The following is a 57,671-nucleotide window of genomic DNA, read 5'->3' as shown; positions in this document are numbered from 1 at the left end:
CGACCAGTCGATCTACGGCTGGCGCGGCGCGACGCTCGACAACCTGCGCAAGCTCCCGATCGACTACCCCAGCCTCAAGGTCATCAAGCTCGAGCAGAACTACCGAAGCACGAGCGCGATCCTGCGCGCGGCGAACAACGTGATCGGGCCGAATCCGAAGCTCTTCCCGAAGACGCTGTTCAGCGAGCTCGGCGAGGGCGAACCGGTGCGCGTCGTCGACGCGGACAACGAACAGCACGAGGCCGAACGCGCGGTCGCGCGCATCCAGAGCCTGCGCGCGGGCGATGCGTCATCGCAAGGCCAGCAGTTCAGGGAGTTCCGCGACTTCGCGATCCTCTATCGAGCGAACCATCAGGCCAGGGTGTTCGAGCAGGCACTGCGCAAGGCGCAGATCCCGTACAAGGTCTCCGGCGGCCAGAGCTTCTTCGACCGCGCGGAAATCAAGGACCTCTGCGGCTGGTTCCGACTGTGGGTCAACAACGACGACGATCCGGCGTTCCTGCGCGCGGTGACCACGCCCAAGCGCGGCATCGGGCACACCACGCTCGCGAGCCTCGGCACCTTCGCGAGCCAGTACAAGCTCAGTCTGTTCGAGGCACTGTTCAGCCCCTCGCTGCCGAGCGTGATGCCCAAGCGCGCCCTCGATGGCCTGCATGAATTCGGTCGCTACATCAACGACCTCGAATACAGGGCGCGACGCACCACGGGCGCGGAGGATTCGCGCGCATTCCTCACCGAATGGCTCAAGGAAATCGAGTACGAGAAGCACCTGTACGACGGCGAGGACAGCGAGCAGGCCGCGGCCAGCCGCTGGACCAACGTGCTCGAGTTCTGCGACTGGATGTCCCAGCGCTGCGGCGGCCAGATCGACGACGCCTCCGGCGCGACGATGGAAAACGAACGCAAGAGCCTGCTCGAAGTGGCGCAAACGATCTCGCTGCTCTCCACGATCAGCGAGCGCGAGCAAGACCAGAACGTCGTCACGCTTTCCACCCTGCATGCGTCCAAGGGGCTGGAGTGGCCGCACGTGATGCTGATCGGCGTGAACGAAGGCCTGCTGCCCTTCAAGCTCGACGACGACAACGGACGGCAGGAGAAGATCAGCGAGAGCACGCTGGAGCGCCTTCAGGAAGAACGCCGGCTCATGTATGTCGGCATCACGCGCGCGCAGCGCAGCCTCGCGGTGAGCTGGACCAAGCGCCGCAAGCAGGGACGCGAGATGGTGGCTGCGCAACCGAGCCGCTTCATCGGCGAGATGGCGCTCGACAAGAACACCGTGAAGGAAGACCCGCGCGAGAAGCTCAAGGCGCTGCGCGCCGAGTTCGCGAAGAAGGTCAAGGACAACGCTGCCGCGGCTGCCGCCGCATCGGCGCCATGAAGCGCGCACTGATCGCCTGCCTGGCGGCGGCGTGTCTGCTCACCGGCAGACACGCGTTGGCGCAGAACCCATCCCCTGCCGCCGCCGCGACCAGTTGCCCGGCAACCGCTTCCGACATGCCGCTCGAGGCGCTCTTCGGCACTTGGGAAGCGCGCTTCGACGGGCTGCCCGGGGTTGCCAGGATGCAGCTTGCCAAACATCCCGACTACGCCGGCGTGCGCGGCACGATCACGCGCGGCGGGGGCGACACGCCAACGAGCGTCGCCCAGCTCGCAGGCGATGTCGATCAAGACGCTTACCTGAGCCTCGACGAGTCGATGGACGGCCACGCCATCAGCGGCGTCTGGCTGGGAGAGCTGCAGGCTGCATCCTGCGGCAAGGAATTCAAGGGAATCTGGCGGAACGCCGCCGACGACAGCACGCGCCCCTTCGTGCTGACCAAGATCAACGACAACGCAGGGAAATGACCATGAGGGTGGACCTTCGCATCCTTTCTTTCGTGACGCTCATCGCGGGATTCGGCGCGAGCGCCGTGCAGGCGCAGGCGGTCGATCGGCCGCGCAGTCCGCTCGCCGATGCACAGCTCACCTGGCAAGAGTGCCAGCGCCTGACCGGCGACAACGAAGCGCGTCTGGCGTGTTTCGACCGCTGGGCACAGCAGCAGACACTGCCCGCGGCGGCCGTGCCCGCGGCCCCGCCCGTGCTCGCGGAAACACCACCGCCCACGCCCGTCGATGCGAGCGTGCCGGCGACCCGCGTGGTCTCGGTCGCGACCACCGATGGTTGCCGCGATCGGCAGTACAGCTCGCTGTCGCGATTCTGGGAACTCGAGTCCGGCACCGACTGCGGCACTTTCGGCTTCCGCGGGTATCGCCCGCTGAACGTATCGCTGGGCGTGGCGGCGCATGATCCGGAAACCCCGACTTCGCCGGCACCGGGCCGCGATGGCGTGGACCGCCCCTATCAGGCGCAAGACATGCGCATCGGACTTTCGCTGCGCACCAAGCTCGCGCAGGGGCTGCTGACCGGCGACGACCCGAACAAGCGGGACGGGTTGTGGTTCGGCTACACGCAGCAGTCGACATGGCAGGTGTTCAACGAAGAGCTCTCGCGTCCGTTCCGCACGACGGATCATGAGCCGGAGTTCATGTACTCCTACCCCACCGACTACAAGCTCCCCGGCGGCTGGCGGATGCGCTACACCGGCCTCGGCCTGAACCACCAGTCGAACGGCCAGGACCTGCCGCTGTCGCGAAGCTGGAACCGCATCTACCTGATGGCCGGCGCCGACCTCGATGACCGCTACATCATCACGGGACGCATCTGGAAGCGCATTTCCGAAAGCGGCTCGGTGCACATCGATCCGTCCAAGGACGACAACCCGGACATCGAGGACTACATCGGCCGCGCCGAAGTGAAGGGCATCTGGAACTTCAACCGTGACAACCAGCTCGGCGTCACGGTACGCAACAACCTGCGTGCGAGCGGCAAGGGCTCGATCCGCCTTGAGTGGCTGAAGGCGATCGGCGACCCCGCGCGCAGCAACCTGCGCTTCCACACGCAGCTGTTCTACGGCTACGGCGACACGCTGATCGACTACAACAAGAAGCGCACCGTCTTCATGGTGGGCCTGAGCCTGGTGGACTTCTGAGGTCCTACCAGGTCACTTCGCGGTCGGGCGTCGCCGAGATGCGATGGATGGAGATGTCCGCGCCGTCGTACTCCTCCTCCTGCGTCAGCCGGATGCCCACGGTCGACTTGAGCGTGCCGTAGACAACGGCGCCGGCCACCAGGGCCCAGACGACGCCGATGACGACGCCAATCAACTGGGCGATCAGGCTCACACCGCCGATCCCGCCCAGCGCCTTGCTGCCGAAGATGCCGACCGCAAGCCCGCCCCAGGTGCCGCACAGGCCGTGCAATGGCCAGACGCCGAGCACGTCGTCGATCTTCCACTTGTTCTGCGTCAGCGTGAACATCACCACGAACATGGCGCCGGCAATGCCGCCCACCGCCAGCGCCCCAAGCGGGTGCATCACATCGGAGCCGGCGCAAACGGCGACCAGCCCCGCGAGCGGCCCGTTGTAGACGAAGCCCGGATCGTTCTTGCCGAGCGCGAGTGCGGCGAGCGTGCCACCCACCATCGCCATCAGCGAATTCACCGCGACGAGGCCCGAAATCTTGTCGATGGTCTGCGCGCTCATCACGTTGAAGCCGAACCAGCCGACGCACAGCACCCATGCGCCGAGCGCGAGGAACGGGATGTTCGATGGCGGATGTGCACTCAGCGACCCATCGCCGCGATAGCGGTTGCGGCGCGCGCCCAGCAGCAGCACCGCCGGAAAGGCGAGCCAGCCGCCTACCGCGTGCACCACGACGGAGCCTGCGAAGTCATGGAACTCGCTGCCCGTGACTGACGCGATCCAGTCCTGGATCCCGAAGGCCTTGTTCCAGGCGATCCCCTCGTAGAGGGGATACACGAAGCCCACGATCACCGCGGTCGCGACGAGCTGCGGCCAGAACTTCGCGCGCTCCGCGATCCCGCCGGAGATGATCGCGGGAATCGCCGCAGCAAATGTCAGCAGGAAGAAGAACCTCACCAGCTCGAAGCCGCTCTTGGCGGACAGGGTCTCGGCGCTCACGAAGAAATGGGTCCCGTAGGCCACGCCGTACCCAACGAGGAAGTACACGACCGTCGACACCGAGAAGTCGACAAGGATCTTGATCAGTGCATTGACCTGGTTCTTCTTTCGGACCGTGCCGAGTTCCAAAAAGGCAAAGCCGGCGTGCATGGCCAGGACCATGATGGCGCCAAGAAGGATGAAGAGCGCGTTAGCGCCCTGAGTTAGTGCGTCCATGGAGAGCTTGCGAAGGGGGATTGTCTTGTTGTGGTGCGATTCGCCGTCTTTGTGCGAACGCCCGCCTGTCGCAAGCAAAAATGGTGCCGCTTCAGCGCAAATGTGGTGCCGATTGCTCCACTTCGTTGCGCGGCGCACCGAAAACGCCGCGCGCATTCGGTGCGTCAGAAACGAAAAAGCCCTCGAACCTTTTCAGATTCGAGGGCTTTGCGATTTGGTGGCCTGGGGCGGAATCGAACCACCGACACGCGGATTTTCAAGGAATTTTCGGGCCTTGAAGCCAGCGCAACGGATCGCAGAAGACCATATAAATCAACAACTTAACCGCAGTCGAGCGCAACAAAGCGCAAGCAACTTCTGGCAGGAGTGTCAGAAAAGTGTCAGAGCCTGCCAGCACGCGGATGCTAGCAGAGCACGTTCATCGCACCGGCTCGTCGCTTCATAGAACGTTCCTAACCTTGTTCAGCATAGTGCCCAGAAACTGCCCCCAAAACTGAGTAAGGTCTCCGTACTGTTCAACAGGGTTAGCGTGCATGGATTCGGCCTTGCCGTACGCGATGAGCAACAGCGACATGGCTTCCACGCTGCGGCGAGCGGCCTTAACCGCTTCGTCACCCGAAACCGTACCGGGGTCTCGTTCTGAGATTGCCTTCAGAGGCTCCCACATCTCCCGGTAGAAGGGATGACGTGTATTGAGCCGAATGATGACTTGGTCGGCAACATGCGTAGTACTCAGAAAGATGTTGCCCGGAAAGCTCACGGACTCGATGACGAAGGGAAGCTTCTTCTTGTCTTCGATGTACTTCTTCTGCTCTTCGGGCTTGGTAAAGCCTGCATCCTCCGCCAGCTCCTTGAGCACAACGTCGGCAGGCGGCGTGTCCTCCTGAGACTCCACGCGCGGCTTGGGCATCATGGCATCGACTTCCTTGACGGCATCAAGGATGGCCGCGTGCTCGCCAGACGCCTCGTGCTGCTCGCGGGCTGCGACTCCCCAGGTCTCGTCGATAAGCTTGCGCGCGGTTGGGATGTGCTTCTTCAGATGCTCACGTAGCTTATCGCGAAGCTCCCCATGGGGCTCCACGCCCCGTTTGACGTTGCGGATGCCGAAGTAGTCGTCCAGCTCCGGGTCAAAGGACACTTCGATGCCAATGAAGCGGTCCATCTCCTGCACCCCGCCAGGAAGGATGCGAGGGACGTTGGAGTACGCTACCTCGCGATTCTTACGGACGAAGCTGAGCGCGCCTTCATTCTCCGGAATGCGCAGAGACTTCGCCAGCGTGTCACCGCCGAGGCCTCGGCGACGCAGGACTTCCTTGGGGTAGAGGGTCACACGCAAGTGCGCCGCGTGCTGGCCGATTTTCACGATGTCCTCGCCAATTGTGGTTGCGCCGTAGTGGTGCAGAACCCCCTTCTTGAGGTCGTCCCGCTTGTACTCTTTGTTGAGCACGGTGTCGGCCCAGGTGCGCTCCAGCAGCATCAGCGGGTCATGAGGGATGAGCAACGAGTCATTGATGGAAATCTTGATGCCACCGTCAAGGAAGTGCCGGAAGATGCGCGACAACTCCTTCTCCAGCTCCTGGCGCAGCTCATTGAAGTCGCGTGCCGCACGACCTTCCTCCAAGCGGTCAACGTTAGACCACAGCACAACAGTGCCTGTTTCCTTGGGAAATTCTAGGTTCAGGTCCGGCGGAGGCGCTGCAGGCGCAGGCGCCTTCAGCACAACCGACTTACCCAAGCCTTCCTCAACGAGCGCCTCATTGAGGTCGAAGTGAACATGCAACCACTCGGCATCTGGTCGATTGCGACTCCAGACGTCAATGCGGCGTCCAAAGTTCAATGCCGCAAGTTTTGCGCCGACACCGTATTTTCCAATGGTGTCCGAGCGCATATAGCGCGACGAATATCCCAGCACCAGATAGCGGTGCAGGATTTCCGCCGGCATGCCGTCACCGTCATCGCGAATCGCAATGCGATGGACGCGCTTCTTGCCGCGCTCCTCGCTTTGCTCCAGCAGCACCAGGATGTTGTTGGCATTGGCCTCAATGCTGTTGTCGATGACCTCGCCCAGGGCTGTAGGCAGGCTGTGGCCCGAATCCCGGAGCGAAAGCAGAGCCTGCCCCGTCTGAATCATGGCGATATCGCCGGTTGCGCTCGTGGTAGTTGCAGTAGCAGTAGACATTTCATTTCCTCAGGTTTTTGCAGCCGTCGCCGTCAGGTCGGCGGCCACCGTGGGCGCAGCACTGATGTCCAGGCTTGGTCGCAGTAGATGCGTCCATGCCTTGCAGTCGCCCGTGCTGCAGAAGGGGCAACTGTCGGGGCACCCGGCCGGTCGAGCGGGGTGAATCTGGTTAGAGAGAGCGCCGGTCAGGCGCAGGATGTGGAACCACGCCGACTCCAGGCGATACGCCTGCAGGGGGCTTTCGCGCGTCCTCCACGCCACGTACGTTGCAATAGGCAGCAACGGGTGGCGCGCCAAGCGCGTTTGGATGCAGTTGTCGGAGCGTCCTACATAGAACGGCACTTCCATTCGAAGCAACATGTACACGCCAGGCCATCCGGGTGGCACGAAAGCGCGAACGACCGATGGATTGGCAACGAAGGCGACCTGTCGAGGCTCTTCGAACAACAGTTCAGGGCATGACGGCATGTCCGTCCCCCCTGCGCACCTCTGGCGTCAGCCAGAGTTCCACCTGGCCCAACTGCTCGGTCACACGCCGCCGCACTGAACCGGGCCGCGCCAAGAAGCAGGGGCGAGCGGGCGCGCGCTCAGACCGACGATAAGCAGGGGAAAGGTGGGGGAATGGGGCAGCGATGAGCTTGGAACGAACCTGGCGCTCAATGAGACTTTCTGCCTCCGCCAAGAGTTCAAGTTCGGAAATGGCACTACTCGCACGCGGCCAATTGAACGCCAGGTCAAGGGCACGTTCAGCGATGCAGTAGGGTGAGGAGCCAGGGCAATGCTTCGACAGAAGCACCTGGAGGGACACGACAGCGCGCGAGTGCGCCTCGACTTCGGAAATGGTCATGGTTCGCCTTTGTGTGCACGACCGCCCCAAGGGTGCAGCCACGCCGTACTCGACTACATGCCGACCTGTTTCTGCTGCTCCACCCCAAACAGGTAGCGCAACCCGGACAGCAAGCAGCACTGTAGAAGCTGCCCCGGGACTCGTCAATAGCATCGCCTCTTGCTGATAGGTAGACCCCGTTCGTTGCAACTGCGTCCGTCCAGCGACGCGCGGCGGCGTCAAAGCAACAGACGGCGTACGCCGGCTTGCCAAACACCCCGCCCCACGAGATACTGTTGTTTTATACAGTTTTCGGCCGGTCGAAGCGTAGACCGGGACGGACAGCCGTCCCAAAGCGCAATCGCTGCCAACGACAGAATAGCTAATGACTATTTCGTTGGCAGCTTCAGGTCTAAACCGGGTCGGACTGGCGAGGTCGTCCAGTTAAACTAGGCTTCCAATGATTCAGTTGCCTTCCGAAGCCCCGCCGCAGTTCTCGGGGCACGAGACCTTCCCCTTGCGTCAGCTGTGGCTTCGCAAGGCGTACGACGCGGTCACCCAATTTGAAGAACCTGCCCCTCGTTCGATCTTTGCCGACGAAGAGGCCATCGTGCGCTTTGGAGTTGGCAAGAACATGGCCATGTCCATCCGCTTTTGGGCGACGGCTTGTGGGGTTATTGAAGACGCCGGGGGATACATCCCAACCCGTCTCGGCGATTTGCTTTTCAACGATAGAAGTGGCCTCGATAAATATTGCGAGCACACCGCGACCACGTGGTTGATGCATTGGCAGGCCGCAAGCACCCACGAAAAGACCACGACTTGGTGGTATCTCTTCAATCACGTTGTGCAGCAAGTCTTCGACCGCGAGTTCATTGTGAGCTCGCTCACTGGGCTTGTGACAGAGCACAAACTTCGCATCTCAATGGCCACGCTGAAGCGTGACGTCGAATGCTGCATCCGAAGCTACGTGCCCCGCCTTGGGGGCGATTCCCCCGAAGAGATGAGTGAGCCGTTACTCGGCGAACTTGGGCTCATTCAACAAAACGCGAAAGGTGCCTTCGAATTTCGTCGTGGCTCAAAGCGCTCGTTGCCTGACGGGGTCTTCGCCTACGCGCTTTTGGACTACTGGGAACGCATGTCTCACGCGGGCTCAGTAATGGCATTCGACCGAGTAGCCTACGACTACGGCTCGCCCGGCCGCGTGTTCAAACTTGATGAGAACGCAGTTGCCGACAGATTGATGGCGCTCGAGGATTTGACCCGCGGCCAAATTCAATGGACGGAGCAAGCGGGCATTCGGCAAGTCACTCGAAAAGACGCAGCGCTGAAGAGCCTTGCCGAATACAAGTACAGGCTTCTTGAAAGTGCCTATGCGTAAGCAATCTCGCCCCGCAAGCACTGAAACGAAGATGTTGTCGGACGTCGTCACCATCTCTCGCCAATTTCTTCGCTCGGTTCGAATCGATACGGATGTTGGTCGTGAAGATGCACTCTCTGGCTACATTTGCCAGGGTACCGCGAGCTCTCTGCTCGAGAGCATGGCACGGCAAATCGCAGAAACCCGTCAGCGAGCATTCACGTGGACCGGCCCGTACGGCGGAGGCAAGTCGTCTCTCGCATTGATGCTGTGCTCGCTGGTGGGCGGACAACCAAAGGTTCGCGCCAAAGCCAAGCAGCTCCTCGGTTTCGCTGACGACAGCCTGGTCCATAAGGCGTTCGAAGCCAGGGGTGACGGTTGGCTAGTTGTGCCCGTCGTGGGCAAACGAGCGGATGTAGTCCACGAACTTGGCGCTGCTTTGGCCAAGGCGCGGGGGCTGCCTGCTAATCGCAAGAAGCAACCTGATGTTGTCGGCGAGCTTGTCGAAGCTGCAGAGCGTCACCCCCAGGGTGTTCTCGTCGTGATAGATGAACTAGGCAAGCTTCTTGAGGCGTCGGCCCAAGACGGCGGAGACATCTATTTCTTCCAAGAGCTCGCCGAGGCTGCAAGTCGTTGCTCAGGAAAGCTCGTCATCGTTGGCATCTTGCATCAAGCGTTTGAAGCCTACGCGTCCCGCCTAGGCCGGCAGTCTCGCGATGAATGGGCTAAGGTACAAGGCCGGTTCGTTGACATCCCACTCGTTGCTGCTGCAGATGAGGTGATTGAACTCGTCGGCAAGGCCATCAAGGTTGAGGACTTGTCGCTTCCAGCGGAAGCATCAAAGCTTGCGGATAGCGTTGCCGCAGCCATTCGTACTCGTCGCCCGGGAACACCTGCAACGCTGGCGGATTCACTACGCGCTTGCTGGCCGCTTCACCCGGTCACCGCAGCGCTGCTTGGCCCCATCTCGCGGCGTCGCTTCGGGCAGAACGAACGCAGTACCTTCGGTTTTCTGGCATCGCGCGAGCCTCTGGGCTTCGTGGAGTTCCTCAACGGCTATGAAGCGCAGTGGTTCACCATGTACGGCCCTGCTGCGTATTGGGACTACCTCCGCGCCAATCTTGAGCCTGCCATCGTTGCGTCCCCCGACGGACACCGATGGGCTCAATGCTGCGATGCCGTTGAGCGAGCCGAAGCGAAGGGAACAGACGTACACGTCAAGCTGACCAAGACGATTGCTCTGATTGAGATGTTCCGCAACGGGTCTGGGCTGGTTGCGGAAGGACCTGTTCTTGCTGTGTCTACCCCGGGTGTGGACGAAGAGCAGATTCGCACCGCTCTCGAAGAACTTTCAGACTGGAAGGTTCTCATCGAGCGCAAGCACTTGGGTGCTTGGGGCATCTATGCCGGCTCGGACTTTGACATTGAAGCAGCCATCAACCTCGCGCGTGGTGAGATTGGCGAGCCAGACCTCGAGCACATCTCAACGCTAAGTGACCTGCAGCCTGTGCTGGCTAAGCGCCACTACCAGAAAACAGGGACCATGCGATGGTTCACCCGTGGGATTGTTCGGCTTGAGGACGTCGAGAAAGTGGTCGAGCAGTTCGTGCTCAAAGGCGCAAGCGCGGGAGCATTCCTGCTGTGTCTGCCGCCCCCGGGCCAGTCGGTTCGGTCTGCGGAGCATCGCGTGCGTCATGCAAGCGCAACCACGGCACTTGCAACCCTGTTGCTCGGTACTCCGAAAAACGCTGAGCGAATCATCGAACTGAGCCTTGAACTCGCCGCCTCTCAGCGCGTGATGAAGACGAGACCCGAGCTTCACGGAGATTCGGTGGCGCGCCGGGAAGTTGTTGGCCGAATCGAGGCAGTCCGGGCCTCCCTGGAGGAGGAGCTGGCAGACGCGTTCGAGCTTTCAAAGTGGTACATCCGCGGCTCGGCGGTCGAAACGAAGGGGGGCACCGTCCTCTCCGTCATCGCCTCAAACATCATTGAAAAGGTCTACGACAAGGCTCCGCACATTTTCAGTGAACTCATCAATCGTGAGGACCCATCTAGCAACTCAGTGAAGGCTCGTAAGGACCTGATGAATCGCATGGTCACCCATGCTCACCTGCCAAAACTCGGTTACGAAGGCTATCCCGCGGACGCCGGCCTGTACTACACGGTCTTGAACGACCCTGGACTTCATCGCTCTCGCAGCGATGGCGATTGGTCCTTCGGTGACCCAAACTTCAACACGCGAGGAACGTCGTACGAGCACTTTTGGTGGGAAACCAGTGGCGCGCTTGTCACTGAAGGCAAGTCCCTCACCCTTAGGGAGCTCTACACCGCCTGGGCGCTGCCGCCGTTTGGTATTCGAGCTGGAGTCATGCCAGTTCTGTCACTTGCTTTCTACCTAGCCAACCGTTCATCACTTGCCCTGTATGTCAACGGCGTTTTCACTCCCGACCTAACCGAGGCAGTAGTAGACGAGTGGACCCTAGACCCTGGTCGCATTCGCTTCCAGCATGTGGAAGCCTCAAAGGACAAGGCAAAGCTGGTTGACGCCCTGGCAAAAACCGTCTCCGACAGGTCGAGTACAGAAGTAGGCGCGGCTCCTCTCGATGTGGCGCGCGGCCTGGTCGGACTTGTTATAGCCCTGCCCGGCTGGACGAAGCGTACGACCACGGTGTCAACGAAGGCCCAGCTAGTTCGCGCGATGCTACTAAAGGCGAGCGACCCTTTGCGAGTCCTCTTCTCTGACTTGCCTACGTTGCTTGAGGCCCAAGACCCGGCCACCCTCAACTCGCGCCTGCAGGCTGTAACCGACGAGTTGTCTAGTGCATACCACCGAATGTTGGCGAGTGTGCGCGGTCACCTGCTGGAAGCGCTTGACCATGGCGGACGGCAGTTGGAAGACCTACGCCATCGGGCGACCACAGTGAAGGGCATGACGGGCGACTTCAAGCTTGACGCATTCGCCACGCGTCTTGAGACCTACGACGAGTCTGACGAAACCGTGGAGTCACTCATCAGTCTGGCCATCGACAAACCTCAAGCAGCATGGGTTGACCGAGACATTGACGCCGCTATGGCAAAGCTTGCCGAGTGGGCCGTGGACTTCCGCAAGGCGGAGACCATGGCTCCGTTACGAGGCCGGCCATCAACTCGTCGCGTAATTGGCGTTGTCTTCGGCGCGAGCCACGGACAGGACGCCACCGGATTCGTGGACGTCTCTGAAACGGATACGCCCTCGATTGACCGCTTGGTTAAGCAGTTCTTGGCAGAAGCCCAGGGCGAGCGCAAAGAGGTCATTCTGGCCGCGCTCGCTGAAGCAGGCGCAATGATGGTCAAGCAACACAGCAAGGGGAAGAGAAATGGCTGAACGTCACGTTCTGGGGCTCTCAGGAGGCAAAGACAGTGCCGCACTTGCCGTTTACATGAGCCTGAATCATCCCGAGATTCCCCTGGAGTACTACTTCACTGACACAGGCAAGGAGCTGCCCGAGGTCTACGAATTTCTGGGGAAGCTCGAAGGGTTTGTTGGCCGCAAGATTCACTACCTTAATCCGCACCGAGACTTCGACTTCTGGCTGAGGACCTACAACAACTACCTTCCTTCTCCGAGGACCCGCTGGTGCACGCGCAAGCTAAAGCTGGAACCTTTTAAACACTGGATCAGGCCATCGCTGGAGGCCGGCGACACGGTCTACAGCTATGTAGCTATCCGAGCCGATGAAGAACATCGGGAGGGGATGGTCGCCCAGCATGAGAACCTCATCGTCCGGATGCCTTTTCGGGAGCACGGCGTCGACAAACCAGGCGTGTTCGAGCTGCTCGAAGGCTCCGGCCTTGGCCTTCCCAAATATTACGATTGGCGCTCCCGCTCAGGTTGCACCTTCTGCTTCTTTCAGCAGAAGGTCGAATGGGTTCGACTGAAGGAAAACCACCCCGAGGCCTTCGAGGCTGCCAAGGCCTACGAGAAGAACGCCCTTGAGCACGGGTCTCCCTTCACCTGGAGTCACGGGGAGCCGCTGACGGACCTGGAGCAGCCTGAGCGCGTTGCTGAAATCATGGCCGACTTTGAAGCTCGCAAGCAACGTGAGTTGGCACGCCGCAAGCCCAATCCATTGCGCGTCATTCCTATCGAACCAGTCGATATTGATGACCTATACCTCGAAGACGAAGGCGGCGGCGCCTGCCTCGTTTGTCACAAATGAAGGTATCTGCTGGTCGAGCCCTCACGTGGTCAGAGATTGACCTCGCACCTGAAACGCCGGGGGTCTATGCGTGGTACTCGCGCCTCGTGGTCTCGAAGGCGGACATTGATGCGGTCATCAATCGCATCAAGGAGGCAAGCCAGCATGGCGAGATGCAGGCACGTGCTGAGGTCGAAGATGCTCTGGACCGTTTCATCTTCAGCCCCTATCGAGAGACCCCGTATCAAGTGGCCCTGCGTGGGCAGCTGAAGCCAAAGTTCAGCGGAGAAGTCATTCATGAGCCGAGCAAATCAGAGTCCCTCATCGGCAGGCTAGCGACCAATCCCGACCGTTTTCGCACCATTTCGGACGTGCTGAAAGCAGCTGCGCCTTGGTTTACCGCACCGCTTTACATTGGCATGGCAGGAAATCTTCGCAGCCGACTTAGGCAGCATCGAAACAAGATTGTCGAACTACGGGACTTGCAGGGGCAAGGGTCCATCGACGATGCCGTGGAGGCGGGGTTCGCCAACCAGGTCGTTGCACGAAACTTTGACCCGACGAATCTGTTTGTTCACATCGCCGAAGTCAACGATGACGCAGGCGAGTACAACGACATAGAAAACATTCTCAATCGAATCAACTACCCAATCTTCGGGAGAAACTGACATGGCAACCCTGATCGGCGGAGGCAAGAGCGCGCTGGATGTACATCTGAACGGAACTATCGGCACGTTCCGCGTAAGTTCGGAGGACGGCAAATCCGCTGGGGTGGAGGTTCGATACCTACTCACTCACGTCACTCTCTCCGAGAAGCAAGGTCAAGCGCAACTGCTGAGCATGTTGGCGCCAGTCAGAGAAGTGTTCGACCTGAAGCAGCTTGGTTTCGACGAGATCATGCAGCGGGACATTGATGACGCTCGAGTTTCGTTGGAGCTGATCCCCTATCTGCTCGACACTTCGACCTCTGGGCTCATTAAGCTCTTCCCCCCCATCGTCGCGGTCGCGTTGCCGTTGAAGCCCAATAGCAGAGTGCCCGATTCCAACTACCGCAAGGTGGAGCGGACGCGCATAGATTCGCCTGAGCACAAGGGCATCAAAGATGACCGCATAACGGCCGGGTTTGTCGGCGAGGAACAATTCGAGTTCTTCCAGCACTATCGCAACGACGCCCCGCTGGCCGAGGGTGCTCGGCTCAGTTTGGCTCGAGACAACTGCACTTTAGCCATCGTCGACGGCCAGCATCGGGCCATGGCTCTTCTTGCGCTGTACCGCAACCTGACCGGCGGGTGGTCCGACGCTCGACGTAGCCCGTACGAGGGCTACTACAAAGTCTGGCCTGAGAAAGAAATCCGCTCCTACAACCTCAGCGAACTGCAGCTCCCGGTACTCATCTGCGCATTTCCGCAGCTGGACGGAACATTGACGCAGGACATAGACGTGGTGAGAGCCGCACGCCGGGTCTTCCTCACCCTAAACAAGACCGCCAAGAAGGTCTCAGATTCGCGCAACAAGCTCCTTAACGATCAGGACATCGTCGCCGAATGCCTACGGGCGACCCTGTCGTACATCAAGGCACTCGATGCCAAAGACAACACTGGTCTACGCATCTGGAACGTCGAATTGGATCAGGAAGGGGATCGTGTCAAGATCGTCAGCGATGCCGCTTTCAGTGGCGTTAGCCATCTCTACCACCTGACCGAGCAGCTGCTGATGAATGGTCAGGCGCGTGGCATCGAAGCGCGTGGGAAAGTCGGTGCACCTCGCAAGCGATTGGATGAGGCCTTCGACCGGTTGGGCCTGAAGGACGAGCTGACCCTGGACCAACGGATGGTCAACACCCGCACCAACTACTCCGATGAAATTGCCGAAGTCTTCAGGCGGAAGTGGACCGATTTGTATGTGCCCATTGTCGACCGCGTGTTGGGCAAGCTACATCCCTACGCAGCGTTTGCACGGGCCACTATCAGCCTAAACCAGGAACTCGTGAGCAAACGAGACGCTGAACTTGAGAAGATGCTCTTCGACGGCCAGGCAACCTCGCGCACATTCGACGATTTCCGCGAAGGACTGAACCGCCGAGTTCAAGACAAGGAGCCCAACTGGACGACTCCGGAAATCAAAGAAACGCTGGCCCGAGTGAATGGCCTCATGGCAAGCAGGAAGGCAACAGTCGAGGCCATGAAGGCGACCAGGGCACTGTTCATGCTGGACGCCATGACGGGCCCCGCCAAGAGGCAGGTGATTGCCGATGGTGTAGTTGCGAAGCCGGTACGAGACGCCATTGATCGGCTGTTCAGCGACGTTTTTTCCACGGTCGCGTTCCAAACAGCCGTGGTATGCACCTACGCTGAAGCTATCCAGATCGCCTTCGGCGGGGTGCAGCATTCGACGCCCGAACTGCTCGACGAGTACATTGAGGCCGTCAACGGCCTGTTGAGGCCGAAGAATATTACTGACCTGAAGGCACTTCTCCACACCTTCGAAGGCGAGCTTGTGGTTGAGCCTGAAGTTCGGCTAACGGCCGGTGGCCCTACCTTCCGACATGTGGTCTTGCCTGGCGAGCTACAACCCGCGGAATGGCCGAAGTACCGGTACCTCTTGCTGGAGCTTTGGAAGCCTAGCGCCCCCGAGCTACGCACTGTAGTCGACGAAGACAAAGCTCGTGCTCGGTCTGCTGTTGCACAGTCGCTATACCGACGTCGGCTGGTGACCTACTGTCAGGACAACCGTATTGACGAGGCGAGCCTCACCACTGAAGTGAAGGTGGAAATCCTGGCAAAAGTGAAGTCGATGTATGAGGATTTCCTCTCGGCAATCTCGGGACGAAAGACCGGGCTCGACAAATCATTGTTTGAACTGTCCGCGCCGGTGGCCGAGGCAACCGCGGACGACTCTGCAGAGGACGAACAAGCGGCGTAGATATTTCATCGAGAACACGCCGGTGGTCGACCAGGCGACGAGGCGGGGGCACTGGGATCAGGGTGCATACCTCGCCTCGTCGATTCCGCTCCGAAGTGCGGTCATACGGACGAAAGTTCCGAATTTCCAACCATACCGCAAGGCAATACACCAGAGACCCAGGTCCATCCGAACCTGCGGCGTCTCCCGACGAATCCTGCTCCCAACGCTCGGAACGCGGCAAGAAGTCGCTAGTGCATTCGTGAACGCTCGATTTCCTCCATGAGCGCAAGGATGGCTCGGTCCTGCTCCGCGAGTTTCGCGATCAAGATGTCACGCGGTCCGTTGATGGCTGCGTCGACTTCCCGAGTTGCGGCATTGACCGCATCCTTGAGCACACGCAGGTCAGGATTCGCCCTCTCTGCCGTCAGCATTTGGCGCGTCATCCAGCGAAGGGTTGCAAGCATCGCCGCATCCGGCCCATGTGCCGTCGCTACGCGGGCGGCTTCCCAGGCTTCTGCAGCCTGAACGACATGCTCATTTACTGAGCGTCGGAATCTTTGTTGGTGGATCGTGGGCTGCTTAGTGATGCGGTCCGTGGCGAACGAAGCAATGAACCCAACGTCGCCATCGAGTTCAAAGCTAACGTAGTTGCGGTCCGAGACCGCGTCGATAGGGCTTAGGCCGTCGTCTGCCAGCACGATGACCATGTTGCACCCTGATTTCTCGGCCTCGGCAAGTTCCCGTCGAACCTCGTGGATAAACAGTCTCCATCGTGCGTCCGGGATGGCTTGTGCACCGGTCTCCCATAGACCCACGGTTCGGGGCGTGACATCTACCAGCTTGGCCACGTATGCGGCGTCCCAGCCAAAAGCGGTGCGCAACCTAAACATCGCCTTCGGCCGCTCAATGGGTTCCATGATTTCCTTCGATGAAGTTAGTTTCCTCTTCGGAAATTATCGTGTATAAATGCACCCATGGACAAGCGGACCTGTTGCCGCGCAAGAGGAAACTCCAGCCGATGGCGGAGATATCATGACCGCCTGGAACTTTAGAGACGTAGACCTCAACGCGGCTGCAACACCTTTTCAAGGAGAGCCGCAAGCGCGGGCGAATGTTGGAGCCCCGGGATGTATGGATTGGCTCTTCTGGCCTGCGTTTTTACAAACTGGAGCGTGCCGACCTGAGCTAGGCCGGCCCCTTGACGGCCAAAGGGGCACGCAGGTAAGGAGTGCATGCCCAGAAAGCACAACGCCACCCAGGGGGTGGCGCAGGCTCTGATACAGCAGGGGCATCACCAATTTGGGCTCCTCGCGGGGCTTGGCTGTACCTAGCCGCAAAGCTAGGTCTGGGAGCGGCTTTCCTGCCGTGTATGTATCAAGTATAGCAATCCATCAAGGTGCAGGTCAAATGCCATATCCAACCTTCCTTGACACCCTTTCTGCCCCGCGCATGGGTGTCTACAAGAGGGTGTTCCGAACCCAGACCCCGGAAGAAACCAGCGGCGCCGTCCTCTGGGCACAGTCTATGACTGTAGCGCTCCAAGCGCTGATCCATACATTTGAGGTGGTCTTACGCAACCGAGTGCACGTCACGATGTCGCGTCAGGACACAGAAACGCCGGGGCCAGCCGTCGATTCCTTTGCCTGGTACGACTACCTCCAAGGGTCTCGACAGCTCCAGGGCGAGACGTTTGCCAAGGTCGAAGCTGTGCTCTGCGACAAGAATAAGATTCGGCTTTCCACCTTGCCCTCGCCGGATAGAGTGATCGCGAGCCTACCGTTTGGCGTATGGCCTAACATCCTCGATGCGCAATTGCCGACGCCGAAGGTGGAGGTTCGAACCTTTCTGGACGTCTTTCCGCACCATCCGACGGCCAAGTTCCATTGGAAACATCGCGCCAACCAGAAGGCGGCCGTAGCCGTCGTGAAGGACGTGCGCGCTTGGCGTAATCGCCTGTCACATTGCAAGCCGGTGTGGACGGAGGGTTGGTTTCGCAGCAGCGTCAACCAGCACTGGACAGAGGTTTTGAACCGGTTGACTAGCCGCCGAGCTGAGGCGCTGGAGGTGCTTGGCTGGATGTGCCCCAAGACCGCCGCTGTTTACAAAGGCGGGTTCGCTGGCAGGCTGTTCGATGCGCTTGCAACAGACGCCGCCGTGTTCGCCCATATCCAACAACCGCTCGCCGCTGGCACCGGCCCTGTGTATGCGGCGGCTAATCCCGCGGCGCTTGCCGCGTACAAAGCGCGACCATGATTTGTGCGTGAGGGACCTGTTCATTGCCCAGTCCTCGATGCGCACCGCAGGCGGTTCCCCCTCGATCTGCTTGGGGTCCAAGCGTCGCGGAGCGCGGGGAGACCAGATGCTTAGGAGCGGCGATGATGACGGCCCGCGGCGTTTCCCTTACCACCGCGGCACGCTCCCACGAACATGTCGATGTCGCGCAGGGCCCTTGACCGCTCCTTCCCTCAGGGACGCGGGCGTACGCTTGCATCAGAAGAGGCGTCCCCGCCTGAAACGACTCCCCTCAAAGGCGCTGCCACGCACTTCTCAATGCGAACTGTCAGGCATGCGCAATCCATGCGCGATTTGAGTCCAAGGGCCCCAGCCGACGGTTGTGCCGCAAGATGCATCGAAGCGGACGCTCAACACCCAATCGCGCCTCCAGGCAAAAGTCATCCGCACGAAGTGCCGCGTTCGGGTCGAGTCCGGCGAGGTGGATGTGGCCAAAGATGCAGAGCATCTCTTCGTCGTGGAAGCGGGCGACAACCGCATCTCGGCACCCAGCACGAAGGTCCTTATCACCGAAGCAAGCAAACTCAGGTTAGCGTACTGATTTCACGGACGGTTCATTGGGCGCGACAACAGGCCAAGGACATCCCTGATAGGGTGGTCGAGCCATCCGACATTACTTGGTTGCGCTTAGGGTAGTGGAGCTGTCCGACGTTAGAGTAGAGTCATGCAGGGTGGTCGGGCTGTCCGACTTTACGGGAGACCTCGCAGGGTAGTCTCATTGTCCGACTTTGCGAGGCCTCTTCGAACCAGCACCCGGAGCCCCCTGAATTGGGGAAGTGCACTACTGTTTGCACGTTCGCGTCGCCACATCCTGATTTCTTGTCTCGCGGCAATCTGCAGCGAAAGGCGACGCCGCAGGTGCTATCGGGCAACCGCCGAAACAGTCTCCCAAGCTGCCGCCGAACTTGTCTGGAAAGGCGGCTCACGTGGCGACTGAAAGGAGTGCGCGAAGTCTCCGCGTCTTAGGCGGTTCGCCGCTGTCGGCATCAGCTGCAGCGAAAAACATCGCCCTCGCGCAGTCGCCGCCGTGCGTTGCAGTCCGACGCTGGGGAGCCCTCGAAATTGAGCGAGGTTGGCGCCACCTCGAAGCGGACAAGCTGGATGTCATCAGTACTCGGGTTCGTCGCTTTCCCGATCCTCTTGGCGCATGTTGGCGTGCAGCCTCGCTGCACTCTCGCACGCGTTCAACACCGCGGGATCGAGCTGCCTCTCCGGAGTGGCCGCAATTCGCCGCCGAAGGAGTCTTTCAAGCCGGCTGGAATGGCAACTAAAAGGAGTGCGCGACGCCACCACGGCGTAATCCATCGCACCTTCCCGGCGCTACGACCAAAGCGGCAATTCCCACCCCTCGCGAAGCAAGCGGCGGCGGGCGGCGCTGTCCGACGGTCGGCGCTTCTCCATTTTGGACAAGGCTGAAGAGTGTGCCGAAGCAGCCCGAGCGGAAACCCATCCTCCCGGATTCATCGCCGGCAAGTTCCGTTGGTGCCTCTCGATGTGCCGTCTCCGGGGCTCCTCGCAAGAATCCGAGCGCGCGGCTTCCCTGCTGCTTGGAAATCGCTCGCAGGGCATACAAAATCGACGGCGCCGAGCGCCCCCTTTCCAATGGCTTGCTACCGCCGGCCCGGATGTCCTCTGTCGGCTCCGTGCAGCATCACCGACGTCTCCATTGCAGCTGCTATCTGCATCCCATTCGAGGCGGCCAGACGCACCCCAAGGGAGTAGCTAGACAGGCCAACGTTCGCGCAGTCCGCGCAACTCGAGGTCCAGCGCCTTCAGCTCTTCGTTGACTGCCGCGAGCTCGGCAATGGTGTACTCGACGACTTGCTGATCTCCAGTAGGCAGGCCGACGATGTTGACGACCACATTCTGGCGCGGCTCGACACCCCATCGGCCATGAACCATCTGATTTCTCTGCGCTCGGACCTTGTGCATTCTCGCGATCCAGGCGTCATAGGCTGCGCGTCGCCTTGATCCCGGCGGATGTTTGGTAGCCACCTCTCGTTCGAGGCGGGCCAGCTTCTCGTTTAGATTCAGGACTGCTATCTTCTTCGTCAGGTCCTCGAGCTCACGGCCGTCATTCACCCAGACCAGGGCCAACCCGAGGTTCACCTCGATTCGGGAAAGGCCGAACAGCATATGCCCGAGCAGTGACGCCGATTCGGCCTCCAGCCGTTCACGAAGCGCCCAAAGCTCTCCGCCGGTCATCCCAGAGATATGCGACGAGGGCTCGGCCGGTTGAATAGAAGCTTCGTTTTCCATGTCAGCGCGCAGACTAAGTGGTTAACTCACCCGAACACGGTCAATCGGGCGAATGCCCCGAGTTTGAACCGACTCAAAGCTACTATTGCAATAAGACGAGGGGCGTGACGCTGCCACAGCTTCAACGGGTTGGACTGCCTGATTTTTAGGCAAACCCTGGCAGTTTCGGATACCACCGCCAACCATTGACGCGCTCGTTGCCGCGGATTTCGCGGCCATTCCTCGGAGAACGCAGAACTTCCGAATATCTACAACCCGAATCGGTCGCAAATTCTTCAGGGGAATGTCGAACGGTCGACGCAGTATCCAGAACTGCCGGGGATTGCTCAAAGAATACGCACAACACGACCGCGCGGGGCGCCACCGCTACACGGCAAGCTGGATCGACTGCCGCGGCTCAGCAGCAACGAGCGATTGCGCTCAGTCACATCCGGCATAGCGCGAGCGCGGGCGCGAGACCCTCTGGACGCTTTCGACTCCGTGAGGGGCTGGTCAGGGGTCGAGCAATTGACGAAGCATGAGTGAAGTCAAACAGCCACGAGTGATGGTTCTCGATGCCGACGGTGGCCGTGTTTGCTGCTTGATGCGAACTCGAATCCCGCTGCAAGACCTTCCCACAACCCACAACGCCCTGTTTTGAGGCATTAATTTCAACCTGATAATACGAGTTATCAGGTTGAATCACGTTGCCCCTCGCTCGAGGCTCGTGAAGCCAACCAACAGCGAGACCCACGGCAACTTCACCGGTCAATGCCGCCGAGCTTGCCTAAATTAGCCTTCATACGCAGGCCATCGCGTTCTCCCTGCAGCCACGATTCCGCGCAGTGCACGGCACCGGATAAAAGGTGAGTATTCACCAGGGGCCTATGGCCTCAACGTCTCCACCGTCGTCTGCGGAGTCCTCTTCGCGGTCGTGAGCTCCCGTTCAGCGGCGCAGGTCCTCAACGGAGACCTTGGGCTGACCAGGCCGAGTAAGAATGCCCGCAAGATCAGCCAGCTTCCTACGTTTGACGCGCATGACAACCGTGCCATCGCTGAGCTGGGAGAAGCTCAGCTTTGCGCCGGTCGTCAGCCCCAGGCTTTTGCGCAGCGCCTTGGGCAACGTGATCCGGCCTCTCGAGGTCAGTGTCGTTTCCATGGCCATGATTCTCCTCAGGTTCAACGAAAGCGCGCAACGCCATCCCTAGCTGCTGCAATTGCCGAAAGAGCGTGGCAACGATGCGAGCAATCGAAATCGCAGCCCTCAAAAAAGCGACGGCTCTTCAGGCGGGGCCTTCGTGGCACCAGTCACCCTCGCCTTGGGCTCCTTCGGCGGCGGTGTCTCCGCCGTCGTCGCAAGCCGGTCGGGCGGAAACTGCATCATGAGACTTCATAGCATCCGACATCGCCACGCTCAACTTGGACATTGGGCAAGCTTAGGACAGATGTAGTGACGAAGCTCGTGCCAATTGCGCATCCCCTCGCCAATGCCGCCCGGCCCTCGCCCGTTGCGATGGCGTCGGACATCAATGCGTTGACGGCTTGACGAAGAAGGGGGGACCCGTGCTTCCGCTCCACCCATGGTTCCTCACCTTGTGGCCCTTCCAGACCATCGTCCACGGCGTTGCCAGCTGAAGTTCAGCCATTCTCCGGATAGCTAATGCTATTCGACGGATAGCTGCATAAAGGATAAAGCGAAGATAGCTTTAGCACAGCTATCCCATGGACGCACTTCCTGCCTAACCCCTGCTTGCTCACCAGCGATCTACTGCCAGCCCCCCAAAGCCGCAGACCTCGAGGTGGTTACGACTTTAATCTGGGCTATGGGTTCATCGAAGCGCTCACCGCGGAGGCGCGCAAAAATCGCGACGGCGATTTCGTATGTCGAGGGAGGACGATATGCTGTGCTCGGCGGGAACCGAGGCGGCCTCGCCGCTTTAACCCGAGCGAGAGCGAACTCCTGACATGTACGACGTCTATCACAGCGACAAGAACGACACGTGGCGCTACGCGCTCGGTAAAGCTGGTCGCCGCACCTTGATTGCCTTCGGGCACATGCCGCCGCTGGCCGCCGGTGAACACGCAGACCCTGACCTGGCAGCAGTACAGGAAGCTGCGCAGGCCAGTGGCTACGACGGGTTCATCCTGGTCAACCTTTATCCGGTGCGCGCGGCAGAGGTAAACGAGTTGCCCGAGCAGGTAGACCGGGTCGCCTTTGAGAACAACCTCGACAACATCGAGGCTCTGGTAGCCGGAAACCTGGAAGGTACCCTGTGGGCCGCTTGGGGGACCTCGATTTCCGAACGGGCGTACCTGGCGCAGGCTCGTGATACGTTGCTGCAGCGACTGCAGCCCTACGGCGTGCCATGGGTCAGCCGAGGCGAGCTCGTCGACGGCCACCCGCTACCGCCGCGTACTCATCGAGAAGCCAAGCTGGCAACTTTCGTCGCACCGGTGTAGGCGCTCGCAATGCAAAGTTCGACGCGCGCGAACGTCGACCCTTCGGAACTGCACCTCGGCCAACACGACCTGGACGAGAGGTACCAAGTACTGGGCCGCTTTTACGCGTACCCAGGCGAAGCCCTGGGCAAGTCGTACCTTTGCCGGGACATCCTGGAGATTCATCGAACGGCCGTTGGCGACCAGCCCTGCAATGCGGTGTTCGTGATGATGAACCCCGGCGACTCCAAGCCGCTGCTTGGCACGGAATCAGCGCCCAAGCATGAGGCTCGGCTGGTGGCCACGAGACCGGACAGGACCCAGTTTCAGCTGATGCGCCTGATGGGTATGCTTGGCTGGCAACGGGTTCGAGTGCTGAACCTTTCAGACCTGCGAAACCCGAGAAGCTCGAGCTTCTACGAGCAACTGAAAGGCTTCAAAGCACATGAGGGCCACAACGGGCACTCAATCTTTTCGACGACGAGGAAGGCTGAGCTGGCCGGCGCGCTGGCTCGGAAGCCAGGCGCGCCAATCGTCGCCGCTTGGGGTGTCGGTCGCCCTTTGAAGGACCTGGCAACCAACGCAGTTGATGCGTTGAACGGAAAGGCAGTTGGACTTAACCATCCGCGGGGCGCTTGGGCATACCGCCATCCACTGCCCCAAAGGAATGGGCCCCAGATTCAATGGCGGCTGGATGCCTTGGAGCTGCTTCGCCCCTTCAGTTAGCAAATACGTCCGGCAGCGCGACCTGCTGTGCTGTGTGCTGCGCGACGCCGGACGAAATTGCATCCTCCAGAAAGTGGATTGACGCTCCAGCAGCACCCAGCGATCCTGTCGCGCGCCGCGCCTATGTGGCGACGGGTCGGGGAGCATCATGCGCAAACGTCCTTCGTTAAGCCTTGCGCGGCTTGCTGCGCTCGCGGGTGTCGCATTCGGGTCCCACATGGAGCCCGTGAATGCGTTCTGCCCTTACCAGTGCAGCGGCAACTACTCGAACTACTGCATGTCGATGTGCGGAGCGGACCGCCGCAGTCCTGCGCAGATAGAGGCGGATCGGCAGGCCGAGGCGGAGCGACAGAAAAGATCGAAGGAAGTGCTGGCCGAATTCACCGCGCGTCGGAACAAGCTGCACAGCACGGACCCCTCCAGTTCGCAGTTCAAGGCCGTCTTCGAGGCGTACAGAGCGGCCCGACGCAAGCGTGACGGGGACCTCCTCGGCGCCTATGTCGCTGCAACCGAGGAGAACATGCTGGGCGTGTTGTTGACGGGCGGCACCGTGTTGCAGGTGCTGGATGAGCCCTACATGCTGCCGCCGATGTCGCGCAAGGCCTTTCATGAATACGCAGCCGCCCAAATGCAACGGGTGCTCAACGGCGCAAGCATTCTCTCCGTCATGGGCCCCGATGGCTCGGTCATCTCGAGCGAGGAAGGCAACGCCATTGGCAGCTACGGACGATATGTCTTCCTCGCCGACAAGCAGGAGTTGGACGTCTGGAAAAACGCCCACGGCATCGCGACGGACCCATACCCGCCCGAGCCCGTCTCACCGCAAGACGAGGAGCGAAAGCAACGGCAGCGCGCGGAAATCCAGGCTGCATCGGATCACGCGGAGGCAGCCAAGAGGTATGGCCAATGCCAACTGGATCACGGGCTTCGCCTCGGCACGCGGCCGACGATGGAGGAACTGCGCGCGGCGCGGCAGGCCTGCGCCGACCTCCGGCCCCCGCGCAGATAGTGGCCGCAGCAAGCCGCAGCTTGTCGTGCAGTCGCTTTCGTGCGCAAGCGCGACAACGGTGAAGTAATTTACTCTCGAGGCGAGCGCGTCGAGGACTGCGTTGTAGTTCACAGTACCCTCAGACAATGCTGACAGCGCCTTCCCCTCCTCCTAATGCGCCCCTCGCAAGTGCGCTTGCACCCGACCCGTTCAAGGGCTACCTCGACTACTCGTTCGACCCCGTCTTCAAAGACCTGAGGCTTGGATGGTTCCCATGGGTAGGGAGCGGCTTCAGCGCGAGCGCCTGCCGGACGATCATCCTGGGCGAGAGCATCTACCTCTACAAGACCGCAGCTGGCCTCGAAAAGGACCGCGCACGCATTGAGGCCCCGGACAGCCTACGCAAGCGCCACCTCACGCACGGCATTGAGGCAAAGTTCAAGTCGCGCTACGTTCGCAACTTCGAACGCGCGGTTTTCCAGAAGGTCAAGCCGAACCGCGGGGAGCGAGAAAAGCTCTGGACCGAGGTGATCTATCACAACCTTGCGCCCAAGCTCCTCGGGGAGCTTTCGCATCGACCAACCTACGAGCACTACCAAGACGGCTGGCGAGCGTTCCTGAAGTTAGTGCCCGCCGTCGGCGCGACGCACTGCATCGCCTATGGGCACGAGAAAGTCAAAGTTCGAGCGCTGCTCAGCGTGCTCAAAGACCATCCCGAGGTCGAGCTGCTCGAGAAGCTGAGCCTGCCTGTGGTGGGAAGGAAGGCCGTCCCCGTCGCGGTCTCCCTGCGCATCGCCAGCCAGCAGCTGGACATCCTGTTCATCGGACACCCCAGCCGAGCCTTCTCCTGGAAGAAATGGGGCGCTGTCATGCGCGAGCAAGGGATGTTGTTAGGCCCGCCGGCGGCCGCTGCTGTGCCGGGCGCTTGATGCGCCAGCTACTCGACGTACTTCCAGTTCTCGGCGTGGAGCGCGAAGAGCCTGGCGACCATGTTTGAAACCCGCGGGTCCTTCGCGGGGATGCCCTTGCTCTCAGCCAGGTACCGGCCCAGCGCCACGTGCATGTCGCCGTTCGCGTCGCTGGCGTAGCGACTGAGGACCACCGTTCCGAATCGCAGGTTGGTCTGCAGGTGGAACAGCTTCGCCACATCTCCATCCCCGATTCGCTTGGCCCACTCGGCAGGGACAGCCATGTATCCGCGCGAGTTAGTGTCGCTCATGAAGAACCGCCTGAAGTTCGAGGTCTGTTCGATGAGCGCCAAGGCAATCGTAGGGTCGAGGCCCTGCCGCTTGCTCTCAAACCAAACCGTCTGGACAAACTCCCGCCGAGTCGGCGCGTCAGGCATGACGTTGCGCAAGCGGTCCGCCATGGCTGCTGACCACCGAAGGTAGGCGGAGCGGGAGGCTGAGTCCGGGAATTCGACAGCGGGCGCGGGGCCTGCGACCACGTCGGTGGTCATGCCGGCTCGCACGCAGCCCCGTGCTATGAGCATGTCTGCGCGCGCCGCGTCGCCGTCAGGAACGTTCGAGTATTCGTTCCCGCACTTAAAGATCGACATTTGCTGCGAGGAAGCCATCCCGGCCCAGCACGCCAGCAAGACAAGAGCAACTCCTCGCTTCATCGCATATCCCTCGTTAGGTGCCCGACTGTACGGCAGCCGCCCGGCCACCGACCGAGCACCCCCGCAGGCTCAAGCCGCTTTCTTGTTTTCCCACCATCGTCGACGACGGCTGGAGCGACCGTCGTCAGAGCGCCGTATTGTTGCCCTGACGGCGAGCCCGCATTTCCAAGTTAACTTTGTCGAACATACCTCGGAGGTCGAACAGTTTTTCTTGCGGCGCCTCGGCCGCGACAGGTCCAGGCTGGGCCGCGGGATCGGCCTCTTCGGCTGCCGGCGCCGCGGCTTCCTCCGTCTGCTGCGTGGCTGCCTGTGCTCGCCTGCGCTGCATCAACTGGACCGCGGTGAGGTGGGAGTTTGGAACATCTGGCGCCGGGTCTGCCTGGGCGGCCCGGGCCTCCTGCTCTTCGGCAGCAAGCGCGGCCTCTTGCGCTTCCGTCAAGGCCTCTTGCACGTCCGCAGCTTTGGGCACTTCAATGCGTTCGCGCTTGGCAATCACTGCCTGGCAGTCTGCTTCGAACTGCGCATAGACGAACGCCGCTCGGGTCGTGCTCTTGTACATCTCGCGCAGGAAATCTGGCGTCAACTTCTTGCGAACGGCCCCGGAAAACTCGTCCGCCTCCGCCTGCGAAAGCAGATAGTCGGTTGCCAGCGGCTCAAGCAGGTCCGGAAGCATCTCGAGCATTTCCTTGGCATCGTCGACGATGAGCCCGTCCATCAGGAGCTTCGAGGCCTTGGTCGCCGCCGTGCCTCCGGCCAGCGAGCCCATGATTGCCCCCACAAAGCCACCCGCGACGGTGCCTACAACCGGCAAGGCCGATCCGACTGCGGCTCCCGCTGCAGCGCCCGCCATCCAGCCGCCGGCGCCCCCGGCCACACCAGCCCCGTTAACCAGGAGGTTCTTGCTGAACTGGGCCCAGGAGACGTTTCGCTTGAACGCCGCGCGATACAGGTCCGGCGCGGAGATGACGGCTGTCGTCACGACGCTGGTAGCGACGTTGGTTCGCAGCAGCTTGGCTACGTGGTTCTGCGCCGCTGCACCGTAGATGGCCTTGCCGGTGGAGTAGGCCGCCAGGTTGTTGATTGCAGCCCTACCAAGGCCCGTGCCGGCCGCCACTTTCACGCCAGCGCGTGCGACAGGCACCCACGCTGCAGCAGCATGCGTTCGAAGCAGTTGGGACGTGGCCACGCCGGTGATGAACGATGCGGCGCCCGAGAGGAAGCCCATGGTCACCGATTCCTTGACGGCCTCCTTGTAGGGCTTCCCGTCCCAACGAGCCTTGGCGAAGTTGATCGCAAACGAGATTGCAAAGGCGTAGCTCGTCGTGACAGCCTGCTGCTTGGCATCGAATGCCAGGCTGTCAATGTTGCCGGCACGAGCGATGTTGCGGGCTTGCTTGTAAGTGACATCGCCCTTTTTGACGATGCTCTCTGCGAGCGCCGGGTCGTCCACGCCGGGCACCTTGCCGGCCGCGATCTTCTCGCGCATCAGCTGGAGGCTGTCCTCATACTGGTCAGCCGGCACCTCGAGCAGTTGCTTGCCGTAACGGTAGAGGCCGTCGTCACCGAAGGCGCTGTTGACCGTCCGCCCAGCGTTCTCGAAGTACTTGGTCTGAATCGGGACGCCGTTGCTGACTCGGTCCGCCCCATTCAGCGTGTTGTCCGTGCCGCTTTGCTCCACCTTCATGCCGCGCGCGCGGTCCGCCATGGTGTTGGCTTCCTCCGCGGCGAAACCAGTTCCGCCCTTGGTGTGGAACTTGTTGATCTGGGTGTTTTCGAGGTCGACCGCTACACGCGAGCCGCTGACATAGTCATACGGATTCTTCTTCTCTTCGGACATAGGCACCATCGGTTAAATAAAAGGTGGCCTCCATTCGAAAATGACAAGCCAAGCGCGCGCTCGTACCTTCTGAAAGTACGAGTTACATTAAATTGTAACTATTTGTTAAATATCGATTTACACAGGTGTCCTGTGAGTCCTCTTTCCTGGTTGCCTGACTCGGACTGGTGGAAGGCTCCCGGGCCTCAGCCCACCGGTAGTCCGCCACGCACAAACGGTTCTCTCGCAGGCCTCAGTCATCCCTGCTGGAAGCAAACTTTGCGTATAAGTGCGCGGCGACCACAGTCACTGCGCCCGCGAGAAACGCGACGATGTGAGTCTTGAGGTATTCGGTCGGACTGGGAATGAGCACTGCTGTCTCCTTGAACAAATTGGCTGGGGCATCAGGGTCGTTATCCGGCGGAGTGTCTGAGGGCGCCGCTGGCACGACGGTCTAGGCATTCATCTCTGCCTTGCGGCGCATGTACGCCACTTGGACAACGCAGGGAACGGTGACGCGGTAAGCGGGGCTTGCCATGTCGGCCAACGCCCACGCACCGGTGACGGCCCACCCGATGGGGCCGGCCAGCGCGGCAATCGGCCGAGCTAGGAGCGCTGTGGTGCCCATGAACATGCTCCGGCCCAGAAGCGCCTGAGCTGACGCAGCCGCGACAGATCGCGCCATGAAATACCCCCCAGTGCGGCTGAAGGCGAACGCCGACAGCAATGCGGCAGCCTGGGTCGCGCCGAACGCAGCGGCGGCCCCCGCAGTCGCCGCCGCCGCTCCGCGCTTTGCGACGTCGAGCGCATCAACGACTCCGAGTTCGCCCAACAGGTTGGCACGGTCCCCCTCTGCCATCTTCTCGAAGGACGCGACAAGAAGCGCCTTCAGGATGCCCTCTTCCACTTGCGGCGTGCCGGCGTACTTGTCGAACTTGACCTTGAGGTGCTCAGCCACGTCCCGCACGATTTCGTCATAGGTCACGGTCGCCGGGGCGTTCGAGCCCAGGCCACCCAGGAAGTCGCGAACACTGCGCATGACGTTGGCCACGCTGTTGCCACCGAACTTGCGAAGCTCGTCCTCGATGGTGTGGCGCTCAACGACGGTGTAGTTCGGCCGTGCCTTGGCGCCGACTAGAGATGTGCAGGTCGACTTATCGAGGGAGACCCGGCCTTGCCCCGAGTCGGTGATGTAGTCGACCAAGACATCCAGGTCCTCTTTGTCGCCAGCGGCCAGGATTTCTTTGAGAGTTGCGGTGGTGTAGTTCATGGTTAGTTCCGTGCAGTAGTAGTTCCAACGATGCCGCACAAGGTCAGCAGCACCGAGAGATGTTCCTTGGATACGCCGTCGACAGAGCGAAAAGGGATGGCGGCAGCCACTGTCGCAGTTGAGGCTCTAACCGCGCGCCGGAACGCTCGAATCTCGGTCGAGACCCGGCCGTCCTGGTCGTTCTCGACGGTGTTGAGGACCTCGCCGAGCTTGAGGGCAGCTTGGGCCACGTCGTGTGGGCTGTTCAAACGCATACTCGGCAGTTCTTCGACCATGGACACAAAATCAGAGGCGCGCAAAGCCTTGAGAAACGTCATCGTTCCCGTTGCAAGGCTGGCCCAATCCTTGGGTCGCATCAGAAGAAACGCGGGCGGAACGCCCAAGGTGTCGGCTAACCTGCATAGGACGTCCAGCGTTGGGTTTGCCGGCGGGTCACCCGAGCCGCCGGCCATGAACTTCGACAATGTCGAGCGACTGACCTGGGCCTCTTCAGCGAGGTCCGACGTGGTCTTCGGTTGAAGCTCACCTTCTTCCGGTAACCCCGCCACTCGCATTGCGCCGCGCAATCCCTCCGTAAAGCTGCGCGACACGCTCTCAAAAAGCCGGGCATCGCCGGCCGCTTCTTCGCTCACTTCGACTCCTCCGTTTCGAATGGAGCGCAGTCTATGCAGCCCCACCAACCCGCGCCAAGCGCGGTTGTTCATTCAAAGCAGCACGCGTTGATTGCGCATATTTCGGGACTCTGCTAACCGCACGCGCGCAGCGCGATTGCCAGCTTCTTATCGGCTGAAGCCTGTCCTTTTTAAAGGTCAGGACGTGGCATATCCCACATCACAATCGATGGTTCCTTGCGCATACTCGCCGCACCAAAAACAGGGAGCCCATCCGTGCTGAAGTTCACAGAAGCCGCAGATGCAATAGACTAAGTTGCCAAGTGACCAAGGCGCGATTCTCTAGGGAGGCAGCGGCATTCGCGAGTGAGGGAAGTTCTGTCGGCTGCCTGCTGCAGACCTCGACACCGAGGGCTACGATGTCGGAATGCCTTTCCGCAATAGACACCTTGCCCAACAGCTTCGTGCGGCCTTACGCCGGTCGCGGTGGGACGCGGGAGTCATCGCATTCCGAGCGTGCGTGTCGCGGCAGTCGATGGCGCGGCTTCTCATGGGCGACACTGACATTCCAATGCGGGTGTATGAATTGGTCGCCGAACAGCTTGAATTGAGCGTAACGCTCGAGCCGTTTCTGCCGACCATCGGGCCGGCGCCTGGGCCGGTTGCAAGTCTTGTCGACGTGGTGCGCGAGCGCCTACACGCGGGGCACTTTCCCGCGCAACATTCAACAGGTTGAATAGCCAGCCCATTGCTTCAACGAGCTCGAATCTATAGTCCAGGCAACCGCAGCGAGCTTTTCGTTGATGTACGCCCAAGCCTCCGGGCTGAGATTCCCCTCGGACACGTACGATGACAGCGCGGAATTCGTCCTGTAGATGTGTTCGTATTGGCGCAGTACGCCGCTCTCCAGCCATGCCTTTGATGCGCGGATCATGATGAGGGCTGCCCCACGCCCTGCGGCAGCCTCGGCGAGACCGAGCAGGACGCTGCGGCTGGGCAGTCTCAGGTTTTCATCGTACTTTGCGCTTGCCCACGGATTGATCTGCAAGGCGGCAACGTTTTGGGAGATGAACTGCTCGCCATATCGCTGACACAACGAGCGGAGGCGAGGCCGCCACCACCCACTCATTCCCACAGGAGCGTTCTGATGGAGCCCTGCAAGCGGCCAACCGTCAATCCGAAAGTGGTGGTCGTCAAGCGTGGAAGTGGCGTCGTGCCCTGGGTTTGCCAAGAGCAGGACAACCGGTGCCGTGTCAATGTTCCCCTCGTGCGGGCACGGCCCCATTTCGGGATGCAGGCGGTACTTCTCGCTGGCTCTCGCGTTGTACCGTTCAATGGCAGTCAGGTCGCCGTCGTACATGTCTTCCATTCCTCGTCACCTGGTATCCGGACCTCAAGCGCATGGTAGCTATTCGGTCGGAGCTCACCCTGGCCGGCATCGCCATGGCAAGTCGCTAACCGTACTTCGCGCCTATTGGCTTGGGCTACACGGGAGGCGCCGCGAGCGCCCCAAAAGACCCCGCGCGCCTTGGCGTATATCGAAAATGTGCGATTAGGCAAGTCTGGTTTTGCACCATAGGATCACCCAATGAAATCCTTGGAGCCCCAACAAACCACGACTCTATCGAGCCAACTTGTTCTCGCGCTCGACCTTGAGGGCACACTCATTTCGACCGCCGTGAGCCAGTTCCCGAGGCCCGGCTTGTTTGAATTCCTCGAGCGTTGCCACGAGATGTTCAGCCGCGTCGTCGTGTTCACTGCCGTGAATGAGCCAACGTTTCGCAAGATCGCCCAACGCTTGGCGACCGAGGGGACTGTGCCCTCTTGGTTTCCTGAACTCTCGTACGTGCGCTGGAATGGCGACACGAAAGACCTGACGCTCATCCCAGGCGCCCACATCGACAACGTGTTCCTGGTCGACGATCTTTCCGCCTACGTGCATCCGGGCCAACAGGCGAATTGGATCGAGATTGCGCCGTTTGTTCCTCCCTACGACGACTCCGATGTCGAACTCGCAAAAGTACTGGCTGAGCTAGAGAAGCGTATTGGAGGACCACGCTCGTGACCGCCTGCGGCATCTCTCGCGACGACGCAACGGCGATCCGTGTTCAGGTCGTGTCCGACTTGCACCTCGAACTCCTCGCCTCACGGGTTCCGGCCGCTTGGCACGGCATACCGCTGGTTCGGGAAGCGGACCTTCTGGTCCTGGCCGGCGACATCGGTCGCCCCGAGGACGTCATCCGTTTGTTTGGTGAGTGGCCTACGCCGGTCCTTTTCGTTCTCGGAAACCACGAGTTCTACAACGTGGAAATGATTGCGACGCGAAAGCGTGTCCGCGATATGTCGCAAGGGACCTCAATAGTCTTGCTGGACAACGATCAAGTCGGCTTGGCGGAGTTTTCCCGGTTCGAGCGTTGGGCCGAGCCACGGCTGCAGAAACTGGCGGGCCTGCGAATCCTCGGCGGCACGCTCTGGACGAATTACGACTATCCGTCAGGAGCGCAGGATTGGCGCACCTTGCTTATGGGGGAAGCAGGTCGTCGACTCAACGACCACCGACTCATCGGCTATGGCGACGGACTGTTCCGACCGGAGCATGCGCTCGCACAGCACAGAGCGACAGTGAGTTGGCTAGGCGAAGTGCTCGAAGCTCCGTTCGATGGAAAGACGCTGGTCATCACCCACCACGCGCCAAGCGCTGGTTCGATACATCCCAGACATCGCACGCACCTGCTGTCGGCGGCATTTGCATCGGACTTGCCTGAGGAACTCATCGGCCGAGTTGACCTGTGGCTGCACGGTCATGTCCATGACTCCTGCGACTACAGGACACACGGGTGCCGAATAGTCGCCAATCCAAGAGGCCACCTTCGCGCGGTGGGCGCCACCGACGATCCGCGGGCACTCGCTTTCGAGAACGGGAGCTTTGACGCCGGCTTGCTCGTCACTGTCTGATCGCCATGGCGCCTGTCCATACGTCCGTGAATCCTATGAACGCATCGGGACCTGTCCCCAGCACCGTCATCAAGGCACCCCGTGGCCGCGGCGAGTTGCTCCTGTATCTCGACTTTGACGGCGTGCTCCACCACGAGGAGGTGTATTGGACGCCTCGGCGCGGCGCATACATCAAGCCGGAAGGACACGCCCTCTTCGAGCACGCTCGATTGCTCGAACAAGTACTGGCACCGTATCCGACACCCAGGATCGTTCTCTCGACGAGTTGGGTACGCGCGTACTCGTGCGCCAAGTCAGCAAAACGGTTGCCGCCCAGCCTGCGGTCTCGCGTGATTGGCGCGACGTTTCACAGCGAAATGAACGAGGACGCGTTTGCCACCAAGGCTCGAGGCATTCAGGTCTTCGAAGATGTGTGCAGGCGTCGCCCACGCGCTTGGCTGGCGCTTGACGACGATGATTTCAATTGCCCCTCATGGTGTCGCGAGAATCTGGTTCATACGCATCATGAACTCGGCATCAGCGAGCCATCTGTGCTGGCCGAGCTCAGGGAAAAACTCCAGCTAGCGCACGCGGCCTTCGATTCGCCGACGGAGCGCGCGCGGTCTCCCTCTTGTTATCACGGTCCGCTGTCGCCCTCTGCGCCTTGAAGGCATGTTATTTCTGGACACCGAGTTCTTCGAGTCGCGCCGCGAGACGCGGCTGTTGAGCATCGGCCTGGTCGCACCGAACGATGAGTTCTACGCTGAGCTCGACCGTCCAAGTCTCGCCAGACTAGCAGGCATACGCAGGAATCGCTTCCTGCAAGCCACGGTGTTGCCTCAGTTTGGACGCGTGGCGCACGCAGAAGCAAGGCTGCACGACATGGCACACATGACAGCGTCCTGGTTGCGCGCCCAAGAGCCCGAAGCGCTCCCAATCGCCTACGACTACAGCATCGACTACGAGTTGCTGGAAGAGCTTTTGCAGCTTGTCGATCCGGGCTTGGTGCCGCAACTAGAGCCCGTCCACGTTGGCTATCTTCTCGAAGACCCGGACGGCATCGCAGCCGCCGAGGCGGCATGGATTGCCACCGAAGCCCGATACGGACTGGGCAGGCATCACGCCTTGGCAGACGCCCTCGCGCTCATGGCTCGATTCGAAGCCGTCCACGGCAGCTCAAGGACGAGATGATGCCTGCGATGATCGAACTCGAGACAAGAGACATCTGGCGTGCCACCGGCTCACGGAGGCGCGCATGACGGAAAGGCGGTGGGGTCAATCGACCGGTAGCAGCCAGTCCGCTCCCGCACGCAGTTACGTTGCCTTCTGGACGGCGGACCGCACAACGTGGAACGAAATGGTCGCAGCAGGACTCCCGCCAGATTTTCTGAATATGCTCGCCCAAGACATAGACATCGGGGCCGGGCAACTAGCTGCTTGGCTGGAGCTCTACCCAGAAGGAGATGCGTTCATCGCGACCGCGGGCGTTCTGGCCGTCGCTCGCTTGGTAGGCCAGGTCGAGACTATCGTCAGCCAGTCGGGGAACCCGGATCGCTTCGACGCTGCGCGCTGGATTGGGACTTGGCTCGCGGCGCCGCATCCAGCGCTCGGTGGGCGCACACCTGCGGAGTACCTTTCGAGTGAGGATGGCAGAGCGCTGCTGGAATGCCTCCTCGGCCGAATGCAAAGCGGTGCCTACTCATGACCTTGGCCTCGTCAAATACTGGCGGGTGTGCTCCGACCTCAATACGAACAGTCGGCGGCTCAACAGATACGGCAGCCAACCACTGTGTCAGCTACGCCGCCTCGGTCGTTGCGCGCCACATACTATGAGGGGTTGTCGTGTCCCGATCAATCATTTCCTCCAGGGGCCGGACAGAAGCTTCGAGGTGCCTTCCGAAGGCTTGATGACGATAAGAACCCTTGAATCGTCACTCGATGTCGAATCTCTCGAACGCTTGAGCGCTCGGCGCCAATGTGGGCTTTCAAGTCGCTGGAGCTTGTACCGCAATTGCATTGCGCTGACCGCATGAAGACAGCAACCCGAGCGCAGGCAGCAGAGTGACGCGGACCTCGACACGGAGCGGTTCGAGTGCGCCGCAATCCGGGATGCAGACGCGGCGAGGTAACGAGGGTAACGAGGTAACGACCAGGGCCGCCACCCGCACACACCTCAATATTCACGCGTCGGCGGCTTCCCTTGATGGCTGCAGTTCCTCAGGAAGCTCGAACGACGTAACCTTGCAGCTTGGTAGGCCGGGCCCGAGGCGCTGCGTGCTCTCCTTGCCCCCCGGTAGCCGTCGCAGTACAAGTGCCCACCCACCTGCAGCCCACCTAGTTCCAGCAAACAACCTCTTCAGTTCGGAGTGATTCGGAGAGTTCGCCACGAGCAGGAACCAGCGTCCGTCCGACTGGCATACGCGAAGGCCGAACTGCGCAAGACGGGCCTCGAAGGCGCGCTTGCCAACATGATTGTGGGTAACACAGCGAATCGCTTCAGCAATAGCGAGCTTCGTTCCACCAGCAATCGCCTGGTCAAATGGCACGACCCGGGTGAGCAGAGCAGTAAGGCACTCCTGTTCGTCCTGGACCACCTGCTTCTTCGACCGCGCTGCAATGCCAGCGCGCCGAACCAAGGATTCCGCGTCAAGCTGCGTTGCCGGTCGGTCACTGGTGAACGCCCAGTAGCTGGCGAGGAGATACCCCACGGTGTCGGCCATCCGTGCGTCACCACCTTGGGCTTGGATTGCGAGACGAATCACTTCTAGGCTCGCGGCGAAGACCGCCCAGCGGCTGACAAACAGGCGTGCCAGCCGCGCCCCGACGCCCGCAGCTTCGGACGGTTGCAGCATCACCCCTGCATCGCCAGTATCGTGAGGCCTCTTGCGCGCTTCGAGGATGACCCAGCGGGTCAGATCGGCGGGCTCCATCCGGCCTGGCGAGATGGCTGCCGCCACAAATGGTGAACTCAAGCGGTACGTCCGGACATCACCTCCGGGGGCCGCTCGCACGACGCCGACATCCGACTCCTGCAGGGAATAGGCGGCGCGCGCGGCCTCAAAGGCATCTTGGCATCGCCGACTCTGGCCATCTGCCTCGAATTCATCGATTGCGATGGCTCGGGTGGGTCGGTCATGGACCAGTTGGTGGAGCCCCATCCAGGAAGGACTACCTGTCAGCGCCTCGATGTTCGGCCCGAGAAGATGGGTGAGCTGCTGCAGCAAGGTCGACTTGCCACACCCTGCCGGCCCCGTAATCAACAGATGCGGTCGCCGCCGCATCGCCCCGGCTGCCACGGCGACCCCGAGCCAGCCCAGCACGAGTTCAGGGGCCATGCCTACCATCCAGTCGTAGGACCGAAAAGCCTGCAGGACGCGCTCCACATCCTCAGGAGAGGCCAGCTCACTCGAGGGGCCGAAGCCCATGGGCTTGCCCATCGGATAGACGTGCCGACCATGGATGCCGTGGACCATCTCGCTGCCGTCGCCACGCCAGAGCACATCGCTGTTGATGACAAGTGAGCCGTCAGCTTCGAGCCAGATGCCGGTCCTGCGCTCAGTGCCAGCGACATAGTGCCCTGCGACCTGGCACGCCTCGAGGATGTGGTCAACGACGAGGCGGCCAGCCTGCCGCTTGGGAAGGCGCAAGCCCGCCTCGGCGCGCGCGCGCTGGAGGTAGGCAAGTTGCGCGTCGTACCAGCCTGCTCCGAGTTTCAGCTTGAGGCCGATTTCGCTCAGGTCGGCGGCCCGAAGTTTCACAACCGCCTTGTGCAGGCAAGAGAAAACGACGACCTTGTCGCCATCCGTTCCGAGCGGGAGGTATCCGGTGGCGGGTTCGCTCGGAATCGCCCCCTCCTCAAAGGCATCTTCGAGCGCATCGGCGTCCACGAGGTCGAGTTGAATGGTCATATGCGTTGGTCCTTGGTCACTTTTCATTGCGCCGCACCGGCGCCCATGGCTCGTATAGCGTTGGATCGCGCGCATCAGATGCAGGCCGCACGACGTGCGCCTGCATCTGATGCGCATTGGCAGCTCAGTGCGGCTGCCAGGACTCCTGCGCTGCGAAAAGGCGCTGCTGCCAGCGTCGGACCGCGATTTCAGACCAGTAAACCCTGCGACCCACGCGGACAGGTGGCGGAAATGTGCCCTCCTGCACCATGTTCTCGAGGGTTCGAAGAGAGAGGCTCAGCCGGTTGCAGACGCTGACCTTGTCCAGCAGTTCGGCGGCGAGAGCCGTGGAGGATGGAATGACTTTGCTCATTCCTTGTATAGCGCGTCAGACCACGCATGAAGGCCTATCGCACTTTCCTCAAAACACCCTGCAAACAAGGGCGATCTTTGGAAAAGGACGAGAGCGCCCCGAGTCCTTCCAACCTCAGGGCGCTCCTTTCGCGGAGGCTAGTCGCTGGGGGGCGGCGGCGTCCGCTTGCGCCGCGGATACCAATCCTTCAGCGGCGGATACTCAATCTCCCCGCCTGGACCCAAGGTCGTCCCGAGTGGCCAGGGACCGCCGTCGGCCTTGAAGTAGCCCCATTCATCAGGGGAGACCTGCACAAATCCCCACCGCCGCAGGAGGTCAAAGTACTCGCCTGTCTCGGTGGTGACGATGCGCAGAACGACAGCACTGCCTCCCAGCAGACAGCAAATCTGCAGCAGCCGCTTGAAACGCCCCTGACTTTGCAGATGCAAGGGAATCCGAATCAGGCCCAGGCAGACGGCCCCTCGCACACGACGCCCGCCGCCCTCCCAATGGTGAAGGAACTGCGCGTACACGAACATGCCTTCACCTTCGATGCGCTGGACAGAGTAGTCGCCGATGAACCTCGCCCTCATCAACCAGCTCGCCACCCTCAGCTCGAAGGTTGGCAATTGCTTGTGAAGCATCATGCAGCCTTCCTGAACTCCACACGAATGACATTCGCGCTCGCCGCCAAGGGAGACGGTACGTCAGGCCCCACGCCCTTTCCCAGACCCACCTCGCCCAACGGCGGAGCCGGGGGCCATGGAAGGCCAGCCTTCCTGGCCTCCTGCGCCTGGCGCCGCAAGCTCTGCTCCCTGGCCACGCGCTCGCGAATTGCCTGCTTCGCCTCGGCGGCCATTGCCTGTGCCTGGATGGAAACCTCCGCCATCAGGTCAGCGTTCAGCCCAGCCGGCGTCTCATTCGCCTCGAGCCCGTCACCATGCATGTAGGCCGCGGCGTGCCTCGCATTGACGTGGATGTAGCGGTCCAGCATCGCCGACGTCTTGTGCCCAGTTACCGCCTTGATGAAGAAGGCATTGCCCTGAAACTCGATGGCGTAGCGCGTCGCCGCGGTATGGCGCAGGTCGTGCAAATGGAGGTTGCTGACGCCCGCTGCCGTGCAGGCAGTCTTCCACGCCTTCTTGAGGGTCTCGTAGGTCGTCGGAAACACGGGCTCCTCAAGTCCACTTGTGAGTTCCATGGCCTGGACTGCGTGCAGGATATCGACGGCTCCAGGGCTCAGCGGCACCTCGCGCTTGCCTGTTTTGCTATCAGGCAGGACCAGCACCCGCGCCTGCCAATCGATGTCTTGCCAGCGCAGGCGGGTCAGCGGCTCGGAGCTGCGCATCGCAGTCTCAATCATGAGGCAGACAAGAGGGAACACGCACCGGTTCTTGGACCGCGCCAGTACGGGAGCGATTCGCACCCATTCCTCCTCGCTCAGGATGCGCTTCCTCGTATTGTCCTCGGACGCGATTTTCAGCCCACTTGCGGGATTCTGATGAGGCTGTGTCCATTTCCAGATTTTCCGTGAGTGGTTGAACATCTGCCTCAGCACGGCCACTTCAAGGCGGACGGTCGACATGCCGAAGCCTTCTTTCTCAAGGGCGTCCACAAATCGTTGGAGCCGATGCGCACTGACGTCCGCTACCATGATTCGCGCCAGCAGGCTGCGCAGCGTGTCGCTGCCGAGGCCTTCTGCTTCAAGACGAGCCCTGTGCTCACGAAGGCTCGCCGGAATCACGCGCTCTTGCTCGACATCCTCCAGCCCGACCTTGAAATGCACGGCTTGCTCCGTGCGCTTCTGCCCCCGCATTGATGCCTTTACCGACCCGGGCTCGCCCTGGAGCTTCTCGACTTTTAGCAAGGGCAGCTGCACAGCGCGCAGATAGCGGTTGATGCGACGCGCCTCCTGCTCAGCCCCCTTGTGCTTTGGCAACTCGGCCAGCGCGTAGTCGCAGAGCGCCTGCGCCACCGACGTCCGCGCGGCTCCGAAACCTACCTGCTTGTCGGCTTGTTTCAGCTCCACCTTTCGGCTGTCGCGTGCCTCTTCCGCAGCCTTCTTGCTGCGAAAGCCGCTTTGGTAGATGTCCTGGCCATGGACACGCAGGCGAAACGCCCAGCCGGCGCCTTCCTTGTATGCCTTAGCCATGCTGCACCTCCTCGAGCGCAGCTCGAGCCTGGATGGGTGCCGCAGGTCGTGCTTGCCGGCACGGACAGACACTTGGGCTGTGGTTCCGGCCGCCACGGCCGGCTTGGTAGCCTGGCGCAGACAACCAGGGGGCGCGAGCGCGCCCGGTCCGCGACGAGTGGCGGTAGTGGTGGCGGCGGCGGTGAACCGTCGTATCAGAAAGACGCAAGACTGAACTCCTTTGAAAAAGTCTCTGGTCTTTGCGTGTAGTGCTGCGCGGGCAGCATGACGGGGGTGTTCATCCACTTTTTTTGCATGCCGGCCACGCAGAAAAGCGCAGCTGACCGCAGTGGTCCACCGATGGCAGTGTCAGAACACTGTCAGAAAAAGCAAAAGCCCAGCGCGGAGGCTGGGCTAAGTGCTTGATTTTATTTGGTGGCCTGGGGCGGAATCGAACCACCGACACGCGGATTTTCAATCCGCTGCTCTACCAACTGAGCTACCGGGCCTTGGTATGAAGCCCTCGATTATACAGTGCTTCGGCGCCCTCTCGAAAGATCGACGCCAAGTTGCTTCAGTTTTCTGTAAAGGTGCGTCCGCTCGAGGCCCGTCTTTTCGGCCACGCGGGTCATGGAGCCGTTCTCCATGGCGAGATGGAACTCGAAGTAAGCCTTTTCGAACCCGTCTCGCGCATCGCGCAGTGGACGGTCGAGGTCGAAGCTCTGCGTTGATTGCGGGCCGGTCTCTACGACCGCTGTCTGCGGCGCAGTGGGCACCAGACTGCTTTCGCCGACGGTCGTGACCACTGTCGAGAGATGGCTCGCCGGGGGCACCACGCTGGCGGCGGCGCGGCGCGCGCTTTCGCGAGCAAGGCCTTGCTCGACGGCCTTCAGAAGCTTTTGCAGCGTGATCGGCTTTTCGAGGAAAGCGAAGGCGCCGATGCGCGTGGCGTCGACGGCGGTGTCGATGGTGGCGTGTCCGCTCATCATGACCACGGGCATGCTCAGGAGGCCGGCAGCCGACCATTCCTTCAGTAGCGTGACGCCGTCGGTATCGGGCATCCAGATGTCGAGCAGGACCAGGTCGGGTCGGGCTCGCTGTCGCGCGGCTCGGGCCTCGGCTGCGTTTTCGGCGAGTTCGACGTTGTGGCCTTCGTCGTTGAGAATTTCAAAGAGCAGGTCTCGGATGCCCAGCTCGTCATCGACCACGAGGATGTTTGCCATGTCTTTGAGGTGTGCGCCGATGTTTGTCTAGTTAGTGATGTGCCGAAGGCCTGTGCGAATGATCGCCTGGTGCTCAGATCGCGGATGACTTCGAATCTTCTGTGTGAGCAACCGCTCCCTGCGGCCCCCCTGCAAGCGCGAATGATAACGAGACTTGTGCACCAACCACAGCCCCATCGACGACACGATTCGAAAGTTCGATGCGCGCGCCGTGCTCGTCGGCAATCTTCTTGACGACCGCGAGGCCCAGGCCGGTGCCCTTCGCCTTGGTCGTGACGTACGGCTCGAACGCGCGCTTGAGGATGTGCTCCGCGAAGCCTGCACCGCTGTCCTGCACTGTCAGACGAACGCGCTGGCCAGATTCCGCGAGCCTGGTCCGGATGGTGACCTCGCCGGCATGACCGGTCCGACTGGCATTGGCCTCCGCCGCATCCTGGGCGTTCTGCAGAAGGTTGTGGATGACTTGCCGGATCTGCTGCGCATCGGCACGGATCGGTGGGCAGCGTTCGTCCAGTTCCGGCCGCAAGGCCACCGAAGCGTTCTCGGCCGGATAGAGATGAAGGATGTCTGTCACCAGCGCATTGAGGTCCACGGCCTTCAGGTCCGCTGCCGGCAAGCGGGCGTAGTCGCGGAATTCATTGACGAGCCGCTTCATGGCATCGACCTGGTCGACGATGGTCTTGACGGACTTGGTCAGCACCGTTTGCTCGGGGGCGCCAACCTTGCCGGAGAGCTTCATCTCGAGCCGTTCGGCCGAGAGCTGGATCGGGGTCAGCGGGTTCTTGATCTCGTGCGCGAGTCGTCGCGCGACTTCGCCCCAAGCCTGCGCGCGCTGCGCAGAGACGATTTCTGAAATGTCGTCGAACACCAGCAGCCGGGTCGCCCCCGGCAGTTCGGCACCGCGGGCAACGATGTTGATCGTGTCCTCCACCACCGCATCGCCGGCGGAATGCAGCTCGAATGCGTGCTGCCAGTGGTCGAGGCCGTGCTGCAGGCGCTCGACCTCGAAGTCATCGAACTGCTGCTGCACGCTCTGCGCGAAGTCGGAAAGGCCCGGCACGTCGGAGAGGTGCTGGCCCTCGTACGCAGCGAGCGGCGCGCGCAGGACGCGCGTGGCGCCCGGGTTGGTCGAAGCGATCACGCCGTCCGCATGGAGCACGATCACGCCGGAGGTCAGGTTGTCGAGGATGGTCTGCAGATTGGACCGGGCGGCATCCAGCTCGCCCATGGTCTTCTCGACCGCGCCGCGCGCTTCGGCCAGTTGCTGCGTCATCACGGCGAACGAACGGGTGAGGCCGCCGAGTTCATCCTTGCCTTGCAACACAGCCGTCGGACGCAGATCGCCGCCCGCCACCTGGCGCACGCCGTCGGCCAGCACCAGCAGGGGACGGGCGAGCTGGTTTCCGAAGAGCACAGCCAGGAGCACCGCGCCGAACACCGCCAGAAAGAGGGTCAGCGTCAGCGTGCCGATGTACATCCGGCGGAGGCCCTCGCGAGCGAGTGCTCTTTCCTGGTACTCGCGATTGGCCTCCTGCACCGCCAGGGCGTTGGCGACGACTGCGGCCGGCAGCGGCTGCGTCACCTGCAGGAAACGGGGCTCGGTATTGAATTCGAAGCCCTGCCGCTGTACCAGTGCGATCGCGCGGACGCTCGCTGGCGGCGGCGTAGCGGCGCCGGGCGCGGGGATTTCGTCCAGTCCCTCGATGTGCGCGATGGCGCGGTCTGCGCGCACCTGCCTCAGTTGTTGCGACGTAGGTCGCTCCGGACTGAGCTGAAAGCGCGAGGTACCCGCCCCGGCAATGAGTTGCCCGCTGCTCGACCACAACACGACATCGGTGGCGCCCAACTGGTCGCGAATCCGCTCCAGTACGAGGCCGGCGCCGGCGTCGGAGACATTGGCGAGCTGCCCACCAGCTGCCTTCGTCTTGTTCATGAGGTCTTCGGACAGCGAGTCCAGCGTGGCGCGCCCGAGGTTGAGGCCCGCATCGAGCGCGCCCTCCACCTTCACGTCGAACCAGCTCTCGATGGACCGCGCGACGAATTGGTAGGACACGACATACACCAGCACGCCCGGCACCACGCCCACCAGCGCGAAGATGGCGGCCAGCTTGACCAGCAAGCGGCTGCCGAACTTGCCTTGGCGGAGCCGGCTGAGCAGCCGGTAGGCGACCCACCCGATCACGAGGATCAGCACCACCGCGACGACCACGTTGATGCCGAGCAGTCGCTCGTAGTTGCGCTCGTAGAACGCGCGGTTGTTGGTCGCCTGCGCGAGAAGGAACATCAGCACCAGGCCGATGGCCGTGACCATCGCCGCACCGACGCCGATGGCCCAGCGAACCGCGCGCGAACGCCGCGCCGCCGGCGACTTGGAGCCGCCGCGCGATGCAATGCTCACTTCGCCTTCTCCAGCGGCAAGCGGGCGCTTTTCTCGATGGAGATGTTCCAGTCGGGCTGGCCGCCGAGGCCACCGATCTGGAACTGGAACGGCCGCGGCAGTTGCGAGGTGTCGAGGCGGAAGCGGAACGTCACCGGATGATCTGCCGCATCGCCGATATCGGAGAGATCGCCGAGCCGCATCCTGCCGACCCGCCGCACCCCATCGAGGGCGTCGGCGAGGGTCTCGAAGTTCTGGTTCAGCGAAACGCCGAACCCGGCGTTGGTGATGGGCACGGGCGACACGTTGAGACGCCACCGCCGGCTGAGCGGCTGGTAGGCAAGTCGCATGTGCCGCACGGCTTGTGCCACTTTAAGGTCTGTCCAATACCAGCGTTCGCGGTAGACCTCTGCCTCGGCGACGAAGTAGATCGCAATGCCCTTCTCGAGCACCTCTTCGACCAGCGTAGGCAGTTCGAACTGGACCTGGGCGGTAAGGTAGATCCCGTCGTCCGCCTGTTCGAGGCGCATCTGGGTGACGGAAGCGCCGTGCGTGTCAGCCTTGGCGGCGCCGGGGAACCATGCGAGGCACCAGCAGACGAGCACCAGCAGCGCGGCCAACCGGGCCGGGAAGGATCGGTCAGCCCGTCTGCTTCTCCAGCAGGGCGTAGAAGAAACCGTCGTGATCACCCAACGGATTGTCCGGGACGGCACGCGCGTTTACCCCGATTTGCGGCAGCAAATGACCCGGCGAGGGCAGTAAACGGGCGTCGGTGTTGCGTGCAAAGAACGCCTCAATCTGGTGCGCACCCTCTTCCTTGAACACCGAGCAGGTGCAATACAGGAGGCGACCGCCTGGTCGAACCAGGGGCCAGAGTGCCTGTAGCAGCATGGCCTGCTCCAACGCAAGTTGCTCGATGTCGCTCTCGCGGCGAAGCCATCGAACGTCCGGGTGCCGCCGGACGATGCCGGATGCGGTGCACGGCGCATCGAGCAGGATGGCGTCGAAGGGTTTGCCATCCCACCACTCGGCGGGGCGGGAGGCGTCCGCCACGACGACGTTGGCGGTCATTCCGAGCCTTGAAAGCGTTTCGCCGATCCGCCGGCTCCGCACGGCATCGACCTCGAGCGCCGTGACTTCGACTCCGCCCGGAGCCGCCGTTTCAAGAAGGTGCGCCGTCTTCCCGCCAGGTGCCGCGCAGGCATCCAACACGCGCAGGGGCGCGCCGCCGGCCCGAAGACCCGTCAACAGCAGCGGCGCGGCAATCTGGGCGGCGGCGTCCTGCACCGAGCATTCGCCGTCGGCAAAGCCAGGGAGTTGTTGCACCGGCCGGGCACGCGCCAGTTGAATGCCGCTTTCGCCAACCGGGGAGCCGCTCAAGCCGGCGGCGCTCAATTCCTCAAGGTAGCGATTGACGCTGCCGTGGCGAAGGTTGACGCGAAGGGTCATCGGCGCCTGCGAATTGTCTGCAGTGAGCACCCGCTGCCATTCGCGGGGATGGTCGCGCTTGAGGCGCTCGATCCACCAGCGCGGGTGGTTCCACTGCGCGACGGGCTCGCGATCCGTTGTCGCGATCAGCTCTTCACGATCCCGCAGAAATCGCCGCAGACATGCATTGATGAAGCTCGCCTGCGCGCGGGTTTCGGGATTGCGCTTCGCAGCTTCAACGGCCTGGTCAACCAGGGTGAACGGCTCATAAGGCGAACGCTGCGGGTCCCACGCCAGTGCGAGCGCCGTGCACAGCAACGCATCCGCCGCCGGCGGGGGCGTGCGCTTGGCGAGTTGGCGCCGCAAGGCCTCCGCACGGCCAAGCCAGCGCAGCGCCTGGAAGCCGAGGGCCTGGACGCCCGGCCGCAGCGACGGCTCCACGGCTTCGAACGCCACGGAGCCCGAAGCCCCCGCGCGGATCGAGGCCAACGCAGCGGCGGTCAGTTGCAACTGGCGCCAAAGAGGCGGCGAAACAGAATTGGGATGGGAAAGGTCTGGCAAATCGGGTCGATGGTAAATGTGTGATGCGTCAGCCACGCAACACTGGAATCAGCGCAGCGGTGCCGCCGGCTTGATCTGCATGATCCACGCCACCAGCACCGCCGGAAATTCGGCGATCGCGGCGTTGTACTGGGCCACAGCAAGATTGAAGTGCCCGCGGGCCATCTCGGCAGCGGCGGACGGTTCCGGCCAGGCGATGGGTTGCGAGATTTCCGCACCGTCCGGGAGGCCCTCGAGTGGCGCCGGCCGGGACAGGGTTCCGTCGGCGTCGAAGCTGACGACCGCATCGGGGTGGAGGCTCTGCCACGCCGCAAGCATGACGTGCATCGCCGTGCCCATCGCCGCCACGCCCGCGGGATTCAATGGCCGAAGACGCGTCGCTGCGAGCAGGGTCGAGAGTTGGTTCGCGGCAGCCTGCACAGACGCGCTCGGCGACTCGAGCGGCGTGGCGGACGGCTCGTCCTTGGCCACGCGTGCAAGAACGAAATCGAGTTGCCGTACCAGCGCTGCATCGAGCATCGCGTACGCTTGAAGCGCGGCCGAACGCAGGCGCATCAGGCGGTTGTAGGCGCCCACGAACCAGAACAGCGCGATGGCGCCGGCAATCCAGTACGGCAAGGATTCAGGCACTTCCGGCATTCAGCGCACGCCCAATAAAAAGCCCCCGATCCGCGGGCGGAAAGGGGGCAGTTGGGGACCGGTCATGACCGGCGATGCTACTACCGCTTATTCGGTTGCAGCGCCTTCGCCAGCATCCACCGTCACGGTCGCTACGTCGTCAGCGGTCGTCGAGCCGGACAGCTCTGCCGCTTCGGCTTCTGCGATCGCGCGGCGCTCGGCCTCGTCCATGGCGTCCTTCGCCTTGCGTGCCTGGTGGTACGCCATGCCGGTGCCTGCGGGGATCAGACGGCCGACGATGACGTTTTCCTTCAGGCCGCGCAGCTCGTCGCGCTTGCCCATGATCGCGGCTTCGGTCAGCACGCGCGTCGTTTCCTGGAACGATGCGGCGCTGATGAAGCTGTCGGTCGAGAGCGATGCCTTCGTGATACCCAGCAGCAGGTTGGTGTACGTCGCGGGGATCTTGCCATCGGCGCGCAGCGCGTCGTTGGTGTTGAGCATCTCGCTGCGTTCGATCTGTTCGCCGGCGATGTAGGTGGTGTCGCCCGGGTTCTCGACCACGACGCGGCGCAGCATCTGGCGAACGATCACCTCGATGTGCTTGTCGTTGATCTTCACACCCTGCAAGCGGTACACGTCCTGCACTTCGTCCACGATGTAGCGCGCCAGTTCTTCGGAGCCCAGCAGGCGCAGGATGTCCTGCGGATCGGCCGGACCGTCGACGATCGACTCGCCCTTGTTCACCACCTGGCCTTCGTGCACCAGGATGTTCTTTTCCTTCGGCACGAGTTCTTCCCAGACCTTGCCTTCCGGATCGGTGATCTGCAGACGGACCTTGCCCTTCGTTTCCTTGCCGAACGACACGGTGCCGGTCATCTCGGCCAGCATGCCCTTGTCCTTCGGCGAACGGGCTTCGAACAGCTCGGCCACACGCGGCAGACCGCCGGTAATGTCGCGGGTCTTCTGGCCTTCGACCGGAATACGCGCCAGCACTTCGCCGGGGCCCACGTCCTGACCGTCGCGGATCTGGACCAGCGAACCGATCGGGAAGCCGATCGTCACCGAGTGGTCGGTGCCGGGGATCTTCACCTCGGCGCCCGAGGCGTCGATCAGCTTCACTTGCGGACGCACGACCTTGGCAGCGCCGCGGCGCTTCGGGTCGATCACGACCAGCGTCGACAGGCCGGTGACTTCGTCCACCTGCTTGGCGACCGTGAGGCCTTCCTCGACGTTCTCGAACTTCGTCTTGCCGGCGAATTCCGTGATGATCGGGCGCGTCAGCGGATCCCAGTTGGCCAGCACGTGGCCCGCCTTGATCTGCTGGTCTGCCTTCACCGTCAGCGTGGCACCGTAAGGCACCTTGTGACGCTCGCGCTCACGGCCGTGCTCGTCGTGAATGACGATTTCGCCCGAACGCGCGATGACCACGAGTTCGTTCTTGCTGTTGGTCACGTAGCGCATCGTGGCGTTGAAGCCGATCACGCCGTTCGACTTGGCTTCGACGCTCGAGGCCACTGCCGCACGCGATGCCGCACCACCGATGTGGAACGTACGCATCGTCAGCTGCGTGCCCGGTTCGCCGATCGACTGCGCTGCAATCACGCCGACGGCTTCGCCGTTGTTGACGAGACCGCCGCGGCCGAGGTCACGGCCATAGCACTTGGCGCAGAGGCCGAAGCGGGTCGCGCAAGTCAGCGCGGTGCGAACCTTGACTTCGTCGACGCCTTCGGCTTCGAGGGCTTCGATCGTGTCTTCGTCCAGCATGTCGCCGGCCTTGGCCAGAACTGCACGCGTTTCGGGGTGAAGCACGTCTTCGGCAGCCGTACGACCCAGGATACGTTCGCGCAGCGATTCGATCACTTCACCGCCTTCGACGATCGCGCGCATCACGGCGCCGTCCTGCGTGCCGCAATCCTGCTCGATCACGACCAGATCCTGCGTCACGTCGACCAGACGACGGGTCAGGTAACCCGAGTTCGCGGTCTTCAGCGCGGTATCGGCCAGACCCTTACGAGCACCGTGGGTGGAGATGAAGTACTCCAACACGTTCAGGCCTTCGCGGAAGTTCGCCGTGATCGGCGTCTCGATGATCGAGCCGTCCGGCTTGGCCATCAGGCCCCGCATGCCGGCCACCTGACGGATCTGCGCAGCAGAACCGCGAGCGCCCGAGTCGGCCATCATGTAGATGGAGTTGAACGACTCCTGCTCGACTTCCTTGCCGTTGCGGTCGGTGACCTTTTCCTTCGACAGCTTGGCCATCATGACCTTCGACACTTCGTCGCCGGCCTTGCCCCAGATGTCGACCACCTTGTTGTAGCGCTCGCCAGCGGTCACGAGACCGGAGACGTACTGCTGCTCGATTTCCTTCACTTCCTTGGCCGAGCGGTCGATGATGCCGTGCTTCTCGGAAGGCACGAGCATGTCGTCGATCGCGATCGAAATACCAGCCTTGGTCGCGAGGCGGAAGCCGTTCTGCAGCAGCTTGTCGGCGAAGACCACCGTCTCCTTCAGACCGCACTTGCGGAACGAGGCGTTGATGAGCTTGGAGATTTCCTTCTTCTTCAGCGCCTTGTTGATGTTCGAGAACGCCAGGCCCTTCGGCAGGATCTCGGACAGCAACGCACGGCCCACGGTCGTATCGACGAGCGAGGTCGAGGACGTGAATTCGCCCGTTTCCTTGTTCTTCGTGTACTCGGTGATCCGGACGGCGATCTTGGCGGTGAGTTCGACCACGCCGGCGTCGAGTGCGCGCTGCACTTCGCCGATGTCGGAGAACACCAGACCTTCGCCCTTGCCATTCACGCGATCGCGGGTCGTGTAGTACAGACCCAGCACCACGTCCTGCGACGGCACGATCGACGGTTCGCCGTTGGCCGGGAACAGCACGTTGTTGGAGGCCAGCATCAGCGTGCGGGCTTCCATCTGCGCTTCGACCGACAGCGGCACGTGGACGGCCATCTGGTCACCGTCGAAGTCGGCGTTGAATGCCGCGCAAACCAACGGGTGCAGCTGGATCGCCTTGCCTTCGATCAGGATCGGCTCGAAGGCCTGGATGCCCAGGCGGTGCAGCGTCGGTGCGCGGTTCAGCATCACCGGGTGTTCCTTGATGACTTCTTCAAGGATGTCCCACACCACCGGCGTGCCGGATTCGACTTCCTTCTTCGCCGCCTTGATGGTGGTCGCAATGCCCATGGCTTCGAGGCGCGAGAAGATGAAAGGCTTGAACAGCTCGAGGGCCATCAGCTTCGGCAGACCGCACTGATGCAGCTTGAGCGTCGGGCCCACCACGATGACCGAACGGCCCGAGTAGTCGACGCGCTTGCCCAGCAGGTTCTGGCGGAAGCGACCGCTCTTGCCCTTGATCATGTCGGCCAGCGACTTGAGCGCACGCTTGTTGGCGCCCGTCATGGCCTTGCCGCGACGGCCGTTGTCCAACAGCGAATCGACCGCTTCCTGGAGCATCCGCTTTTCGTTGCGCGCGATGATTTCCGGCGCCTTCAGTTCGAGCAGGCGACGCAGTCGGCTGTTGCGGTTGATGACGCGACGGTAGAGGTCGTTGAGGTCGGAGGTCGCGAAGCGGCCGCCGTCCAGCGGCACCAGCGGACGCAGGTCCGGCGGCAGCACGGGCAGCACGTCGAGCACCATCCACTCGGGCTTGATGCCCGACTTGCGGAAGGCTTCCAGCACCTTGAGGCGCTTGGAGTTCTTCTTGACCTTGACTTCGGAGCCGGTCAGGTCGCCGCGGAGCTTTTCGATCTCGGTGTCGAGCTCGATGCCCATCAGCAGGTCCTTGATACCTTCAGCGCCCATCTTGGCGATGAACTCGTCGCCGTATTCCTTGCGCTTCGCGTCGTAGTCGTCCTCGGACATGATGCTGAACTTCTTCAGCGGGGTCATGCCGGGATCGGTCACCACATAGGCTTCGAAGTACAGCACGCGCTCGATATCGCGCAGCGTCATGTCGAGCACGAGGCCCAGACGCGACGGCAGCGACTTCAGGAACCAGATGTGCGCGCAGGGCGCCGCGAGGTCGATGTGACCCATGCGCTCACGACGCACCTTGGTCTGCGTGACTTCAACGCCGCACTTCTCGCAGATCACGCCGCGGTGCTTCAGGCGCTTGTACTTGCCGCACAAGCACTCGTAGTCCTTGATAGGGCCGAAGATCTTCGCGCAGAAAAGACCATCACGCTCGGGCTTGAAGGTCCGGTAGTTGATCGTCTCGGGCTTCTTCACTTCGCCGAAAGACCACGAACGGATCTTCTCGGGCGAAGCCATGCCAATCTTGATGGCATCGAAATGCTCATCAGGGGTGAACTGCTTGAACAGGTCGAGTAGCGATTTCATAAGTCTCTATCCCCTTCCAATTACGAACGCTCGAGCTCGATGTCGAGACCCAGCGAACGGATTTCCTTGACCAGCACGTTGAACGATTCCGGCATGCCGGCTTCGATCGAGTGCTCGCCCTTGACGATGCTTTCGTAGACCTTGGTACGGCCCTGCACGTCGTCGGACTTCACGGTCAGCATTTCCTGCAGGACGTAGGAAGCGCCGTAGGCTTCGAGCGCCCACACTTCCATTTCCCCGAAACGCTGGCCGCCGAACTGCGCCTTGCCGCCGAGCGGCTGCTGCGTGACCAGCGAGTACGGGCCGGTCGAGCGGGCGTGCATCTTGTCGTCCACCAGGTGATGCAGCTTCAGGAAGTGCATGTAGCCGACGGTGACCGGGCGCTCGAAGCGCTCGCCGGTACGGCCGTCGTACAGGTACGCCTGCGTGCGGGTCTCGGTCAGGCCCTTGAGCTTGGCGATGTCGTCCGGATAGGCGAGCTTCAGCATGCCGCGGATTTCCTCTTCCGAGGCACCGTCGAACACCGGCGTCGCGAACGGCACGCCCTGCGACAGGTTCTGCGCCATTTCGATCACGTCGGTATCGCTCAGCGCGCTGAGTTCTTCCTTGCGACCCGAGCCGTTGTACAGGTCCTCGAAGAACTTGCGCAGCTCGGCCACCTTGGCCTCCGCCTGCAGCAGGTCGCCGATGCGCTGGCCCACGCCCTTGGCGGCCCAGCCCAGATGCACCTCCAGCACCTGACCCACGTTCATCCGCGAAGGCACACCCAGCGGATTCAGGCAGATGTCGCACGGCGTGCCGTCGGCCATGTGCGGCATGTCTTCGACCGGAACGATCTTCGACACCACACCCTTGTTACCGTGACGGCCGGCCATCTTGTCGCCAGGCTGCAGACGGCGCTTGACGGCCAGGTACACCTTGACCATCTTGAGCACGCCTGCGGGCAGCTCGTCGCCTTGCGTGAGCTTCTTGCGCTTTTCTTCGAACGCGAGGTCGAAGCTGTGGCGCGTCTGCTCCAGCGAGTTCTTGATCGACTCGAGCTGCAGGGCCACATCGTCTTCCGCCGGGCGAATGTCGAACCAGTGGAACTTCTCGATCGACGAGAGATACGCCTTGTCGAGCTTGGTGCCCTTGGCCAGCTTGTTGGGGCCACCGTTGGCAACCTTGCCGGTCAGGAGCTTCTCGATACGGTCGAACGCGTCGGCTTCGACGATGCGAAGCTGGTCGTTCAGGTCGAGGCGGAAGCGCTTGAGTTCGTCGTCGATGATCTGCTGCGCGCGCTTGTCGCGCGTGATGCCTTCGCGGGTGAACACCTGCACGTCGATCACGGTGCCTTGCGAGCCTTGATCCACACGCAGCGAGGTGTCCTTCACGTCCGAAGCCTTCTCGCCGAAGATCGCGCGAAGCAGCTTTTCTTCCGGCGTCAGCGTGGTCTCGCCCTTCGGCGTGACCTTGCCAACCAGCGTGTCGCCCGGCTGCACTTCGGCGCCGACGTAGATGATCCCGGATTCGTCCAGGCGGTTGAGCTGCTGCTCGGCCAGGTTCGGGATGTCACGCGTGATTTCCTCGGCACCCAGCTTGGTGTCGCGAGCCATCACCACCAGTTCCTCGATGTGGATCGAGGTGTAGCGGTCTTCGGCGACGACGCGTTCGCTGATCAGGATCGAGTCTTCGAAGTTGTAGCCGTTCCACGGCATGAAGCCGATCAGCATGTTCTGGCCGAGCGCGAGCTCGCCCAGATCGGTCGAAGCGCCATCGGCAATGACGTCGCCCTTGGCGATCTTGTCGCCGCGCTTGACGATCGGACGCTGGTGGATGTTCGTGTTCTGGTTCGAACGCTGGTACTTGATCAGGTTGTAGATGTCCACACCGACTTCACCTGCAGCCGCTTCCGCGTCATTCACGCGAACCACGATGCGGGTCGCGTCGACATAGTCGACAACGCCACCACGGGTCGCGGTCACGACGGTGCCCGAGTCGACCGCGGAAACGCGCTCGATGCCGGTACCGACGAACGGCTTTTCAGGACGCAGCACAGGCACGGCCTGACGCTGCATGTTGGCGCCCATCAACGCGCGGTTCGCATCGTCGTGCTCGAGGAACGGAACGAGCGATGCGGCCACCGACACGATCTGCGCCGGCGACACGTCCATGTACTGCACGCGTTCGGCGCTCACCAGGATCGATTCGCCGGTTTCGCGGGCAGAGACGAGGTCGCCAGTCAGTCGGCCTTCCTTGTCGAGCGCAGCGTTGGCCTGCGCGATCACGTACTTGCCTTCCTCGATGGCCGACAGGTAGTCGATCTCGTTCGTGACCTTGCTGTCCACCACGCGACGGTACGGCGTCTCGATGAAGCCGTATTCGTTGAGGCGGGCGTACAGAGCCAGCGAGTTGATCAGACCGATGTTCGGACCTTCAGGCGTTTCGATCGGGCACACACGGCCGTAGTGCGTAACGTGCACGTCGCGCACTTCGAAGCCGGCGCGTTCGCGCGTCAGACCGCCCGGGCCGAGGGCCGAGACGCGACGCTTGTGCGTGATCTCGGACAGCGGGTTGGTCTGGTCCATGAACTGCGACAGCTGCGAGGCACCGAAGAACTCCTTCAGTGCGGCCGAGATCGGCTTGCTGTTGATCAGGTCGTGCGGCATCAGCGGCTCTTGCTCGGCCTGGCCCAGACGCTCCTTGACGGCCTTCTCGATACGAGCCAAGCCAGTGCGGTACTGGTTTTCGGCCAGTTCGCCCACGCAACGCACGCGGCGGTTGCCCAGGTGATCGATGTCGTCGACTTCGCCACGACCGTTGCGCAGATCCACGAGGATCTTGACGACAGCCAGGATGTCTTCGTTGGTCAGGACCATCGGGCCGGTCGACTCGTCACGACCGACCTTGGCGTTGAACTTCATCCGGCCGACGCGCGACAGGTCGTAGGTGTCGGGGTTGTAGAACAGACGCTGGAACAGGGCCTGCACGGCGTCTTCCGTCGGCGGCTCGCCGGGACGCATCATGCGATAGATGGCCACGCGCGCAGCGAACTCATCGGCGGTTTCGTCGATGCGCAGGGTCTGCGAGATGTACGCGCCCTGGTCGAGTTCGTTCGTGTAGATGCACTGGAGCTCCTGCACACCGGCCGAACGCAGCTTCTTCAGCAGCGTTTCGGTGAGCTCGTCGTTGGCCTTTGCCAGGATTTCACCCGAGTCCGGATCGACGATGTTGCGAGCGACCACGCGGCCGATCAGGAAGTCTTCCGGCACGCTGATGTGGGTCGTGCCCGACTGTTCGAGTTCGCGCGTGTGGCGAGCCGTGACGCGCTTGTCCTTGGCGACAACGACCTTGCCCGACTTGTCGGTGATGTCGAAGCGCGCGACTTCGCCGCGCAGGCGCTCGGAGACGAACTCCATCTGCGCACCGCTGTCCATGAGGCGGAAGTTGTCGTTGACGAAGAAGTTCGCGAGGATCGATTCCGGATTGAGGCCGATCGCCTTCAGAAGGATCGTGACAGGCATCTTCCGGCGACGGTCGACGCGGAAGTACAGCATGTCCTTCGGATCGAACTCGAAGTCGAGCCACGAGCCGCGGTAGGGGATCACGCGGGCCGAGAACAACAGCTTGCCCGAGCTGTGCGTCTTGCCCTTGTCGTGTTCGAAGAACACGCCCGGCGAACGGTGAAGCTGCGACACGATGACGCGCTCGGTACCGTTGATGATGAACGAGCCCTTGTCGGTCATGAGCGGCACTTCGCCCATGTAGACCTCTTGCTCCTTCACTTCCTTGACCACCTTCGACTGCGGCGTCGACGACTCGCGGTCATAGATGATGAGCTGCACCTTGGCGCGAACAGCCGAGGCGAAGGTCAGACCGCGGGTCTGGCACTCGCGCACGTCGAACGCCGGCTTCGCCAGGTTGTACTCGAGGAACTTCATCTCGACGAAACCGTTGTGCGAGACGATCGGGAAGGCCGCGTGGAACGCGGCTTGCAGCCCTTCCACAGTCCGCTTCTGAGGTGCGACGCCCGCTTGCAGGAACGCGGTGTACGCGTCTTTTTGCATCTGCAGCAGGTAGGGGATTTCGACGACGCTGTCGCGGCTACCGAAATTCTTTCGGATGCGCTTGCGTTCGGTGTAACTGTACGTGGACGTTTGGGCCATGAGAGCTCCGGTGCTTGAGATCTTCAGCGACTTGTCAGCAGCGCTTTCGCGCCACTGCTTGGCGGCTGGCCACTACCAGCCGTTGGCGGACAGTGATGCGTTGCACATCACCCGAACCAAGGGGTCTTCTGTAGTCGGGGTCAGAAGACACTCAAAAAACGCTGAAAAGAGGCGGCTTTTGGGTGCGCTCTGAAAGCGGCAAAGGCTGGAGGGCCTTGCGGCACACTCCAGCCCTCCAGGATGACTGAATTACTTCAGTTCCACCTTGGCGCCAGCTTCTTCCAGCTTCTTCTTGGCGGCTTCGGCGTCTGCCTTCGGCAGAGCTTCCTTGACGGCCTTCGGAGCGGCTTCCACGAGGTCCTTGGCTTCCTTGAGGCCCAGGCCGGTGATTTCGCGCACGGCCTTGATCGCTGCAACCTTGTTCGAGCCAGCGTCGAGCAGAACGACGTTGAATTCGGTCTTCTCTTCAGCGGCGGGGGCAGCGGCGCCACCGGCAGCAGCCGGAGCAGCCATTGCAGCGGCGCTCACGCCGAACTTCTCTTCGATGGCTTTCACCAGGTCGTTGAGTTCCAGGACCGTCATGCTGTCGAGCGCGGTCAGAAATGCGTCTTTATCGAATGCCATTTTTGTTTCCTAACAATTGGGTTGAATATTTCAAAGTCAAGCCTTAAGCGGCTTGAGCCTCGGCCGGGGCTTCGCCACCACCACGCTTCTCGGCGAGCGCGGCCAGGACACGGGCCGTGCGCGAGATCGGGGATTGCATCAAGCCCAGCAGCTGTGCCAGCAACACTTCCTTCGTAGGAATGTTGGCCAGTTGCTTAACGCCTTCGACATCCAGGGCCTTGCCACCGAATGCGCCGCCGCGGATGACCAACTTGTCGTTGGTCTTCGCGAAATCGGCCACCACCTTCGCGGCAGCCACAGCGTCTTCGGAGAAGCCATAGATCAGCGGGCCGGTCATCTGGTCGCCGACGACCTCAAACGAGCTACCGGCGACAGCACGGCGGGCCAGCGTGTTCTTCAACACGCTGAGGCTCACACCCTTGCTGCGCGCTTCGGTGCGCAGTTTGGTCATATCGGCGACCGTGATGCCACGGTATTCCGCCATCACGAGCGTTTGAGCTTTTGCGGCGAGGCTGGTCACTTCATTGATGACCGCTTCTTTCTCACTGCGATTCAGACTCAAGGTCTACTCCTTTTCAATGCGTCCCTTAACCGAAGTCTCGGAACGCGCTTCATGCAGCGACCAACTGTTCCGGAAACTAGCTCCTTTGCAGCGGGGTCGCCATCTGCGCTGGCCGCAACACCAAGTGAAGCGATTAAGTACAGGCAATCCTGTACGCCAGCGGTCTTGGATGGCCCGAAGCCGCCTGAAGCAGCTTCGACCCACCACATCACCCGGCGACCTTTTGACGGGCCGCCAGGCAAATTCACATCAGCCTTGAGCGATGGTCTGCGTGTCCACGCGGACACCCACACCCATCGTCGAAGACACTGCCACCTTGCGCAGGTACACACCCTTGCTCGAGGCCGGCTTGGCCTTGACCAGCGCCTCAATCAGCGCGGACAGGTTGCCTTGCAGCTTGTCGGTGTCGAACGAGCGACGGCCGATCGAACCATGGATGATCCCGGCCTTGTCGACGCGGAACTGCACCTGACCCGCCTTGGCGTTCTTGACAGCCGTAGCAACGTCCGGCGTCACAGTGCCGACCTTGGGGTTCGGCATGAGGCCGCGCGGACCGAGGATCTGACCCAGGGTACCGACGACGCGCATCGCGTCAGGAGCGGCGATCACGACGTCAAAGGGCATGTCACCAGCCTTCACCTGAGCGGCGAGGTCGTCCATGCCGACGATGTCGGCGCCGGCAGCCTTGGCTTCCTCAGCCTTGGCGCCCTGTGCGAACACCGCCACGCGCTTGGTCTTGCCGGTGCCGTTCGGCATCACGACGGCGCCACGCACCACCTGGTCGGACTTCTTGGCATCAATGCCGAGCTGCACTGCAACGTCGATGGACTCGTCGAACTTCGCGGTAGCGGCTTCCTTCACGATGCCGAGCGCGTCAGCCAGCGCGTAAAGCTTGCCGCTGTCGACCTTGCCTGCGAGGGCCTTTTGCTTCTTGGTGATCTTGGCCATTTACACGCCCTCCACATTCACGCCCATCGAGCGGGCAGAACCGGCAATGGTGCGGACTGCTGCGTCCAGGTCGGCCGCGGTCAGATCCTTCATCTTGGTCTTGGCGATTTCTTCGAGCTGTGCGCGCGTGATCTTGCCGACCTTGTCCGTGTGCGGACGTGCGGAACCCTTCTCGAGCTTGATCGCCTTCTTGATCAACGTGATCGCCGGCGGCGTCTTGATGATGAAGGTGAAGCTCTTGTCGGCGAACGCGGTGATGACCACCGGCAGCGGCAGACCCGGCTCAACGCCTTGAGTCTGCGCGTTGAACGCCTTGCAGAACTCCATGATGTTCAAACCGCGCTGGCCCAGAGCGGGACCGATCGGCGGCGACGGATTGGCCTTACCAGCTGGCACTTGCAGCTTGATGAAGCCGACGATTTTCTTCGCCATGCTTTTTCTCCTTGCGGGTATTAGCGCCTTAGCCTTCTCGGCCTTGGCTCCCCGGGGTTAACGACTCTCTTCAATCCAGATTCACGCCGAGTCGGAGGGACGCGAACCACAAAAATTCAAGGCCAGGTCACCCGGCCTTGTTTTCTCGCACTCAAGTCTTTTCGACTTGCGCAAATTCGAGTTCGACCGGCGTGGCACGACCGAAGATCATGACCGACACGCGAACCTTGTTCTTTTCGTAGTTGACTTCCTCGACGGTGCCGTTGAAGTCGGTAAAAGGACCTTCCTTGACGCGCACGAATTCGCCGACGACAAATTCGATCTTGTGGCGCGGCTTCTCGGTGCCCTGCTGCATCTGGCTGACGATGTCTTCGACTTCCTTCTGCGAAATCGGAGCGGGGCGATTCTTCGCGCCCCCAACGAAACCCGTCACCTTGTTCGTGTGCTTCACGAGGTGCCAGCTCTCGTCGTCCATGATCATTTCGACCAGGACGTAACCGGGGAAGAACCGACGCTCGGTAGTGCGCTTCTGCCCGTTCTTGACCTCGACCACCTCTTCGGTCGGGACCAGGATTCGGCCAAACTTGTCCTGCATCCCGGCGCGTGTAATCCGCTCCGTGATGTTCCGCTCCACCGCCTTCTCCATTCCGGAGTACGCGTGCACCACATACCAGCGGAAATCGGGATTGGCGGCCGGGGCCAGCACATGCCCGCCTTCCGGCGCAACGTCGATGGCGTCGTCAGTCATTTACTTTCTCCAGCCCAGAATGAGATCAAAAAACACCCATTCGAGCGTCTTGTCGGTGAGCCAAAGGAAGATCGACATGATTGCCACAAAGGCAAACACGTACGCCGTCATTTGGATCGCCTCTTTGCGAGTCGGCCAGACAACCTTCTTGACTTCACGCCACGAATCGCGACCGAACGCCCACAACTGACGACCGCTCTCGGAACTCGCAAATACACCCACGGCAGCAGCAAGCCCCACCAGCAAGGCACCCCACTGCACCACCGGACCCTGGCGAGTCAGCAGATAGAACGCAGCAATGGCACCCACGACCAAGACGACGGCTGTCGCCAACTTGGCCTTGTCAGCACTGGTGCTTACGGTTTCGATTTGAGAAGAAGCCATCTGGGCACTATTCCTGAAGCCTCTCAGCTTCCATTTCAATGCGTCTTCTGAGACGCCGAAGCCCGTCAGGACATGACGGGCTTTTTCGGGACCACCCTCAGGTGGCAGGGGCAGTAGGAATCGAACCTACAACCTTCGGTTTTGGAGACCGACGCTCTGCCAATTGAGCTATACCCCTCCGCGATTCCTAAATCAGATGTCGAGGATCTTGGCCACGACGCCCGAGCCCACGGTGCGGCCGCCTTCGCGGATCGCGAAGCGCAGACCTTCTTCCATGGCGATCGGA

General features: G+C 61.7%; 46 protein-coding genes, 2 tRNA genes and 1 pseudogene (1 of these 49 running past the window's edge). 19 read left to right on the top strand and 30 right to left on the bottom strand.

The window, feature by feature from the left end; all coding sequences use genetic code 11:
• The 3 genes in view from FHW64_RS33290 to FHW64_RS33280 are tightly spaced (at most 2 nt apart) and all read left to right on the top strand, a layout consistent with a single transcriptional unit that may run on beyond the window.
• On the top strand, positions 1 to 1,378 hold the 3' portion of the coding sequence (locus tag FHW64_RS33290; RefSeq protein WP_184533608.1) for an ATP-dependent helicase. The gene continues 719 nt to the left of window position 1, outside the view; 1,378 of the gene's 2,097 nt are visible here — the last part of the coding sequence; its start codon lies off the left edge, out of view; it ends in the stop codon at positions 1,376 to 1,378.
• Positions 1,375 to 1,845 (top strand): hypothetical protein, encoded by a 471-nt coding sequence (locus tag FHW64_RS33285; RefSeq protein ID WP_184533606.1) that lies wholly within the window; start codon positions 1,375 to 1,377, stop codon positions 1,843 to 1,845. Before FHW64_RS33290 ends, FHW64_RS33285 begins: the two co-directional genes overlap by 4 nt.
• A 2-nt stretch (positions 1,846 to 1,847) precedes the next feature.
• A complete protein-coding gene (locus FHW64_RS33280) occupies positions 1,848 to 3,029 on the top strand; it encodes a phospholipase A (protein WP_184533604.1) in 1,182 nt (393 codons plus the stop codon).
• Between the two features lie 4 nt (positions 3,030 to 3,033).
• On the opposite strand, the gene FHW64_RS33275 is transcribed toward FHW64_RS33280, so the two are convergent.
• Both FHW64_RS33275 and FHW64_RS33270 read right to left on the bottom strand, forming a co-directional pair.
• Complete coding sequence (locus tag FHW64_RS33275; RefSeq protein WP_184533602.1) at positions 3,034 to 4,236, bottom strand: ammonium transporter; 1,203 nt, start codon at positions 4,234 to 4,236, stop codon at positions 3,034 to 3,036.
• Positions 4,237 to 4,675: 439 nt separating this feature from the next.
• On the bottom strand, positions 4,676 to 6,415 hold the full coding sequence (locus tag FHW64_RS33270; protein WP_184533601.1) for an ATP-binding protein: 1,740 nt from the start codon (positions 6,413 to 6,415) through the stop codon (positions 4,676 to 4,678).
• Positions 6,416 to 7,701: 1,286 nt separating this feature from the next.
• Here FHW64_RS33270 and FHW64_RS33265 point away from each other — a divergent pair.
• Genes FHW64_RS33265 through FHW64_RS33245 form a run of 5 tightly spaced genes read left to right on the top strand, consistent with a single transcriptional unit; the run spans position 7,702 to position 15,701 of the window.
• The gene (locus tag FHW64_RS33265; protein WP_184533599.1) at positions 7,702 to 8,622 is read left to right on the top strand and encodes a DUF4007 family protein; all 921 of its coding nucleotides are present in this window, start codon (positions 7,702 to 7,704) and stop codon (positions 8,620 to 8,622) included.
• Positions 8,623 to 8,653: 31 nt separating this feature from the next.
• Positions 8,654 to 11,965, top strand: coding sequence for an ATP-binding protein (locus FHW64_RS33260; protein ID WP_221210622.1), 3,312 nt, complete (start codon positions 8,654 to 8,656; stop codon positions 11,963 to 11,965).
• Positions 11,958 to 12,800 carry a phosphoadenosine phosphosulfate reductase family protein gene (locus FHW64_RS33255; RefSeq protein ID WP_184533597.1) on the top strand — a complete coding sequence of 281 codons (843 nt, stop codon included), beginning with the start codon at positions 11,958 to 11,960 and terminating at the stop codon, positions 12,798 to 12,800. The genes FHW64_RS33260 and FHW64_RS33255 overlap by 8 nt, the downstream gene beginning before the upstream one ends.
• Positions 12,797 to 13,447: a hypothetical protein gene (locus FHW64_RS33250; RefSeq protein ID WP_184533595.1), complete on the top strand. Its 651-nt coding sequence runs from the start codon at positions 12,797 to 12,799 to the stop codon at positions 13,445 to 13,447. Before FHW64_RS33255 ends, FHW64_RS33250 begins: the two co-directional genes overlap by 4 nt.
• A 1-nt stretch (position 13,448) precedes the next feature.
• A complete protein-coding gene (locus tag FHW64_RS33245) occupies positions 13,449 to 15,701 on the top strand; it encodes a DNA sulfur modification protein DndB (protein WP_184533593.1) in 2,253 nt (750 codons plus the stop codon).
• 230 nt (positions 15,702 to 15,931) lie between these two features.
• Here the strand turns inward: FHW64_RS33245 and FHW64_RS33240 are convergent, their stop codons facing one another.
• The gene (locus FHW64_RS33240; protein ID WP_184533591.1) at positions 15,932 to 16,600 is read right to left on the bottom strand and encodes a hypothetical protein; all 669 of its coding nucleotides are present in this window, start codon (positions 16,598 to 16,600) and stop codon (positions 15,932 to 15,934) included.
• Between the two features lie 490 nt (positions 16,601 to 17,090).
• On the opposite strand from FHW64_RS33240, the gene FHW64_RS33235 reads away from it, so the two are divergent.
• Positions 17,091 to 17,936, top strand: a complete 846-nt coding sequence (locus FHW64_RS33235) for a hypothetical protein (RefSeq protein ID WP_184533589.1) — start codon at positions 17,091 to 17,093, stop codon at positions 17,934 to 17,936.
• A gap of 1,761 nt (positions 17,937 to 19,697) precedes the next feature.
• On the opposite strand, the gene FHW64_RS33230 is transcribed toward FHW64_RS33235, so the two are convergent.
• Positions 19,698 to 20,234: a hypothetical protein gene (locus FHW64_RS33230; RefSeq protein WP_184533587.1), complete on the bottom strand. Its 537-nt coding sequence runs from the start codon at positions 20,232 to 20,234 to the stop codon at positions 19,698 to 19,700.
• Positions 20,235 to 21,159: 925 nt separating this feature from the next.
• Entirely contained in the window at positions 21,160 to 21,372 is a 213-nt protein-coding gene (locus tag FHW64_RS33225) for an AbrB/MazE/SpoVT family DNA-binding domain-containing protein (RefSeq protein WP_221210612.1), read from the bottom strand.
• Positions 21,373 to 22,178: 806 nt separating this feature from the next.
• On the opposite strand from FHW64_RS33225, the gene FHW64_RS33220 reads away from it, so the two are divergent.
• The 4 genes from FHW64_RS33220 to FHW64_RS33205 all read left to right on the top strand — a co-directional run bounded on the left by FHW64_RS33220 (position 22,179) and on the right by FHW64_RS33205 (position 25,295).
• Positions 22,179 to 22,673, top strand: a complete 495-nt coding sequence (locus FHW64_RS33220; RefSeq protein ID WP_184533583.1) for a DUF1643 domain-containing protein — start codon at positions 22,179 to 22,181, stop codon at positions 22,671 to 22,673.
• Between the two features lie 9 nt (positions 22,674 to 22,682).
• Positions 22,683 to 23,378, top strand: a complete 696-nt coding sequence (locus FHW64_RS33215) for a hypothetical protein (protein WP_184533581.1) — start codon at positions 22,683 to 22,685, stop codon at positions 23,376 to 23,378.
• Positions 23,379 to 23,745: 367 nt separating this feature from the next.
• Positions 23,746 to 24,387 carry a hypothetical protein gene (locus tag FHW64_RS33210; protein ID WP_184533579.1) on the top strand — a complete coding sequence of 214 codons (642 nt, stop codon included), beginning with the start codon at positions 23,746 to 23,748 and terminating at the stop codon, positions 24,385 to 24,387.
• Positions 24,388 to 24,512: 125 nt separating this feature from the next.
• Positions 24,513 to 25,295 carry a hypothetical protein gene (locus FHW64_RS33205; RefSeq protein WP_184533577.1) on the top strand — a complete coding sequence of 261 codons (783 nt, stop codon included), beginning with the start codon at positions 24,513 to 24,515 and terminating at the stop codon, positions 25,293 to 25,295.
• Positions 25,296 to 25,303: 8 nt separating this feature from the next.
• On the opposite strand, the gene FHW64_RS33200 is transcribed toward FHW64_RS33205, so the two are convergent.
• From FHW64_RS33200 to FHW64_RS33185, 4 genes are all read right to left on the bottom strand, one after another.
• On the bottom strand, positions 25,304 to 25,825 hold the full coding sequence (locus FHW64_RS33200; protein ID WP_184533574.1) for a lytic transglycosylase domain-containing protein: 522 nt from the start codon (positions 25,823 to 25,825) through the stop codon (positions 25,304 to 25,306).
• Positions 25,826 to 26,111: 286 nt separating this feature from the next.
• Positions 26,112 to 27,824 carry a hypothetical protein gene (locus tag FHW64_RS33195; protein ID WP_184533572.1) on the bottom strand — a complete coding sequence of 571 codons (1,713 nt, stop codon included), beginning with the start codon at positions 27,822 to 27,824 and terminating at the stop codon, positions 26,112 to 26,114.
• A gap of 433 nt (positions 27,825 to 28,257) precedes the next feature.
• Positions 28,258 to 29,073, bottom strand: coding sequence for a ubiquinol-cytochrome C chaperone family protein (locus tag FHW64_RS33190; protein ID WP_184533569.1), 816 nt, complete (start codon positions 29,071 to 29,073; stop codon positions 28,258 to 28,260).
• Between the two features lie 2 nt (positions 29,074 to 29,075).
• Positions 29,076 to 29,705 (bottom strand): helix-turn-helix domain-containing protein, encoded by a 630-nt coding sequence (locus tag FHW64_RS33185; RefSeq protein ID WP_221210615.1) that lies wholly within the window; start codon positions 29,703 to 29,705, stop codon positions 29,076 to 29,078.
• A gap of 529 nt (positions 29,706 to 30,234) precedes the next feature.
• On the opposite strand from FHW64_RS33185, the gene FHW64_RS34255 reads away from it, so the two are divergent.
• On the top strand, positions 30,235 to 30,420 hold the full coding sequence (locus tag FHW64_RS34255) for a hypothetical protein (RefSeq protein WP_184536002.1): 186 nt from the start codon (positions 30,235 to 30,237) through the stop codon (positions 30,418 to 30,420).
• Here FHW64_RS34255 and FHW64_RS33180 read toward each other — a convergent pair.
• Entirely contained in the window at positions 30,409 to 31,053 is a 645-nt protein-coding gene (locus tag FHW64_RS33180; RefSeq protein ID WP_184533567.1) for a hypothetical protein, read from the bottom strand. The genes FHW64_RS34255 and FHW64_RS33180 overlap by 12 nt on opposite strands.
• Positions 31,054 to 31,272: 219 nt before the next feature.
• On the opposite strand from FHW64_RS33180, the gene FHW64_RS33175 reads away from it, so the two are divergent.
• The 5 genes from FHW64_RS33175 (at position 31,273) to FHW64_RS34960 (ending at position 34,323) form a co-directional block, all read left to right on the top strand.
• Complete coding sequence (locus tag FHW64_RS33175) at positions 31,273 to 31,749, top strand: HAD family hydrolase (protein WP_184533565.1); 477 nt, start codon at positions 31,273 to 31,275, stop codon at positions 31,747 to 31,749.
• Complete coding sequence (locus FHW64_RS33170) at positions 31,746 to 32,639, top strand: metallophosphoesterase (RefSeq protein ID WP_184533562.1); 894 nt, start codon at positions 31,746 to 31,748, stop codon at positions 32,637 to 32,639. Before FHW64_RS33175 ends, FHW64_RS33170 begins: the two co-directional genes overlap by 4 nt.
• A gap of 35 nt (positions 32,640 to 32,674) precedes the next feature.
• A complete protein-coding gene (locus FHW64_RS33165; protein WP_184533560.1) occupies positions 32,675 to 33,286 on the top strand; it encodes an HAD domain-containing protein in 612 nt (203 codons plus the stop codon).
• A gap of 55 nt (positions 33,287 to 33,341) precedes the next feature.
• Positions 33,342 to 33,809: a hypothetical protein gene (locus tag FHW64_RS33160; RefSeq protein WP_184533558.1), complete on the top strand. Its 468-nt coding sequence runs from the start codon at positions 33,342 to 33,344 to the stop codon at positions 33,807 to 33,809.
• A gap of 64 nt (positions 33,810 to 33,873) precedes the next feature.
• Positions 33,874 to 34,323: an antitoxin Xre/MbcA/ParS toxin-binding domain-containing protein gene (locus FHW64_RS34960; protein ID WP_409350671.1), complete on the top strand. Its 450-nt coding sequence runs from the start codon at positions 33,874 to 33,876 to the stop codon at positions 34,321 to 34,323.
• 475 nt (positions 34,324 to 34,798) lie between these two features.
• Here the strand turns inward: FHW64_RS34960 and FHW64_RS33150 are convergent, their stop codons facing one another.
• The 20 genes and pseudogenes from FHW64_RS33150 to FHW64_RS33055 form a co-directional block, all read right to left on the bottom strand.
• Positions 34,799 to 36,526 carry a hypothetical protein gene (locus FHW64_RS33150; protein ID WP_184533554.1) on the bottom strand — a complete coding sequence of 576 codons (1,728 nt, stop codon included), beginning with the start codon at positions 36,524 to 36,526 and terminating at the stop codon, positions 34,799 to 34,801.
• 124 nt (positions 36,527 to 36,650) lie between these two features.
• Positions 36,651 to 36,878 (bottom strand): AlpA family transcriptional regulator, encoded by a 228-nt coding sequence (locus FHW64_RS33145; protein ID WP_184533552.1) that lies wholly within the window; start codon positions 36,876 to 36,878, stop codon positions 36,651 to 36,653.
• A 137-nt stretch (positions 36,879 to 37,015) separates the two neighbouring features.
• A complete protein-coding gene (locus tag FHW64_RS33140; protein ID WP_184533550.1) occupies positions 37,016 to 37,504 on the bottom strand; it encodes a hypothetical protein in 489 nt (162 codons plus the stop codon).
• Positions 37,501 to 39,009: a site-specific integrase gene (locus FHW64_RS33135; protein WP_184533548.1), complete on the bottom strand. Its 1,509-nt coding sequence runs from the start codon at positions 39,007 to 39,009 to the stop codon at positions 37,501 to 37,503. Before FHW64_RS33135 ends, FHW64_RS33140 begins: the two co-directional genes overlap by 4 nt.
• Before the next feature lie 412 nt (positions 39,010 to 39,421).
• Positions 39,422 to 39,497 (bottom strand) — tRNA-Phe (locus FHW64_RS33130).
• Positions 39,498 to 39,515: 18 nt separating this feature from the next.
• Entirely contained in the window at positions 39,516 to 40,211 is a 696-nt protein-coding gene (locus FHW64_RS33125) for a response regulator (protein ID WP_184533546.1), read from the bottom strand.
• Positions 40,212 to 40,284: 73 nt separating this feature from the next.
• Positions 40,285 to 42,609 (bottom strand): ATP-binding protein, encoded by a 2,325-nt coding sequence (locus FHW64_RS33120; RefSeq protein WP_311733429.1) that lies wholly within the window; start codon positions 42,607 to 42,609, stop codon positions 40,285 to 40,287.
• Positions 42,606 to 43,208, bottom strand: a complete 603-nt coding sequence (locus FHW64_RS33115) for a DUF4390 domain-containing protein (RefSeq protein WP_221210616.1) — start codon at positions 43,206 to 43,208, stop codon at positions 42,606 to 42,608. Before FHW64_RS33115 ends, FHW64_RS33120 begins: the two co-directional genes overlap by 4 nt.
• A 19-nt stretch (positions 43,209 to 43,227) precedes the next feature.
• Positions 43,228 to 44,526, bottom strand: a complete 1,299-nt coding sequence (rsmB, locus tag FHW64_RS33110) for a 16S rRNA (cytosine(967)-C(5))-methyltransferase RsmB (protein WP_409350670.1) — start codon at positions 44,524 to 44,526, stop codon at positions 43,228 to 43,230.
• Between the two features lie 99 nt (positions 44,527 to 44,625).
• Entirely contained in the window at positions 44,626 to 45,216 is a 591-nt protein-coding gene (locus tag FHW64_RS33105) for a lema family protein (RefSeq protein ID WP_184533545.1), read from the bottom strand.
• Positions 45,217 to 45,303: 87 nt separating this feature from the next.
• Complete coding sequence (gene rpoC / locus FHW64_RS33100; protein WP_184533543.1) at positions 45,304 to 49,542, bottom strand: DNA-directed RNA polymerase subunit beta'; 4,239 nt, start codon at positions 49,540 to 49,542, stop codon at positions 45,304 to 45,306.
• A 20-nt stretch (positions 49,543 to 49,562) separates the two neighbouring features.
• Positions 49,563 to 53,687 carry a DNA-directed RNA polymerase subunit beta gene (gene rpoB / locus FHW64_RS33095; RefSeq protein WP_184533541.1) on the bottom strand — a complete coding sequence of 1,375 codons (4,125 nt, stop codon included), beginning with the start codon at positions 53,685 to 53,687 and terminating at the stop codon, positions 49,563 to 49,565.
• A 249-nt stretch (positions 53,688 to 53,936) separates the two neighbouring features.
• A complete protein-coding gene (gene rplL / locus FHW64_RS33090) occupies positions 53,937 to 54,311 on the bottom strand; it encodes a 50S ribosomal protein L7/L12 (RefSeq protein WP_184533539.1) in 375 nt (124 codons plus the stop codon).
• A 43-nt stretch (positions 54,312 to 54,354) separates the two neighbouring features.
• Positions 54,355 to 54,873: a 50S ribosomal protein L10 gene (rplJ, locus tag FHW64_RS33085; RefSeq protein WP_184533537.1), complete on the bottom strand. Its 519-nt coding sequence runs from the start codon at positions 54,871 to 54,873 to the stop codon at positions 54,355 to 54,357.
• 249 nt (positions 54,874 to 55,122) lie between these two features.
• The gene (gene rplA / locus FHW64_RS33080; RefSeq protein ID WP_184533535.1) at positions 55,123 to 55,821 is read right to left on the bottom strand and encodes a 50S ribosomal protein L1; all 699 of its coding nucleotides are present in this window, start codon (positions 55,819 to 55,821) and stop codon (positions 55,123 to 55,125) included.
• A complete protein-coding gene (gene rplK / locus FHW64_RS33075; protein WP_028252759.1) occupies positions 55,822 to 56,253 on the bottom strand; it encodes a 50S ribosomal protein L11 in 432 nt (143 codons plus the stop codon). It lies immediately after the preceding gene.
• Between the two features lie 151 nt (positions 56,254 to 56,404).
• Complete coding sequence (gene nusG, locus FHW64_RS33070) at positions 56,405 to 57,001, bottom strand: transcription termination/antitermination protein NusG (protein WP_184533533.1); 597 nt, start codon at positions 56,999 to 57,001, stop codon at positions 56,405 to 56,407.
• Positions 57,002 to 57,385 (bottom strand): preprotein translocase subunit SecE, encoded by a 384-nt coding sequence (gene secE / locus FHW64_RS33065; protein ID WP_184533531.1) that lies wholly within the window; start codon positions 57,383 to 57,385, stop codon positions 57,002 to 57,004.
• A gap of 102 nt (positions 57,386 to 57,487) precedes the next feature.
• Positions 57,488 to 57,563: transfer RNA gene (locus tag FHW64_RS33060), tRNA-Trp, on the bottom strand.
• A gap of 14 nt (positions 57,564 to 57,577) precedes the next feature.
• Positions 57,578 to 57,671 (bottom strand): annotated as a pseudogene (locus tag FHW64_RS33055) (elongation factor Tu); the annotation flags it as partial.

The sequence above is a fragment of the Variovorax sp. Sphag1AA genome (assembly GCF_014192575.1).
Classification (GTDB): domain Bacteria; phylum Pseudomonadota; class Gammaproteobacteria; order Burkholderiales; family Burkholderiaceae_C; genus Variovorax.
The sequence above is the reverse complement of the archived record's forward strand: the minus strand, read 5'-3'. Positions and strand labels throughout refer to the sequence as shown.

Excerpts from the sequence above, each read along its gene's own strand:
- FHW64_RS33285 (WP_184533606.1), top strand. The coding sequence starts at position 1,375 with ATGAAGCGCGCACTGATCGCCTGCCTGGCGGCGGCGTGTCTGCTCACC.
- FHW64_RS33280 (WP_184533604.1), top strand. The coding sequence starts at position 1,848 with ATGAGGGTGGACCTTCGCATCCTTTCTTTCGTGACGCTCATCGCGGGA.
- FHW64_RS33275 (WP_184533602.1), bottom strand. The coding sequence starts at position 4,236 with ATGGACGCACTAACTCAGGGCGCTAACGCGCTCTTCATCCTTCTTGGC.
- FHW64_RS33270 (WP_184533601.1), bottom strand. The coding sequence starts at position 6,415 with ATGTCTACTGCTACTGCAACTACCACGAGCGCAACCGGCGATATCGCC.
- FHW64_RS33265 (WP_184533599.1), top strand. The coding sequence starts at position 7,702 with ATGATTCAGTTGCCTTCCGAAGCCCCGCCGCAGTTCTCGGGGCACGAG.
- FHW64_RS33260 (WP_221210622.1), top strand. The coding sequence starts at position 8,654 with ATGTTGTCGGACGTCGTCACCATCTCTCGCCAATTTCTTCGCTCGGTT.
- FHW64_RS33255 (WP_184533597.1), top strand. The coding sequence starts at position 11,958 with ATGGCTGAACGTCACGTTCTGGGGCTCTCAGGAGGCAAAGACAGTGCC.
- FHW64_RS33250 (WP_184533595.1), top strand. The coding sequence starts at position 12,797 with ATGAAGGTATCTGCTGGTCGAGCCCTCACGTGGTCAGAGATTGACCTC.
- FHW64_RS33245 (WP_184533593.1), top strand. The coding sequence starts at position 13,449 with ATGGCAACCCTGATCGGCGGAGGCAAGAGCGCGCTGGATGTACATCTG.
- FHW64_RS33240 (WP_184533591.1), bottom strand. The coding sequence starts at position 16,600 with ATGGAACCCATTGAGCGGCCGAAGGCGATGTTTAGGTTGCGCACCGCT.
- FHW64_RS33235 (WP_184533589.1), top strand. The coding sequence starts at position 17,091 with ATGCCATATCCAACCTTCCTTGACACCCTTTCTGCCCCGCGCATGGGT.
- FHW64_RS33230 (WP_184533587.1), bottom strand. The coding sequence starts at position 20,234 with ATGGAAAACGAAGCTTCTATTCAACCGGCCGAGCCCTCGTCGCATATC.
- FHW64_RS33225 (WP_221210612.1), bottom strand. The coding sequence starts at position 21,372 with ATGGAAACGACACTGACCTCGAGAGGCCGGATCACGTTGCCCAAGGCG.
- FHW64_RS33220 (WP_184533583.1), top strand. The coding sequence starts at position 22,179 with ATGTACGACGTCTATCACAGCGACAAGAACGACACGTGGCGCTACGCG.
- FHW64_RS33215 (WP_184533581.1), top strand. The coding sequence starts at position 22,683 with ATGCAAAGTTCGACGCGCGCGAACGTCGACCCTTCGGAACTGCACCTC.
- FHW64_RS33205 (WP_184533577.1), top strand. The coding sequence starts at position 24,513 with ATGCTGACAGCGCCTTCCCCTCCTCCTAATGCGCCCCTCGCAAGTGCG.
- FHW64_RS33200 (WP_184533574.1), bottom strand. The coding sequence starts at position 25,825 with ATGACCACCGACGTGGTCGCAGGCCCCGCGCCCGCTGTCGAATTCCCG.
- FHW64_RS33195 (WP_184533572.1), bottom strand. The coding sequence starts at position 27,824 with ATGTCCGAAGAGAAGAAGAATCCGTATGACTATGTCAGCGGCTCGCGT.
- FHW64_RS33190 (WP_184533569.1), bottom strand. The coding sequence starts at position 29,073 with ATGAACTACACCACCGCAACTCTCAAAGAAATCCTGGCCGCTGGCGAC.
- FHW64_RS34255 (WP_184536002.1), top strand. The coding sequence starts at position 30,235 with ATGGGCGACACTGACATTCCAATGCGGGTGTATGAATTGGTCGCCGAA.
- FHW64_RS33180 (WP_184533567.1), bottom strand. The coding sequence starts at position 31,053 with ATGGAAGACATGTACGACGGCGACCTGACTGCCATTGAACGGTACAAC.
- FHW64_RS33175 (WP_184533565.1), top strand. The coding sequence starts at position 31,273 with ATGAAATCCTTGGAGCCCCAACAAACCACGACTCTATCGAGCCAACTT.
- FHW64_RS33165 (WP_184533560.1), top strand. The coding sequence starts at position 32,675 with ATGAACGCATCGGGACCTGTCCCCAGCACCGTCATCAAGGCACCCCGT.
- FHW64_RS34960 (WP_409350671.1), top strand. The coding sequence starts at position 33,874 with ATGACGGAAAGGCGGTGGGGTCAATCGACCGGTAGCAGCCAGTCCGCT.
- FHW64_RS33150 (WP_184533554.1), bottom strand. The coding sequence starts at position 36,526 with ATGACCATTCAACTCGACCTCGTGGACGCCGATGCGCTCGAAGATGCC.
- FHW64_RS33145 (WP_184533552.1), bottom strand. The coding sequence starts at position 36,878 with ATGAGCAAAGTCATTCCATCCTCCACGGCTCTCGCCGCCGAACTGCTG.
- FHW64_RS33140 (WP_184533550.1), bottom strand. The coding sequence starts at position 37,504 with ATGATGCTTCACAAGCAATTGCCAACCTTCGAGCTGAGGGTGGCGAGC.
- FHW64_RS33135 (WP_184533548.1), bottom strand. The coding sequence starts at position 39,009 with ATGGCTAAGGCATACAAGGAAGGCGCCGGCTGGGCGTTTCGCCTGCGT.
- FHW64_RS33125 (WP_184533546.1), bottom strand. The coding sequence starts at position 40,211 with ATGGCAAACATCCTCGTGGTCGATGACGAGCTGGGCATCCGAGACCTG.
- FHW64_RS33105 (WP_184533545.1), bottom strand. The coding sequence starts at position 45,216 with ATGCCGGAAGTGCCTGAATCCTTGCCGTACTGGATTGCCGGCGCCATC.
- rpoC (WP_184533543.1), bottom strand. The coding sequence starts at position 49,542 with ATGAAATCGCTACTCGACCTGTTCAAGCAGTTCACCCCTGATGAGCAT.
- rpoB (WP_184533541.1), bottom strand. The coding sequence starts at position 53,687 with ATGGCCCAAACGTCCACGTACAGTTACACCGAACGCAAGCGCATCCGA.
- rplL (WP_184533539.1), bottom strand. The coding sequence starts at position 54,311 with ATGGCATTCGATAAAGACGCATTTCTGACCGCGCTCGACAGCATGACG.
- rplA (WP_184533535.1), bottom strand. The coding sequence starts at position 55,821 with ATGGCCAAGATCACCAAGAAGCAAAAGGCCCTCGCAGGCAAGGTCGAC.
- rplK (WP_028252759.1), bottom strand. The coding sequence starts at position 56,253 with ATGGCGAAGAAAATCGTCGGCTTCATCAAGCTGCAAGTGCCAGCTGGT.
- nusG (WP_184533533.1), bottom strand. The coding sequence starts at position 57,001 with ATGACTGACGACGCCATCGACGTTGCGCCGGAAGGCGGGCATGTGCTG.
- secE (WP_184533531.1), bottom strand. The coding sequence starts at position 57,385 with ATGGCTTCTTCTCAAATCGAAACCGTAAGCACCAGTGCTGACAAGGCC.